39 protein-coding genes and 5 pseudogenes are annotated in these 45,118 nt (G+C 35.1%); 31 read left to right on the top strand and 13 right to left on the bottom strand.

The annotated features are described in order from the left end of the window. A partial coding sequence (locus ABH960_RS28110; protein WP_404449696.1) for a WD40/YVTN/BNR-like repeat-containing protein occupies positions 1-417 on the top strand: 417 nt, incomplete at its 5' end. Between the two features lie 572 nt (positions 418-989). Here the strand turns inward: ABH960_RS28110 and plsY are convergent. Continuing rightward, the gene (plsY, locus tag ABH960_RS28105) at positions 990-1,622 is read right to left on the bottom strand and encodes a glycerol-3-phosphate 1-O-acyltransferase PlsY (RefSeq protein ID WP_404449694.1); all 633 of its coding nucleotides are present in this window, start codon (positions 1,620-1,622) and stop codon (positions 990-992) included. Between the two features lie 119 nt (positions 1,623-1,741). Beyond that, positions 1,742-1,922, bottom strand: a pseudogene (locus ABH960_RS28100) (hotdog family protein); the annotation flags it as partial. A gap of 146 nt (positions 1,923-2,068) precedes the next feature. Between ABH960_RS28100 and ABH960_RS28095 the strand changes: the two are divergent. Then, a pseudogene (locus ABH960_RS28095) lies at positions 2,069-3,036 on the top strand (beta-ketoacyl-ACP synthase 3). A 302-nt stretch (positions 3,037-3,338) separates the two neighbouring features. Here the strand turns inward: ABH960_RS28095 and ABH960_RS28090 are convergent. Beyond that, positions 3,339-3,509 (bottom strand): hypothetical protein, encoded by a 171-nt coding sequence (locus ABH960_RS28090; protein WP_404449692.1) that lies wholly within the window; start codon positions 3,507-3,509, stop codon positions 3,339-3,341. 616 nt (positions 3,510-4,125) lie between these two features. Between ABH960_RS28090 and ABH960_RS28080 the strand changes: the two genes are divergently transcribed. From ABH960_RS28080 to ABH960_RS28070, 3 genes are all read left to right on the top strand, one after another. Continuing rightward, positions 4,126-4,644 carry an SMI1/KNR4 family protein gene (locus tag ABH960_RS28080; RefSeq protein WP_404449688.1) on the top strand — a complete coding sequence of 173 codons (519 nt, stop codon included), beginning with the start codon at positions 4,126-4,128 and terminating at the stop codon, positions 4,642-4,644. Positions 4,645-5,366: 722 nt separating this feature from the next. Next, positions 5,367-5,897, top strand: a complete 531-nt coding sequence (locus ABH960_RS28075; RefSeq protein WP_404449686.1) for a hypothetical protein — start codon at positions 5,367-5,369, stop codon at positions 5,895-5,897. Positions 5,898-6,044: 147 nt separating this feature from the next. Next, positions 6,045-6,320, top strand: coding sequence for a hypothetical protein (locus ABH960_RS28070; RefSeq protein ID WP_404449684.1), 276 nt, complete (start codon positions 6,045-6,047; stop codon positions 6,318-6,320). A 522-nt stretch (positions 6,321-6,842) separates the two neighbouring features. Here ABH960_RS28070 and ABH960_RS28065 read toward each other — a convergent pair. The 4 genes from ABH960_RS28065 to ABH960_RS28050 form a co-directional block, all read right to left on the bottom strand. Continuing rightward, complete coding sequence (locus ABH960_RS28065; protein ID WP_404449682.1) at positions 6,843-7,214, bottom strand: cupredoxin domain-containing protein; 372 nt, start codon at positions 7,212-7,214, stop codon at positions 6,843-6,845. Positions 7,215-7,373: 159 nt separating this feature from the next. Next, a complete protein-coding gene (locus ABH960_RS28060) occupies positions 7,374-8,633 on the bottom strand; it encodes a serine hydrolase domain-containing protein (RefSeq protein ID WP_242311006.1) in 1,260 nt (419 codons plus the stop codon). A gap of 99 nt (positions 8,634-8,732) precedes the next feature. After that, positions 8,733-9,932 (bottom strand): MFS transporter, encoded by a 1,200-nt coding sequence (locus ABH960_RS28055; protein ID WP_404449680.1) that lies wholly within the window; start codon positions 9,930-9,932, stop codon positions 8,733-8,735. A gap of 15 nt (positions 9,933-9,947) precedes the next feature. After that, a complete protein-coding gene (locus ABH960_RS28050; RefSeq protein WP_002013810.1) occupies positions 9,948-10,367 on the bottom strand; it encodes a MarR family winged helix-turn-helix transcriptional regulator in 420 nt (139 codons plus the stop codon). A gap of 189 nt (positions 10,368-10,556) precedes the next feature. On the opposite strand from ABH960_RS28050, the gene phaZ reads away from it, so the two are divergent. The 9 genes and pseudogenes from phaZ (at position 10,557) to ABH960_RS28005 (ending at position 19,143) form a co-directional block, all read left to right on the top strand. Next, complete coding sequence (phaZ, locus tag ABH960_RS28045; RefSeq protein ID WP_404449678.1) at positions 10,557-11,459, top strand: intracellular short-chain-length polyhydroxyalkanoate depolymerase; 903 nt, start codon at positions 10,557-10,559, stop codon at positions 11,457-11,459. Between the two features lie 140 nt (positions 11,460-11,599). Then, a complete protein-coding gene (locus tag ABH960_RS28040; protein WP_404449676.1) occupies positions 11,600-12,796 on the top strand; it encodes an MFS transporter in 1,197 nt (398 codons plus the stop codon). Continuing rightward, the gene (locus ABH960_RS28035) at positions 12,780-12,980 is read left to right on the top strand and encodes an NETI motif-containing protein (protein ID WP_404449674.1); all 201 of its coding nucleotides are present in this window, start codon (positions 12,780-12,782) and stop codon (positions 12,978-12,980) included. Before ABH960_RS28040 ends, ABH960_RS28035 begins: the two co-directional genes overlap by 17 nt. Positions 12,981-13,434: 454 nt before the next feature. After that, positions 13,435-14,424 (top strand): hypothetical protein, encoded by a 990-nt coding sequence (locus ABH960_RS28030; RefSeq protein ID WP_404449672.1) that lies wholly within the window; start codon positions 13,435-13,437, stop codon positions 14,422-14,424. 698 nt (positions 14,425-15,122) lie between these two features. Next, positions 15,123-16,358, top strand: coding sequence for a CapA family protein (locus tag ABH960_RS28025; RefSeq protein WP_404449670.1), 1,236 nt, complete (start codon positions 15,123-15,125; stop codon positions 16,356-16,358). Positions 16,359-16,406: 48 nt separating this feature from the next. Next, the gene (locus ABH960_RS28020) at positions 16,407-17,138 is read left to right on the top strand and encodes a M15 family metallopeptidase (RefSeq protein WP_404449668.1); all 732 of its coding nucleotides are present in this window, start codon (positions 16,407-16,409) and stop codon (positions 17,136-17,138) included. A gap of 441 nt (positions 17,139-17,579) precedes the next feature. Continuing rightward, positions 17,580-17,741, top strand: a pseudogene (locus tag ABH960_RS28015) (alpha/beta fold hydrolase); the annotation flags it as partial. A 249-nt stretch (positions 17,742-17,990) separates the two neighbouring features. After that, entirely contained in the window at positions 17,991-18,302 is a 312-nt protein-coding gene (locus ABH960_RS28010; RefSeq protein WP_404449666.1) for a DUF3895 domain-containing protein, read from the top strand. A 382-nt stretch (positions 18,303-18,684) separates the two neighbouring features. Further along, positions 18,685-19,143 carry a hypothetical protein gene (locus ABH960_RS28005; RefSeq protein ID WP_002146698.1) on the top strand — a complete coding sequence of 153 codons (459 nt, stop codon included), beginning with the start codon at positions 18,685-18,687 and terminating at the stop codon, positions 19,141-19,143. 171 nt (positions 19,144-19,314) lie between these two features. Here ABH960_RS28005 and ABH960_RS28000 read toward each other — a convergent pair whose 3' ends face one another. Next, positions 19,315-20,562, bottom strand: coding sequence for an MFS transporter (locus ABH960_RS28000; RefSeq protein ID WP_404449664.1), 1,248 nt, complete (start codon positions 20,560-20,562; stop codon positions 19,315-19,317). 221 nt (positions 20,563-20,783) lie between these two features. On the opposite strand from ABH960_RS28000, the gene ABH960_RS27995 reads away from it, so the two are divergent. The 3 genes from ABH960_RS27995 (at position 20,784) to ABH960_RS27985 (ending at position 25,022) form a co-directional block, all read left to right on the top strand. Next, positions 20,784-21,365 (top strand): TetR/AcrR family transcriptional regulator, encoded by a 582-nt coding sequence (locus ABH960_RS27995; RefSeq protein ID WP_404449662.1) that lies wholly within the window; start codon positions 20,784-20,786, stop codon positions 21,363-21,365. Between the two features lie 424 nt (positions 21,366-21,789). After that, positions 21,790-22,551, top strand: a complete 762-nt coding sequence (locus ABH960_RS27990) for a DnaD domain-containing protein (RefSeq protein WP_404449660.1) — start codon at positions 21,790-21,792, stop codon at positions 22,549-22,551. A gap of 80 nt (positions 22,552-22,631) precedes the next feature. Beyond that, positions 22,632-25,022, top strand: a complete 2,391-nt coding sequence (locus tag ABH960_RS27985) for a penicillin acylase family protein (protein WP_404449658.1) — start codon at positions 22,632-22,634, stop codon at positions 25,020-25,022. Positions 25,023-25,281: 259 nt separating this feature from the next. Here the strand turns inward: ABH960_RS27985 and ABH960_RS27980 are convergent, their stop codons facing one another. The 3 genes from ABH960_RS27980 to ABH960_RS27970 all read right to left on the bottom strand — a co-directional run bounded on the left by ABH960_RS27980 (position 25,282) and on the right by ABH960_RS27970 (position 29,290). Next, positions 25,282-27,069 carry a response regulator gene (locus ABH960_RS27980; RefSeq protein WP_404449656.1) on the bottom strand — a complete coding sequence of 596 codons (1,788 nt, stop codon included), beginning with the start codon at positions 27,067-27,069 and terminating at the stop codon, positions 25,282-25,284. 114 nt (positions 27,070-27,183) lie between these two features. Then, positions 27,184-27,762 carry a sensor domain-containing protein gene (locus ABH960_RS27975; RefSeq protein WP_098780070.1) on the bottom strand — a complete coding sequence of 193 codons (579 nt, stop codon included), beginning with the start codon at positions 27,760-27,762 and terminating at the stop codon, positions 27,184-27,186. 202 nt (positions 27,763-27,964) lie between these two features. Next, positions 27,965-29,290: an erythromycin esterase family protein gene (locus ABH960_RS27970; RefSeq protein WP_404449654.1), complete on the bottom strand. Its 1,326-nt coding sequence runs from the start codon at positions 29,288-29,290 to the stop codon at positions 27,965-27,967. A 360-nt stretch (positions 29,291-29,650) separates the two neighbouring features. Here ABH960_RS27970 and ABH960_RS27965 point away from each other — a divergent pair, with 360 nt between their 5' ends. The 7 genes from ABH960_RS27965 to ABH960_RS27935 all read left to right on the top strand — a co-directional run bounded on the left by ABH960_RS27965 (position 29,651) and on the right by ABH960_RS27935 (position 36,490). Continuing rightward, positions 29,651-30,538: a CPBP family glutamic-type intramembrane protease gene (locus ABH960_RS27965; RefSeq protein ID WP_404449652.1), complete on the top strand. Its 888-nt coding sequence runs from the start codon at positions 29,651-29,653 to the stop codon at positions 30,536-30,538. Positions 30,539-30,940: 402 nt separating this feature from the next. Further along, on the top strand, positions 30,941-32,008 hold the full coding sequence (locus tag ABH960_RS27960; protein WP_404449650.1) for a glycoside hydrolase family 113: 1,068 nt from the start codon (positions 30,941-30,943) through the stop codon (positions 32,006-32,008). Between the two features lie 88 nt (positions 32,009-32,096). Beyond that, positions 32,097-32,288: a DUF378 domain-containing protein gene (locus ABH960_RS27955; protein ID WP_002084566.1), complete on the top strand. Its 192-nt coding sequence runs from the start codon at positions 32,097-32,099 to the stop codon at positions 32,286-32,288. 209 nt (positions 32,289-32,497) lie between these two features. Further along, positions 32,498-33,580: a 3-phosphoserine/phosphohydroxythreonine transaminase gene (serC, locus tag ABH960_RS27950; protein ID WP_404449648.1), complete on the top strand. Its 1,083-nt coding sequence runs from the start codon at positions 32,498-32,500 to the stop codon at positions 33,578-33,580. A 12-nt stretch (positions 33,581-33,592) separates the two neighbouring features. After that, positions 33,593-34,765, top strand: coding sequence for a 3-phosphoglycerate dehydrogenase family protein (locus ABH960_RS27945; protein ID WP_404449646.1), 1,173 nt, complete (start codon positions 33,593-33,595; stop codon positions 34,763-34,765). Positions 34,766-34,778: 13 nt separating this feature from the next. After that, the gene (locus tag ABH960_RS27940; protein WP_404449644.1) at positions 34,779-36,026 is read left to right on the top strand and encodes a DUF1015 domain-containing protein; all 1,248 of its coding nucleotides are present in this window, start codon (positions 34,779-34,781) and stop codon (positions 36,024-36,026) included. 86 nt (positions 36,027-36,112) lie between these two features. Next, entirely contained in the window at positions 36,113-36,490 is a 378-nt protein-coding gene (locus tag ABH960_RS27935; RefSeq protein WP_404449642.1) for a hotdog family protein, read from the top strand. 118 nt (positions 36,491-36,608) lie between these two features. On the opposite strand, the gene ABH960_RS27930 is transcribed toward ABH960_RS27935, so the two are convergent. Together ABH960_RS27930 and ABH960_RS27925 are read right to left on the bottom strand one after the other, a co-directional pair. Next, complete coding sequence (locus tag ABH960_RS27930) at positions 36,609-37,445, bottom strand: CPBP family glutamic-type intramembrane protease (RefSeq protein ID WP_404449640.1); 837 nt, start codon at positions 37,443-37,445, stop codon at positions 36,609-36,611. Between the two features lie 359 nt (positions 37,446-37,804). Beyond that, positions 37,805-38,836: a S66 family peptidase gene (locus ABH960_RS27925; RefSeq protein WP_404449638.1), complete on the bottom strand. Its 1,032-nt coding sequence runs from the start codon at positions 38,834-38,836 to the stop codon at positions 37,805-37,807. 312 nt (positions 38,837-39,148) lie between these two features. Between ABH960_RS27925 and ABH960_RS27920 the strand changes: the two genes are divergently transcribed. The 7 genes and pseudogenes from ABH960_RS27920 to ABH960_RS27890 form a co-directional block, all read left to right on the top strand. Then, positions 39,149-39,790, top strand: coding sequence for a hypothetical protein (locus tag ABH960_RS27920; protein ID WP_404449636.1), 642 nt, complete (start codon positions 39,149-39,151; stop codon positions 39,788-39,790). A gap of 215 nt (positions 39,791-40,005) precedes the next feature. After that, positions 40,006-40,275 (top strand): 2TM domain-containing protein, encoded by a 270-nt coding sequence (locus ABH960_RS27915; protein WP_002128109.1) that lies wholly within the window; start codon positions 40,006-40,008, stop codon positions 40,273-40,275. 350 nt (positions 40,276-40,625) lie between these two features. Then, a complete protein-coding gene (locus ABH960_RS27910; RefSeq protein WP_003190353.1) occupies positions 40,626-41,465 on the top strand; it encodes a YitT family protein in 840 nt (279 codons plus the stop codon). Positions 41,466-41,624: 159 nt separating this feature from the next. Beyond that, positions 41,625-42,302, top strand: a complete 678-nt coding sequence (locus tag ABH960_RS27905) for a response regulator transcription factor (RefSeq protein ID WP_000781971.1) — start codon at positions 41,625-41,627, stop codon at positions 42,300-42,302. A gap of 1 nt (position 42,303) precedes the next feature. Then, on the top strand, positions 42,304-43,680 hold the full coding sequence (locus tag ABH960_RS27900) for a sensor histidine kinase (protein ID WP_098169107.1): 1,377 nt from the start codon (positions 42,304-42,306) through the stop codon (positions 43,678-43,680). 531 nt (positions 43,681-44,211) lie between these two features. Further along, positions 44,212-44,711, top strand: a pseudogene (locus tag ABH960_RS27895) (GNAT family N-acetyltransferase). Positions 44,712-44,860: 149 nt separating this feature from the next. Beyond that, positions 44,861-44,989 (top strand): annotated as a pseudogene (locus ABH960_RS27890) (DinB family protein); the annotation flags it as partial. Between the last annotated feature and the right edge of the window lie 129 nt (positions 44,990-45,118).

Here is a 45,118-nt window from a genome sequence, read left to right as displayed (position 1 = left end):
GCCTTTTATTCATTAAGCAAGACTAGTGATGAAGGGGAAACATGGGAGGTTATCAATCCAGACCCATTTAATAGGGGGATTGGTAGTGTATCAGGAATCACTTTTATAAATGATAAACTTGGGTTTTTAGGAGCAGTTAGACCTTCTGGTAATGAGGGAGAGTTATATCGCACAGATGATGGGGGGGGATCTTTCAAAAAGGTAGAATATCCGCCGCATGAAGTCAAATTAGATCATACACAGTCCACAATAAGTCCTTTTGATTCTCCTAGTATGCCATATGAGAAAGATGGGGTTTTTAATATGTTAGTTGGACAAGGGGCAGATGGAGACTACAATGGCGATAGTAGTGTACTTTATCAATCAAAAGATAACGGAGAGACATGGGAATTTGTAGAAGAAGTGAAAAAGAAATAGTCAGAATGTTTTTTTGAAAAATAAGGTAACTACTCAGCTATACATTTCATTTAGAAGTTTGGTAAGGAGTATAATTCCAGCCATGAAGATAAAAATGGACCTACACCTCGCTGCCTTTCTTTGTTTTAAAGCTTTACGCGTGGCAGGAAAAGGCCCTGACCGCTTCTATGCATGGCCAGTCCCTCTCGCCCATTTAAAAAGATGCTTTTCTGGCTTTTTTTCATAGAGGGGCTGAGTAGTTACTAAAAGTAAATAATTTAAATCGAACCATAAGCTTGCCGGCAAATTTATGGTTCGATTTTTTTTAGGGCAAAGATATCGTTCTAAACGGGTATTACCACATCGCTATCAAGCTAAGATTTTAAAGTACCCCCTAAACGAAAATTTTGTGTTGTTTTAGCACCGAAGTTCATTTTTATCGTTTTTGGGGCAACCTGTTCTGTTAGGTTGATAGGCATGTGGCGGTACGCCATAAAGTACATTTTTCCTGAGTGGCTCCAAAAGTAAAGAATCGTTGCCGTACCCCTTAAATGGTTAACTAACCCCAATTTTTTTCTATTTTGACGACATGCTCAACGCCGCAGAAAAATAAGTTTATTTTCTGTTCCTGAAAGCAGCCTTTTTATATTTTCCATATGCCTGAAAATAACCATAAACGCCATTAGGAATGCAAATATATAAAAATATACGGTATTCCCAAAAACAGGAATAAATGAAATAACCGCAATAAGCAATGTAGCACATATTGTACCTAAAGAGACATAACGGGTTAAAGCTACTATTATCACAAAAAAGCCAAGGCATAAAAGGGCCATAACCCAGTCAACCATAAACAGCACAGCCACTGCTGTAAGTGCTCCCTTGCCCCCTTTAAACCCAAAATATACCGGCCAGTTATGCCCTATAACCGCCCCTGCGCCTGCCGCTAAAAGGCTTACGCAATCTTTAGCCTCTCCCGAATAAAAGTAAACGCTAAGGAACAAGCCTATATAACAGGCAATTATCCCTTTTAATATATCTCCCGCAAGAACAAACACCGCAGCAGATTTCCCAAGTACTCTCAGAGTATTGGTAAGCCCGGCGCTTTTGCTTCCATGGCTTCTTATGTCCTTTCCGTATATTCTCCCTACAATCACCGCTGTATTAAGGCTGCCTAAAAGGTAGCCCAAAACTAAGGCCGCAAAAATCTTTAAAATATCAATCATCACTCTTCTCCCTTTAAATTATTCTAAATTTCTTTTATTTCTCCATTAATACAGGGTTTTAGCATTGTTCTTCTCCAAAAAATTTTTTAATAAACTTCTACTTTTTTTATTCATGTTAAAAGGGCATCTACAATAAGGATGTTGGTAATAACTGAATAGCCAGAAAAACAACCGGTAAAAAACCCTTGATTAGTCACAACATTTTTGAGCCAAACTGCACGCTTTCCTTCTTCTACTTCAATGATCCGATAGGGGGTAACGATGGGGAATAATTTCTTTAATTTGTTGAATATTGAACATGAATTTCTCTCCTTTATACCATAGCTAGATATTTTAGTTAGTTTAATTCCCTAAAATAGCATGTTCGAATATTGACAATAATTAGCACCTGGTACTATTATTTGATTATATAATTAAGTGTAAAAATAGTAAAGGAGGATAAATGTATGCAATCAAAAGCAAGAATTACAGCTATTGGTACCTATGTACCTGAAAAAAAGCTGACCAATGATGATTTAGAAAAACTAGTAGATACAAATGATGCATGGATTGTACAAAGAACTGGGATGAAGGAAAGAAGAATTGCTGGTGATAACGAATATGCCTCTACATTAGCTTTTAAAGCTATTGAAAACTTAGTGGAACGTTATCATAAAAGTCTTGTCGACGTGGATTGTATTCTCGTTTCAACAACTACGCCTGACTACACTTTTCCAAGTGTAGCCTGCCAAATACAAGAGCATTTTAATATTCAGCATACAGGCGCTGTTGATTTCAATGCTACTTGTGCTGGTTTTACATATGGATTACATCTGGTCTTCATCGCAAGATTTTAATTGTAACGACAGAAACCTTATCTAAGATTACAGACTATACAGATCGAACTACATGTATCTTATTTGGAGATGGAGCCGTAGCTGTTTTAGTAGAGAAAGATGAAGAAGTGTCTAGCTTTATAGCTACCCATATTGGGACAAATGGGGAAGGGGGTATGCATGTATATCGTAAAAATTTATCTACTACCATGTTTGGAAATCCTTTAAAAACACATGGGAAGATAGTTCAAAATGGAAGAGAAGTATATAAGTGGGCAGCACGGACACTACCAATTGGTATTAAAGAATTGTTATGTCAAGCAGAGTTACAACTGGATGAGGTGAACTGGTTTGTTCCACATAGTGCTAATTTGCGAATGATTGAATCTATATGTGAAAAATCAGGTGTCCCACTGGATAAAACATTAACGAGTGTAACATACATGGGGAATACTTCTTCCGTCTCCATTCCATTGGCATTAGACATAGGTATGAACGAAGGAAAGGTGAAAAACGGGGACACTCTCTTACTCTATGGGTTTGGAGGAGGTCTTACACACGCTGGACATATCATTAAATGGCATTTAGCAAAGGAATAGGAGATGAAATATTCAATAGTAACATAAACGTATTTTATTACATTAAAAATCTTTATAGGGATTCCGTCCCATCGCTATAAAGCTAAGTTTTTGCACTACCCATAAAGCAAAAAACGCCATCCTTTCCTATGATTCTACAGAAAGAATAACGTATTTTTTTCACTTTGAGGGGATTTCTTTTTGTTAGCTTGCTAGCAATGTGGCGAGACCCCAGGACTAACTTAAAAAGCAGTAGCCTGAAATTAATTTCGGGTTACTGCTTTTTAACTATATTCAAAAAAAATTAACTCAACCTTTTATCTTCATGGCTTTAATATTTTTTCCAATCTTACTCGTTTAATAAAATCATCTAATGCCTCTTCTTCATTACCATAATGAGCAATTGAGGTTTCTACAATACTCGCTCTCTCATCAGTTGCACAAATAACCCACTTATTATCCTCTTTATAAATTAGAACCTCATCCGGATCCACATCTTTTTCATGAAATCAGTTATAATATTTTAATCCTTCTTCTGATAGGATTCGTTTTGCCTCATCTCTTGTCATATTAAAATTATCCTCCTTATTTTATTTGTTTCAATCCTTCTAATTGTTCGACTGTTAAAGGAAGTTGTATTTGTGTTCCCCCTTTTATTGTCCCAAAACCTGGAGCTATCTCTCCAATTTGTGCTTTTAATTTGCTATAATCACCACAATAGTACTAGCATTTACCTGTGCTTTTAGTGTAGGGTCACTACAATTATCAATATAGGTTTTTATATTCGAGAAATCAGCTACAACCTCATATTGATGGTATTTACTCACATCTTCCAAATACTACTCAAATATAAATATAGGATGTTAGGTAAGAATCCTCCATTCTTCTCTATTTACCTATGCGTATACTTTAAATCAAAGAATCAAGGAAAGACCTGGTTAAAAGAAAAAAGGTTAACACCTCACCATAAAAGTTCTACTGAAATTGAGTTAATTCCAACAGATTTACATGCTAATATACCACATATAGGTTCAGCATCAGATTTAAGAGGAGGAAAATAAAATAAAAAAAATAATAAAGCAAGTATTAAATGAAATAATTGATTCGGAAATGGTAGTATCAAAAAAAGAAGATGCATATAAGTCAATCGAAACAATTAAACGAATATATGGTGTAGATTTACCATTAGACTACAAAGAGTTTTTGCTTGAATATGGAGGGTGTTTTTTTAAGGATAATAGAATGTACCAGCCAATTGAAGTTACCCCTGTAACTCCCAAGGATGGTTTTGACTCGATAGGTGGCTTTTATGGTATTACTAGTGATGCCTATGAAATTGAATCAATCATTCAAACTTATAAGGATATTTTAGGAAGTAGTGTAATGCCTATTGCAGATGCAGACGGGGGAGATTTAATATGTATAGGCTTAAAAAATAAATACAGGGGTAAAATTTATTATTGGTATCATGAAGGTGAAACAATAAACGAAGATGGAAAAGAATATTATTATCTTATAGCAAACTCATTTGAAGAATTTATTTTAAAATTTTCAATTCATGAAAGAAAAGAAAGTGTAAATTTAGATGACATCGAACTCTTTTTAGACGAAGATTTATTAAAAGATTAAATAGTATCCCATAGATAAACGATAGCGACAAACCTTATTCAAAGTTCTTTAGGGATGTAACGCTAAAAGAATTAAAAAAGTAAAAGTGTATAAGAAAAAGCCCCCACCACCGCCAAGTAGAGAAGAGCTTTTCCAGGTAAACTACGATAAAAGAAGTCGCGAAGTATTATATTAACGCATAGTGTCCTTACATAACCCTCTGTAAACCTATTAGATAAAATCAGATATTGATTATTTGGGAAACTAACAGTTATTTTAAGTTGAATGATCTGAATTCCCGTAAATAACTGTAAAATAATAAAATTTTCGTTTTGGGGGTATTTGCTTTTCTTAGCTTGATGGACATGGGGTAGTACCACATGCCCATCAAGCTAAAATTTTATAGTATCCCCAGAACGAAAATTTGTACTAACTTGTAACAAAATGTTCATTTTTTCGTTTTGAGGTATTTGCATTTCTTAGCTTGATGGTGATGGGGTGGTACTCCAACTAGAAAAATTGTCTCTGCGTGAACGTGAAGAACTTGAAAAATTTAAAAAAGAAGCAATGGAAGAACCACCGGATTTCTTTGAATATATTCAGTCTACCGAAAAAGATAATAAATGATACATAATGCCTCCAACAGAATATTTATCAAATTGATAACATATGTATCCCTTTCGATTTTTACAGAAATTGTAATGATATAAGTATATGCATATAGAAGGGGAGGCATAGGTTCTATGAAAAATGTTAAGTTTTATGGGTTAATTCTAGCATTCATCTTGCTACTGGCAGCTTGTAGTAGTAATTCCTTTGAAGATTATACATCAAAAGCTGATAAGAACATTAAGGATAAAAAATATAGCGAAGCTATAAAGAATTGTCAAGAGGCTTTGAAGTTGAAGGATGATAAGAAGATTAAAAGTAAGTTAGAACAAACCAAAAATTTAAAGAAAGCGCAAGATGCTTTTGATAAACATGAAATCGGGAAAGCTATGAATAATGTTCAAAAGGAAAAAAGTGATGAAAATAAAGAATTAACAAAGCAAGCCAATGCATTGCAAGGTGAGATTCAACAAGAAATTTTAGTTAAATTTAATAAGTTGAACATGAATGGTATTACTGGCGATGTAAAAGAAGCCCGTAAATCTTTAGATGATCTTATGGCTTGGATACAACAATCTGACTTATTAAAATCTCAAAAGGATTTTGTTGATACGTTACCTGAAAAAGAAGCAAGTATCTCTAAACTACAGGAAAGTAAAAAATAAAGAAAAGAGGTTACCTAAAAGTAACTATTCAGCGACTTTTGGGACAACCTCTTCTTTTCGTTGTGGATTTTTAAGAAAATTTAGAATAGAATAAAAATATAGCCATCTACCTATTATTCACTAATGAAAAGAAAAGGGGGTAGCGAAATGCAACTGAAGTATGGGAAGCACATTAATATATTATCTATTGTTCTAACTTTGTTCTCTTTTTCCGTAATTGTAAGTTTCTCTACCTGGTTGAGTGGATATTCAATTCCCAACCTTTCTACAATGCTTAAGGTAACAATGTGGAGTACATTTATTCTTGGAATTATAGGGTTTAGACAAGAGAAAAGCGCACTAGCGATTATAATTATGGGAATATGTGCCTTTGCTCTAGTCGTTCTATATACTTATGCGGTTATAAGTTTTCTTGAGCATTAAACACAAAAAAAAGAAACGAACATTTTTGTTCGTTTCTTTTTTTGGGGGATGATTATTATAAAATAGCCTCTTCTAATGATTGAGTGCTGAATCCAAGAATTGATTTTTGAGTGCTATTCTCATGATCTTTTACACGGGAGAAAATCTCACCGGTACAAGAAGAAAACAGTCTTTGATATCTTAGGCGTCGTATATGACTTTACTATGTCTCACAATCATGTAGCATAATCAAAAAAATTGAAACCCAATAGGGTTTATTTAGTATGCAAATCTTTAAAGAACTTACACTGGACCTTTAGAAAAAAGAAAAAATTCTACGTAAAGTTAAACTTATATAAGCTTAACTTGATGGCGATGGGATAGCACCATCAAAACACAAATTTCATACGCTATGAAAATGTAACGATTTTATGCTACCAGTAAAAAACTGATTAGTGAGAGCTCATAATCTGTGGGGGATGGATACCCCCACGAATTTAAGTTTCACTTTATCAAAAAGTAAGGATCGACCGGTACCGCTCGTTATTGGACTATTACTTTTCCATCCATTCCTTTCAAGTAGTGGAACCGACATATTAGTTCATATGTACCGGGAGTTTCAGGTTTTACGGTAATTGTTATTTCTTTTCCTGACGGGACTTCGGCGTCAATTCCGAGTTTTTTCACCGTAAAGGTATGTTCTCTATTTCCTTTGTTTTTCAATAGCAACGTCGTCGTTTTCCCAACCGGAACAGTGATGATACTCGGATTAAAGTAATCATCATTCAATTCAACCTCAATAGGCTGTCTCACAACGTCGGATTCGGCCAATACGCGGAGTGATCCTAAAGTAGTCATAACTACAATCATCGCAAGTGAAATGATTAATCCAGTTAATAGCTTTTTCACAGACATTCGTAATCCCTCCTTTCCTAAGCACTAGTGTTTTCAAATTACTAAAATATTATCAATATAAATGGGGTTTACGCGTGGCTTAAATAGTAATTCTTTCGGCAACTCCTACTAACCAAGTACTAACTGGAATAGGATTTGGGTAAATAAAAAAAGCCTCCACTACTGTGGAAGCTTCTCCAAATGATGTGCAATATCAATATACATATCGGAATAAACCGAATGGATTTCATTACTAGGCGCAGCGTTAGAAGAGAAGTGGACGATTACCATACTTGCTTTCGGATCGATGTAAAGAGTTTGTCCGTAACTGCCTAACACTTCGAAAGCACCTTGTTCATTGTGCGGAATCCACCATTGATTATGATAAGAAATGGAAGCACCACGACCAATTGCGAGCTCACCTTCTTGTACATTTTTCACACTTTCTGTAATAGAAGAAGGGACGATTTGTTTTCCATTATATTGACCATTATTTAAAAGTAATTGCCCGAACCTCGCCATATCTCTAGCAGTTGCATTTAAACCAGCGCTTGCTTGTTCTACTTTTGTTTCATCTGTAACGTAATAAGCGTCTTCTTCCATACCAATTTGAGACCAAATTCGCTCGCTTACATTTTCAGCTAATGATTTTCCTGTGATTGTTCGGATAATCCAAGCGAGTGTTTCTGTTGATCCGTTATTGTAAGAAAAAGAGGAACCGGGTGGTGCAGTTTCTTCTGCTTCTAGTAACATATCATAAATTTTCATAGGCCCCTCGTAATTTTTACCTCGGGGTAAAATATTACTAGCTAAATATAGTTGTGCATCTTGATTTTCTAGTCCTAGCTGCATATATCCGTGAGTAGGGTATTCAGCGGAAACTTGCATGTCCATTAATTGTTGAAGTGTTGCTTTACCAAACGGTGTATTTTTTAATTCTTTTATGTAAGTGTCAGCTGTTTTTTCTACATCAATTCGATTTTCTTCAGCGAGAGATTGTATAATTGCACCAGTAAACACCTTTGCTAACGATGCCATTCCATGAGGTTCACTCTCGTTATATCCATTGAAATATCGTTCATAAACAAGTTGACCATTCTGTACAACGACAAAAGCATCTGTTTTGTTTTCGTCTAAAAGTTTTTTTAGAGGAGTCGTATTTCCAAATCTACGCTCCACAGCAAAATCGTCTAAGTTTTGTAACGCGGTAGGGAAGGGAGCAACTTGGTCAGGGATGTTTTTTACTTCATTTATTAAAGTGAATTCTTTCATATGTGTATACGACCAGCGTAAGTAAGGATCGTCTAACCAGTTTTCTTTTGTGACATTTGCTTTAGTGGGGGTCGTTTTATTATTTTTAAAAAAAGTAAACCCAAGCCCTGTAACTACGAATAGTAATACTAGTAACAGTAATAGCAGGGGAGATTTCTTTACATTCATGCATGTACCTCCTTTAGTTTCTATTATAAGTATACGCTCGTCTTAAAATAAATACAAAATAAGGAAAGTAAACGGGTAAGTTTACTTTCCTTATGAACGTTAAGCAGATATTTGTCCGTCTGTACTTTGTTTCTTGAATTTTTGTTTTCGTCCGTGTAATCCATAATATAGAAGTAAAGTGAACGCAACGATAATAGCTGCGATAAAATACATATTATGATAACTTGATTTGGCAGCGACTATACCTAAAATGAAAGAACCAAAGCCAATGCCGCTATCAAAGAACGAGAAGTAAGTAGCTGTCGCAGAACCACGTCGATGGTTTGGAGCGGCAGAAATTGCAATCGTTTGGAAACTTGGAATTAATGTTCCGTATCCTAAACCGATTAACATACCTGCGCCAAGGAACCAAAATGAAGTTTGCGCTTGGCTTAAAATGAACATCCCAATTGTGAAAATAATGATAGCTGGATAAATAAGTACATTTTCACCGAAACGATCAAATATTTTTCCTGTAAATGGACGAGAGATTACAACAACAAGTGCGTATAGAATAAAGAAGTAACTTGCAATTTCGCTTAAACCGAGTTCTTTCGCATAAATAGGAATAAAGGATAAAATGCCACTATAAGAAAAGGCTAAAACAAATCCTGTCAGAGCGATCGGAATAGAAGATGGTTCAATTAAGTCTTTCCATTTCATTTTTTCACGTGTTTGTTTACTTACTGGTTTTTCATGCGGAATATTGACTAGTAATCCTAATAAAAATGCGAGTAATGAAAATACTGAACACACGATAAATAGTACAGTAAATGAAAAATGAGAAATAATTGTTAAACCTAAAAAAGGACCAATTACCATCGGTAGACTCATAAATACGCCGTAATAAGCAAGTGCTTCACCGCGTCTATGAGCTGGTGCTACATCAGTTACAATTGTTCCAGTTGCTGTTGTTGCCATTCCGAATCCAATACCATGTAAGAAGCGAAGGGCAAGTAATAAAAATAAACTTTGCGTACCGAAATACATAACAGTAGCGGCTAAAAATAGTGAAAGTGAAATAAATAATATTTTCTTTCTTCCTAAATCATCGAGCCATTTTCCTGTGAATGGTCTACATAAAACAGATGAAATAAGAAAAACAGTTGCAACTAAACCAATTTCCTCAGGTTTTCCTTTTAGGCTGTCTATAACATAGACAGGCAGAGTAGTCATAAGCATGTAAAATGTTAAAAAGAGAAACAGACTACTAAAACAAGTTCCGAGGAAATCCTTCGTCCAAAGTTTTTCACTTTGCATCGTCATCCCTCCAAATTAATGATCTAAATTTTTGATAATTTGTTGTAACAATTGAAAAGCTTCATGTAAGTCTTCTTCTTTAATACCTTCTAGCGTCTTTTCTTCAAAGGAATCAACTTCTTCTTGCCATACTGGAATCATTTCTATTGCTGTTTCCGATAAGGAAATCAACTTTTCACGGCGATCTTTTCCTTCCGTCCGAATAATCCAGCCCATCGTTTCCATACGTGTTAACGTGCGGGTCATCGTTGGGGATTCAACATTTAAATACTGACATAATTCTGTTTGGGTACAAGATCCAGTTTGATTAATGCGGAAAATAACAGCCCATTGCGCACTAAATAATCCTGTTGGAGATACACGTTCATTAAATTTCTTCGTAAACTTACGAGAAGTTTGACTGACAATGTGAAAAAAATGTTGTTTTTCGTCCATGTATTTTGATCCTTTCAAATTAGTTACCTAGCTAACTATATACCTTTTTATTTTACTTGTCTAGTAATAGACATGTTGTTTTATGTGGAAATTTCGTATAGATTTTGTATTGAGAACGTACATTCTACATGGTATTCTTTAATTAAGTAAAGAATTTTCTTTCTATTAAAAGAATGGGGGGAACTTGTGATGATTAAGCCTGCAACAATGGAGTTTGTTTCACTATCGAACGGAGAAACGATTGCGTATCAGGAAGTTGGAAGGCAAAATACAGAAATTCTTGTACTCATTCACGGGAACATGACATCGTCACAACACTGGGATTTAGTTATTGAAAAGTTGCAAGATCAATACCATATTTACGCTCTTGATTTAAGAGGATTTGGCCAATCAACATATAATCAATCGATAGATTCATTACAAGACTTTGCAAGAGATGTAAAGCTATTTATCGATCAATTAAAACTAGAAAAATTTTCATTAATGGGCTGGTCAATGGGCGGTGGTGTTGCGATGCAATTTACAGCGAATCATCCAACATTTGTCGAAAAGTTGATTTTAGTAGAATCAGTGGGAATGAAGGGATATCCAATTTTTAAAAAAGATATTAACGGGCAACCGATCGTATCAAGTTTAGTAAAGACGAAAGAAGAAATCGCGCAAGATCCCGTACAAATTGCTCCAGTGCTAGATGCGATAAAAAATATGAATAAATTATATTACCGTACAGTATGGAATCTATTAATATATACACATAATCAACCTGAACCGAATCGTTATGAAAAGTATTTAGATGATATGTTAACGCAACGTAATTTCGTAGATGTGAATTATGCGCTCATTACATTTAATATTTCGGATGAACATAACGGGGTTGTAGAGGGAAATAAGCAAATTCATCATATTAAAGCTCCAACACTCGTCATACAAGGTGACCGCGATTATGTCGTACCACAAGTAGTTGGTGAGGAATTAGCTAAACATTTGCCAAATGCGGAGTTGAAGGTGTTAGAAGATTGCGGGCATTCACCGTTTATTGATTGTTTAGATGTGTTTATAAAACATGTTGAGGATTGGTTAGAAGATAAGTAGGTTGAGGAAGAAGTTAGATGAAATGTATCTAGCTTCTTTTTTGTGGGAAAACCAAAATTATTTCAGCCACTAGTTCTTTCTTATTCCACAGTAAACAATATATAATGAGTGTGGTGAATTACAAAAGGGAGAGATAAGGGATGTCAATGCGTTTTACATTTTGGATTATGGTTGGGATTGTAGCAATCTCGGGTTTGTCACAAGGGATGCTCTTACCTGCCATCGCAATGATTTTTGAACAAGAAGGGGTTAGTTCAAGTATTAACGGTATTCATGCGACGGCATTATACATTGGGATATTATTTATTTCACCGTTTCTTGAAAAACCGATGCAAAAGTTTGGAATGAAACCAATTATCGTAATTGGTGGGTTTCTCGTTATTATTTCATTATTCTTTTTTACACAAACATTTTCATTTTGGGTATGGTTTATTCTTAGGTTCCTAGTTGGTGTTGGAGATCATATGCTCCATGTCGGAACGCAAACGTGGATTACGACAACGTCAGATCCTAGTAAAATAGGTAGACAAGTATCGATATACGGTGTATTCTTCGGAATTGGTTTCGCAGTTGGCCCGTATTTAGCAAGCACTGTTCAGTACGGTCTTGCGACACCATTTATCGTATCTACTATACTTTGTTTAATAGGTTGGCTCTTACTACTCCCAACGAAAAATGCATTTCCAGCACAAGATGAGGCAAAAACTGAAAGTGAATCATCCTTTTCTCGTTATAAACAAGTCGTTGGATTAGCTTGGATTGCACTAATTGGTCCGCTCGCATACGGTGTGCTTGAAGCGATGCTAAATAGTAACTTACCAGTATACGCACTTCGAAAAGGGTGGTCTGTATCGGAAGTTTCCTTCTTATTACCAGCATTCGCAGTTGGGGGCATTATTACACAAATCCCGCTCGGTATATTAAGTGATAAATACGGAAGAGACCGTATTTTAACGTGGACGTTTAGCATAAGTACAGGCATTTTCTTACTTGCGGCAGTATTTGATCAATATTACTGGATTGTCTTTGCATGTATGCTTATAGCAGGTATGGTCATTGGCTCATGCTTCTCACTAGGGCTTGGATTTATGACAGATTTATTACCGAGACACTTACTACCAGCAGGTAATATATTATCCGGAATCGCCTTTAGTATAGGAAGTATTATGGGACCTGTATTAGGAGGCGTATTTATAGAAAAAATACAGTATACAAGCTTTTTTATTGCGGTTATGATTATAATGGGAATTCTCGCAATGGTATATATGGTCTACATGAAGAATCAATTCGCATCAAGAAAAATAGAAAGTAGGTTAGGGCATGACAAAACAACCTAATAAGAAAAAATTTGAAGTACTAGAAAACGAAACGATTACAGACTGCTTAGCGCGTATGGAACAAGAAGGATATGCACCGTCTCGTCGCATGGAAGAGCCAATCTTTCATGAAATAAAGAAAGACGGAAAAACAGAAGTTGAACCGTGTGGTAGAAAAATTGTTTTTGAGGGTAAATTGAAGTAATACAAATAATAAATTCTCTTTATCGTATAGGGCCATCCAATTCAGTCTTTGTGAGTTGGATGGCTTGTTTTTTTATTGACCAATGAAGGAATAGGAAGATGAAGATGAGGAATTGAATAGAATGAATGGATATTTTCTAGGAAGAACGAAAAGAAACTAGTTGGCCGGACATGGATTGGAGAGCGAATATAATAAATTAAAACTAAAAATTTGCAGGGGAAAATAGGTGAATTAGCCGAGTGCTCGTTAATCTGTATTCCATCAATTTTGTCGTCTAGAAGAAAAGTGTAATATCAAAAAGCATACTATAAATACGTATCATTTTTTGTGTTCGGTGCGGAATGGCAAGTAAATACAACCGCAACTTTAAATCTTTCTGGAAGAGCAGAATTATACTAGCTTTGTATTTTAGTTAGTTCGAAATTGATCGCTTAAGCGAGGTGGAGTTCAAAATATGGAAGTAAATCAAAATCAGCGAATCCTCTATGCGGTTTTTGAGGATGAAATTCAATTGCCGGTGCTGGATATCACTCATCCCCTTTTTAATGAAAGTATTGATGAACAGGCGTATCATTTGAATTGCCTCAAATCAGCCCGGAGCATTGAATCGTTAAAAAAGATGCCTAGCTTTATTCAAAATATCTTTGTGAAAATGCCGAATGTTGATGATTCCTATCTTAGCGGTATGCGTACTTTACTGTACAAACTAGGCCCTGGTTTAAGTAAGGGGATAAAATTAGGCTTTCGGGACAAGTGGGCGGTGAAGCAAACTTCTTTTATGGGACTTCGGATTAGGCTGAGGGATCTTTGCAGACACCAGTCGGAAATTTTGTTTCCTCAGCTTAAGCAATTCCCTGAACGGGGTCTTTGTTTTTTTAATATAGCTGGTGGTGCTGCTACGGACAGTATCAATACTTTGATTTTAATACAGGAATCAGACCCGGAATTACTTAAGGGACGAAAGATTGAGATTAATATTTTAGATATTGATACTTACGGCCCTAATTTCGCGAAAAGGTGTATGGGTGTCTTGAAGCAGCAGGAGGAACGATTCCATGGTCTTGATATAACTCTTAATACAACTCATTATAACTGGAGCCAACCGGATTCATTATTAAAAATGAGCTTGGAACATTCAGGTTGGATTCAGCTCTGTTCATCGGAAGGGGGGCTTTTCGAGTATGGTTCGGATTCAGATATCATTGAGAATTTAAACCGTTTCTTTGAAAATTCCCCAGCGGATGCCCGTGTCACGGGTTCATTAATTTTCGACCGAGCGCATGTAAATCCGGGATACCTTGGATTTACGGAGTTTATTGGTGTGCAAATTAGGTATCTTGGATTGGAAGGGTTACAGAAGATTTTAAATCAAACTTCGTGGGTATTAGAAGAATCGCATGAAATTGAAAAAATCTATATTCTATTTTCACTGAAGAAAGCGTGAAATTATATTGAAATGATTGGATGAGGGGTTGGTACCAATGTCGGTACTACCTCTATTTTTTTTGCGGAAATTCATAGAAAACAAACGGGGAATTATGTATTTATTGTTTTTGCTAAAAATTATGTGCAATTCAGAGTACGATACATATAAAATGCCATTTCCTTTTGTATTTCTCCTAATTGGCTTCTTTATATAGGGCGTAGAAAAGATTGCTACTTTTTTTGTATATTGGTAAAATAAGTTCTTGGGTCTTACTTGTTTTTATCGGTATAATATTTGTCGCTTAACGTAAAGAAATTAGTTACAAAGCTTCCATAATATTTAAAGGGGGTTACAGCAACGATCCCCTCTTTTTGGAGCCACTCACGAACGTAAAGCAAGAGAAGAGGCTATATGAACTATTCTCCTATCTTGTTTAGATTAAATCAGTTACTGCAATTGGAACAGGTATATGAAACTCAATATCTGGAGGATTGATTAGAATCTAGTCGACATCCTGATGGATCATGTTTTTCTAGCAATCTATCAATTCTGATGGAATTGATAGATTGCTAGAGAATGGAAAATGATTATCCGTATATTCCAAAGCAAATGTAACAAAGTGTCCTTCCATAATTAAGGATAAAACCAAAATACGTTGTTTTAAAGAATGATTTGTTAGAACTGGTTATAAGTAATAAAACAGAAAAGAGGATCACATGTTAGATACTTTACAGAGAAGTAAAAAGTTTTTTTTATTATGTCTTATTTTTTTAGTGCTTTTAACCGCTTGTGGTAATACAGATGTTAAGACATCTAAAGCTTCATTACCACCGGCTCAATCCAATATAGATACATCATTAAAAGCACCAAATTGGGTAGATAAAAGTCCTATCCAACAGTCTCCTAATTTTACGGAAGATAAAAAAGTAAAATCGGTTGTGAATTTATTAGCAACGGGTGATAATTTATACCATGACGCAGTAATTAAAGATGGCAAACAAAAAGACGGTTCATATGATTATAACTATATTTATGAAAATATCAAAAAAGCTGTTAAATCAAGTGATCTTGCTATAGTGAACCAGGAGACCCCGATTGCAGGAAATAATTTAAAAGTACAGGGATATCCTACTTTCAATACACCTGAAGAAGTGGGTCAATCTTTAGTGGATACTGGATTCAATATAGTGACTCAAGCGACAAATCACGCTATGGATATGGGTATTAAAGGTGTTGCGAATACAAGAGAATACTGGAAGAAATATCCGGATGTTATCCCGGTAGGCATTAATGAGAGTCAAAACGAGCGCAATGAAATAAAAACGATTACAAAAAATGGGATTCGTTTTGCTTTACTTAATTATACATATGGTACGAATGGAATTAAAATTCCAGCTGATAAGTCTTGGGCATTAAATTTAATTGATAAAAAAGCGATACAAAATGATGTGGAAAAGGCAAAGAGTAGTTCTGATATGGTGATTGTTATGGTGCATTGGGGAGTTGAATATACCACTACACCTTCAAAACAACAAAAAGAAGTTGCTCAATATTTAACAGATTTAGGTGTAGATGTAGTAATTGGAAATCATCCACATGTAATTCAACCAATTGAGTGGAAACAAAATAAAGATGGACATCAAACGCTAATCTATTATTCTCTTGGAAATCTTATTTCTGCTCAAGAAAAATTAGAAACATTGGTTGGAGGATTATCCTATATACAATTTGTTAAGTATGAAGATAAAACTTTTGGTATACGACAAGCGGCACTCGTACCGACAGTAACCGACTATGCTGATGGTAAGAAACAATTTAAAATTCAATTTTTAAAAGATTATTCGGATGAAAATTCTAAAAATCATGGGATTAAAAAATTTGTAGGTCCCGTTTCTTTGAAGGATTTCAAGGATATTCCTAGAGATGTGTTGGGAATTTGGTATAAAGACTAATAAACAAAAAGGGAATGAGATACAATTAAAAAATTTATAATTTTAGCATTGGTATTGACATTGGGATGGAGCCTTGCTGCTTGTAGTGGAAAGCAAACATCTCAGGAAACTACTAATAATAACGATAAAAATAAAAATGAGATAAATGCGAATAAAAAAGATGTTTTACCTATCTCTGATCTTAATGATTGGAGAATTATCCTTGTAAATAGAGAGCATATGTTACCAAAGGAACTAGGAATTGAATTAACAAGTATTACCCAAAATGCTAAGCCAAATATGAAAATCGATAGCAGAATTGCAACTTCCTATCAGGATATGGTAACAGCTGCAAAAAAAGAGGGGATCAATCTTTATTTAAGATCAAGTTATCGAGCTATAAAATTACAACAAACGTATTATGATGCTTCAGTTAAAAGCTATAAATCTCAAGGTTTGTCGGATAAAGAGGCTAGTGCTAAGGCATTGGAATATCTTCAGTATCCTGGCGCAAGTGAACATCATACTGGATTAGCATTAGACATTATTTCAGTTGAATGGCAGAATACTGTAGAAGATTTAAATGCAAAATTTGAAACTACCGATGCATTCAAATGGTTAGATAAGAATGCTGCAGAGTATGGGTTTATTCTCCGCTATCCAAAAGATAAAGAGAATATTACTGGCATTAAGTATGAGCCATGGCACTATCGTTACGTAGGAAAAGAAGTTGCTGTTTATCTAAAAGAAAAAGGGTTAACTTTAGAAGAGTATTGCGAAAAAATTAAGTCTAGCAAATAAAAATACACTTGGATTCTATTAAAAAGCCATATCTGGTGGAAGTATTAACCTTCCTCCTAGTATTGCGAAAACGGTGTATGATAATTTGAGCACGTATGAACCAGTTATCGTGTGAAAAGATATATGTATCAAGAAATTAAATTTATAAAAGAAGCAGTGAAAAAGGATCTGATATTCATATCAGATTCTTTTTCATTCGTAACATAGAATACTTGCTTACTGTATCTGCTTAACTAGGCTTTAGAGACTGCCTACTTTCCAGATGCTACAATATTAACCTCGCCATCTTTTTTGTTTTGGATGTTAGCTTTTCTTAGCTTGATAGACATGTGGAGGTAGCCCAAACACTGCGATTGGTAGTGTTTTTATTTGTTAGCATCTTACAAATTTTGTTAAGATGAAATAGTTGGTGTAGGGAAAATATTTTAGGAGCTGAATAGGGTGAAGAGATATTTTGTTAATAATCGACATAAGAAAGTACACATCACAGAATGGGGTAATAAGAAAAATCCGGTTATCTTTTGTTTACATGGGTTAGGTGGCTCTAGTCTTACTTTTATAGAAGTGGCTGACAAACTAAAAGATGAGTATAGATTTGTTACATGTTTTGTGCAACTAACAAATCAGATGATGTTCACCATTGCTTTCATTTCTGCAATAACGAATTCTACAATAGATGATAGAACGTATATTTGGTATAATTGAAACATACTACTTAAAATGATGCATATGAGTTATAAAATTTATGTAAAGAGGTAAGGACTACATAACAATAACTAAATTTAAAAGTTCTAGTACATATAAGATTCAGTTCATGTTAAGCAAATTCATTATCAGAAAGGAAAAGATGTAATGAATCAAATTTCATTTGAAGATTTATTTGAAGAGGAAAAAGAAACGGTGGAGGTAGCTGAGATACCAGTACTTTTATCGCCATTGCAACAAGATATATTGGGATTATTTAATTCTGAAGAAATAAGTGCACTTGAGCTATGTGAACAATTAATACGAGCTGGTAAAATACCCGATGAAAGATTCACTACGAATAAGCCGAAAGCATATGGACAAGTATGCTTACTATTAGAAGGTTTTGTTAAAGAAGGAAAGCTGGTTTTTGTCAAAAGTGATGAGAAAAGAGATAGGGTATATAAAGTGAAACTTTAATCAGTGGGGGGCATCCCCCACTGATTATTAGCCTACACCAATCGGGCGTTTACGGGCAGTTATTCTCCCACCTAACTTCTTTGCTCCAGCCGAATTTTGAGGTGGGAGTCTTACTGCCCACAAATAGCGGGATAAAATGAAAGAAGAAGTTTCTAACACATAAGTTGTACAGGGTATAGTAAAGAAATGAGGATGAAGCATCATTAAGCATGTAAAGAAAAGTTAAAGTTAATGTAGGGACTAGGTTTAAACGGCCTAGTCCCTTATATAAGTGGGAAATGTAAATAATATTTTTTGTTTGGCTTTTTCTTCGCGTTGCCATGTTATCCTTTGATAAAGCGATAAATGAAACTGAAACTTAATCATGTGAGGTTAGTTATAAATGATAAAGAAATTTACTAGAGTAGTATTAACTGCAGTTATGCCAATCGGTCTTATTACCGGTTGTGGGACTACTGAAAAAACTGAAGTACAAGAGCCGAAAGCGGTACAAACGGAGAAAAAGGACTATATGGATTACTCATATGGTAGCGCGGGTATATTAGTAAGCGGAAAAGCGAAAGAACGTCTACAATACGAGGTTGGGTATATGGATGATAACAAGTTAATTGGGATTGATGAAAATATTGAGGACTGTATTATTTTAGATAATAAAGATGAAGCAGGTTACATTTGGAAACAAATAGAGCGCGGATCTATTATTGAAGTGCAATATGGTAAGGACCGCAAAGACATCGTAGGGGTACAATTAGTAGGAGATCGTAAGCCATACGAAATTAGTGATAAGTTTGATCAAAATACGATAAATGAGATTGTTGGACAAGTTAAAGGTAATTTGTAATAGATGTATTTCGCTAGTATATGATCTATTATCATGAAATGGCGAATCGCATACATAAAAGTTTGGAATCAACGGCATTTTTAATATGAAAATGCCGTTGATTTATTTTAAAAAGTAAACGGTATTCTATAGTCTTGTAGAAAAATACATATTAGAAAATACACAAATGAATTATTCTTCTTTTAGTTTTGAGGATTGTCGTAAGGTCATTGCCCAAAATAAAAGAGCACAAGCACTAACGGATGCACCTAATATACAAACTCCGTTCCATCCGTAGCTTGCATAAATGTTTGTGGAAAGAATTGCACCTGTAGCACTGCCGATAGAATAAAAAATCATATAACTAGCAGTGAGCCGACTTCTAGCTTCAGGACGCACTGTGAAAAGTATACTTTGGTTCGTGACATGTACAGCTTGCACAGCTAAATCTAAAAGGATAACACCGGCAACTAGTAGGAATAGAGAATGGTTCATTAATTTAATGAGGAGCCATGAAAGTAATAATAAGGATAAGGCTATGCCAGTAGTTCTTTCTCCCAATCCGCGATCAGCGAGTTGTCCGGCCTTAGTGGCAGCTAATGCACCAGCAACTCCAGCAAGACCAAATGCTCCGATAGCTGTATGTGATAGATTATATGGTGCAGCACTTAAAGGTAAAACTAATGAAGTCCATAAAATACTGAAGGAAGTAAAAATAAGCAATGCTAATATTCCGCGAATGCGTAAGTGGCGCTCTTCTACAAATAATAAGAGAACGGAATGTAATAATTTACGATAGGTCATAGCTGTTTTTTTATGCTCAAGATTAGGTAAATTACGATATAACAAACCAATTACGAAGAGCATAAGTGCAGCAGAGGTAAGATAAACGGAACGCCATCCCGCTAAATCTGTTAATGTTCCGGCAAATGTACGTGCAAGTAGAATTCCTATTACGACACCACTCGTGACGAAACCTACTATTCGCCCACGGTCTTTTTGATTAGCTAAAATGGATGCGTATGCGACGAGTGTCTGCGTAACAGTCGCAAGAATTCCGACTAAGGCCATACCTATAAAAAGTACGGTACTGGAAGGAGCGACTCCGACCACAATTAAAGCGAAAACGGATAAAAGCATTTGAACAATAATAAGTCTTTTTTGGTTTAACAAATCACCAAGTGGAACTAATAAAAGTAATCCGAGTGCATAACAAACTTGAGTAATCGTAATAACGATACCAATAGTTGAATGGTTGATCTTAAACGCATTTGATAAAGAATCAAGTAGAGGATGAGCGAAGTATATATTCGCCACAGCCATCCCGCAAGCTATTGAAAATAATAGAGTTATATATCCGGGCATGATTGTATTGATAGGTGATTGGAACTGATCATTATTCTGTGTAAGAGCAGTTGTCATTTTTTCTTTAGTATCCATAATATCATCTCCTTTTGTTTTTAAAATAATGTACCGAACGATATATTATTTCGTAAGTCAAATATAATCAAGGATAAGTTGCTATGTCAAGTGAATTGTAAATTAAATTCAGTTTCTTTTGACATATCATTTATAATTTAATACGATATATAATATACTGATTAGTACATAAAAAAGTGATTTATAATTTAGAAAACAGGTGAAAAAAGAGGAGGGATTAAATGGCTCGACTACGTGAATTTGATAAAGAAAAAGCTTTGGATGCTGCTATGCAACTTTTTTGGGAAAAAGGATACGCCGCTACTTCATTAAGCGATCTAACTGCTAAAATGGAAATACAAAGACCGAGTTTATATGCAGCATTTGGTGATAAAGAAGGGCTGTTTGAAGCTGCATTACGGAGATACACGAATTTACACGCAGCTAGCATTCGAACGAAACTTCAAAAAGAACAATCTGTAAAAGAGGCCATTCGTATATTTTTTGAAAATATGGTGGAAGAGGAATATAAAAAAGAATCAAATAAAGGCTGTTTTTGTATTAATACAATGGTGGAAATTGCTCCCCATAATGAAAAATTTGAAGTGCTGACTAGAGAACATCAGATGTATCTTTCAGTTATATTTCAAGAGTTAATCGCCAAAGGTATTCAGTCTGGAGAACTGCAAAGTGATGTAAATGCTAAAGCATTGGCACAAACGCTAGTCACTTCATTAATTGGATTAACGGTGTTAATGAAATCTCGCCCAGAACGTTCAGTTATAGATAATTCGGTATGTATCATATTATCGTTACTAAAATAAATGTAACAGAATTGTATATCAATCAACTATGTCGATTATAGACACTTTTATTTATAAACTTTAAGCACTGAATTGTCTACGAAGGCAACAAGTGCTTTTTATTTTCGTGTAAATATGAGCAGGTGAATCATAATGGTTGTCTGCAATATATGAAGATTGTTGGAGACATTTGTAATTAGGCATCGGATAAGAGAGGAATGAAAACACTATATAAGCCCCTTATAAGCACCTACCAAGTAATAAATCACTAAGAAAAAACAAAACAAAAACAACTACAAGAACAAAAAAGCGCGAAAAAATAAAACCGTCGTTGTAGTAGTTAAAAAAATTTGGAATTCAAATGCAAAAACAAAGCCCTCATTCCTATATGTATATTGAAGGATTGAAATTTACCTTTTTATGAATAAAAGGAGGTGGGAAACATATGGCGGTGTACCGTAATGTGCAGGTGAACTTTTGGCAAGATGAATTCATATTAGATTTAACGCCAGAAGAGCGTTATTTTTATATATATTTGTTAACTGGTACGAAAACGAAGCAATGTGGTATTTACATATTGCCAAAACGTTTGGCAGAGCTTGAAACTGGTTACAGTATGGAGACTGTTGAGAAGTTATTGAACCGGTTTGTGGAATACGGGAAGATTTTATATGATGCGGAAACGAAAGAGTTATTCATTATAAATTGGCTACACTATAATTCTATTTTTAATACGAACATAGAGAAATGTGTATTACGTGAGCTGAAAATGGTGAAAAGTAAAGAGTTCCTACATAAGTTTTTGCGTAAATGTCTTGAAGAAGAATGCAAGATTCCGTTATTACTTCAGTATTTTGGTATGCCAGAGGAAGAGGTTAGTAGTAATTCACAACAAGCAATTATTCAAGAGAAGGAAGAGGTAGAAATAGTAGAGGAGGTCACTCCGCATAGTGAAGTTTACAAGTTTTACGAACAAAATATAAGTAGTTTATCTCCATATATAGTGAAGGAATTAAAGGGATGGATGCAAAGAGTTTCAGGAGATAAAGTACTAGAGGCACTTAAAATTGCGTTTGAAAATAATAAGGGGACACTTGCTTATGTGAAGGGGATTTTGAGGAATTGGTGTAAGAAAGGACGAGTAAGCTTTAATAAAGGAAAGGAAATAGTGCGTAAGAGAGAAGTATTCAGTTTGTATGATCCATAGCATGAGCAAGTTAATGATTTCTTCTTTTCTAAAAGGTTCTTTCACAATAGAAGCGAATAGATTGAGAGAGGAGGGATTGTATGGAAGTCGTCATAAAAAAGAAACGAAAAAGGGGAAAAAGAATTTTTATTTGGTCTAGTAGTATCGTTCTTTTTTTGTTTATTTGCGCTATGATTTTTTTGAACATATATACGCTGAGATCTATGCCAAAGATAGATGGAACGATAAAGCTAGAGGATATACAACATGCTGTTGCGGTAAAGCGAGATAGTAAAGGTGTACCACATATTAAAGCGGAAAATGCGCATGATTTATATTTCTCGCAAGGGTATGTACAAGCGCAAGATCGTTTGTTTCAAATGGATTTAAGTAGAAGACAAGCTTCTGGTATGTTAAGTGAAGTTGTAGGGGAAGCAGCTGTTGATCGAGATAAATTGTTTCGAACGCTGGGTTTACGGCGAGCGGCAGAAGCATCTGTTAGTCAATATGATGGAGAAGCGAAATATGCCCTGCAATCATTCGCGGATGGGGTGAATACTTTTATACGTGAAGCGAAGGCCGAAAAGAAATTGCCAGTGGAGTTTACTCTATTAGGTTATGAACCTGCTGAATGGTCAATTGTGGACTCTTTAACGATTGGAAAGTATATGGCGTTTGATTTAGGAGGACATTGGCACGGACAAGCATTTCGATATTGGGCGTTGAAAAATCTTCCGGAAGAGCAAGCAAATGAGCTATTTCCTACATATCCGAAAGATGCGCCTAGATTGCTAGCTGAATTGAAAAATACAAATGTGGATGTAGCACAAAGTTTTTCAAAGACAGTTATTCCACCAGAGTTTAACGGTAGTAATAACTGGGTTGTGAGTGGTGAAAAGAGTGTATCTGGTAAGCCGATTTTAGCGGATGATCCTCATTTATCTCTTGCGACACCTTCTATTTGGTATCAATCGCAACTTGAAATGAAAGATTTACATGTGAGTGGCGTTATTTTCGCAGGAGTACCAGGCGTTATATTAGGACACAATGACAAAATAGCATGGGGCGTTACGAATACAGGTCCTGATGTGCAAGATTTATATATTGAGAAGCGAAATCCTAATAATGAAAATGAATTTTTGTATAACGATAAGTGGGAAAAAGCTACGGTTGTTGATGAATCTATTAAAGTAAAAGGCGGGAAAACAATTCCGTATAACGTTACGGTTACGAGGCATGGTCCAGTTATTTCAGAGTTTGCGGATAAAGGAAAAGAGAAAACAAAAACAGTATTCGCTTTGAAATGGACTGCTTTGGAGCCTTCCGCTGAATTAAAGGCTGTATTAAATATGAATAAGGCGAAAGATTGGAATGAGTTTGAAACGGCTCTTCAAGATTTTCATACACCAACTCAAAACTTTGTGTTTGCATCAAATGATGGAACCATTGCTTACAAAGCGAATGGAAATATACCAGTGCGTAAAAAAGGTGATGGTAGTTTGCCAGTGCCAGGATGGACAGATGAATATGAATGGGAAGGGTATATTCCGTTTGATCAGCTACCGAAAGTAATAAATCCAAAACAAGGGTTTATTTCAACTGCAAATAATAAAATTGTTGATGATAATTATCCGTACCATATTAGTAATACGTGGGCGCAACCCTACAGGCAAATGCGTATTCAAGAGTTTTTGCAAGAGAAGGATAAGTATACGGTAAAAGATTTAGAAGAGTTACAGATGGATCAAAAAAATTTATACGGGAAAGAATTTGCTCCTATATTTTTAAAAGAGTTAAATAAAGCATCTTTAAATGAAGTAGAGAAAGAAGGCGTAAAACAATTAACAAAGTGGAATTTTTACGATAGTAAAGATGAAGCTGCACCATTAATATTCCATTTGTTAATGAAAGAGATTTCGAATACGCTATTTTCAAAAGAAATACCGAAAGATGTGATGGAGTTATTTGAAGGGAAGTCACAAGTAGTTGATGAATTGATTCGAAAAGAAGTAGCAGGAGAAAATAGCGCTTGGTTTACGAAGTACGGAGGGTTCACGAAAGTTGTGCATACATCGTACGAAAATGTAATGAAAAAATTACAGAAGGAATATGGACCGAATGTTGCAGAGTGGAAGTGGGGCGATTACCATCAACTTGCTTTTACACATCCAATTTCGAGATCATCTAGTATATTGGCACTACTCGCATTTAATCGTGAGAAACCAGTTCCAATTGGAGGAAGTCAAGTTACCGTTCAAGCAGCGAATTACGGAGATAACGGTATTGTAAATCATGGAGCTTCTTGGCGATTTGTCATTGATACGAAAGATATGTCAAACGGTTATCATATAGTGGGGCCGGGACAGTCAGGACATTTTAGAAGCGATTGGTATCATGATCAAATAGATGATTGGGTGAATGGTGAGTATCATACGACTACTTTAAATACAGATGGAATTGAAGGGGAAGTATTAACTTTACAGCCGAAGTGATAATATTTCCACTGATGAAAACTGTTAAATTAGAACATAACCCAGTTCTTAAATCATTTTAAAAGCCTACTATCAGTTAAATTGATAGTAGGATTTTGTATTTTAGAGAATAAGATTCAATGATTTTATTATGACAAAACAGTAAGTGTTTTAACATTTACTTATACGATAACGGGCCTTATTTACTCTGTTACAAAAGAAACCACACAAAGTGTTCTTTTTCTTTGTTGCTCATTTTTATACACCGCATAACATTTTGTTATTCAATAATTCCAATTTCTAGAGCCTTTTGAACAGCTTCTTCTTTGTTACGGATTCCTAACTTTGTATAAGCTGTGGAAGCATAGTTTCTGACCGTACCATTCGATAAATATAACCTTGATGCTATGGTAGTGTATCGAAGTCCTTTTGCTACTAGCTGCAATATTTCTATCTCCCTAGCTGTTAGCTCATAGGCGGTTGCTTTTGATTGAGGTGTCTCTTTTTGCTCATCAAACTTCTCAAATATTTTGTGAGACATTCCCTGATCAATCAGTGTCCCACCTTTGTGAATAAGTTGGATCGTATTAGCTAGCTCCAACGTTTCAATAGATTTGAGTAAAAAACCATCCGCACCGTTGCGAAGCGATTCCAACGCCTGTTCGGTATCTTGAAAAGTTGTAAAAATCAATACGCGGATATGTGGCCATTGTTGCTTAATCTTTTTGGTTGCTTCGACTCCATCCATGTGCTGCATATCTAAATCCATAAGTATAACATGGGGTTGAAGGCGCCCACACAAATCGATGGCTTGATTGCCATCCTCAGCCAAACCGACTACATTTAAATCTTCATATCTATCGAGTAGTGTCCTCAAACTTTCCCGAACAAATGGCTGATCATCTACAATTAACAAACGAATAAGTCCATCTTTTATTTCAGTTTGTCGCGGTATGGTACATGTAACAAGCATTCCTTCCTCTGGCTTTGTATATACAGACAATTGACCTTGCAAATTCATTGCCCGTTCTTTCATCGCATTCATACCGAAGCCTTCCTGCCATTCTACATTTCCTTTTCCATTATCTTGAACTTCTAACCTCGTATATTGTTGTTCAAACTGCAATGAAACTATAATTTCAGTCCCCTGGCCATGACGTACTGCATTCGTAAGGGACTCTTGTAAGCAACGAATGAATGCGATCTTCGCTTGCTGAGATAGTTGATATTCCTCTCCGAATGTCCTAAAACTTACATTTACCTGAGCGTGCTCCTGAAATTCGGCTCCAAGATTTTGTAGAGATTGAATCAAGGAAGGGGATTGACACGGAGAATCCATTTGATGTAGGTAACCTCTCACGTCCTCAATACTTTTACGTCCCATTTCAAGCAGAGAATCTAGCCTCTGTATACCCATCTCAGTAGCAAGTTCGGTACGCAACGTTTCCATCCCCATAATAATAGAAGTATAAGCGTGACCAACTGTATCATGAAGCTCGCTCGACAGCCTGTTCCGTTCTTCTGCCAGTGTAATGCGTTCAATCTGAGACATATATTGCTCAAGTACCGCGTTTTGTTTACGAATTACTTCATTTTGCTTATGATTGGCGATTAATAAATGAAAAGCGAATCCCATTACATAAGCGAATCCATAGTAGGTGACCATAGTCCAATAGCTATTACTTGGCGCAACAGCATAGAAAATTCCAGTTGTTATAAAAACTGTTGTTGGAGCTGTCCAATAATAGGACAAATGCTTACTATTTACAGCAATTAGAAACACTGATATAAGAAATATGTTGTAAGCTTCCGGAAATAATGAGGTTAAATATATACATTGTCCACCATATAGCAGTATTTCTGTGAACAAGTAATATTTGTAATTGAACAGTAAGGCTACCCATGGAATTGAGAAGGCAACAACCTCCCAAAGAATAATAATCCAAAGTGGCAATGTTAACCCATCCTGAAAACTTAATGTAGCTAGGATGATAGACACACTAGTAAGTAGACGTATCCCTAACATAATCCAATCGTACCAAAACCAATACTTAACCATATCTAACAAGTCATTTACCCCCTAAGTAGCCTACCTTTTTACTTCATATATTATAATTTAATCCTTCATGCCTATTATACTTTTAAATTTAAAACTGCGATACTACGCACAGATTGCAAACTTCTATCGATTTAGTTGCCGAATCATGCTACGTGTATAGCCCCCAAGTTTCTTTGTCAAACCATCTACTATTCTAATACTTATGGCGGTAAATACTATACCCATAAACATTACAAAGAGGGACTTGGCAAAAGTATCTATCTGTATGAATATAATATTCATTTCGATGTATTGATACAGTAGTGGTGCCAACAGCAACATAAGTGGCATTACATAAAAAATGATTGCACTAATGAGACTGAAAATGCCAATCACTAATTTCTGCATTAACCAAAAGACAGCAGACCAAGTACGACGATCTGTAAGCACTAATTTCACCTGAGTCCAGTTCGATGTATCTATTGTTATACTTCTATCATAAGAGTCTGTTGAAATATCTGTATAAATTTTCGTCTGTATGCGCTCGAATTGGATAAAAGGTGTAGTAGTCTGTAGTACGCGTATAACTAGTGGAATCCCAATTACCGTAAATGAAAGGGTGAAGCTGAATAGCAGAGCTATTAGATAAAAACAAAAATAAAACAATCCTGTAACGAAAGTTAGCAATAAAAAATAACCATTCTGGATGAATCTTGATTTCATAAAGTTCATCGCTCCTATCTATGTAATAACCGAATTGTACTGCTTTTTTTGTCATTCTCACTAGTGTAAAAGTGTCATATGACATTTCTAAATGATGCTAAAAAGGGGAGAGTAACCTACTTCTGGTTAAAAAAGATGCTTATATTAATCTCCATAAAACAATCCCGTTCTTGCAGATGCGAGAAGGGATTGTTTTGTACTTTTATTTAATATGAGATGGACTTGTTTTTCGAATATGAAAAATAATATCAAATTGCTCAAGCAATGACTTATCAAAGTATGCCGATTCGTTCGGTAAGAGTCGTGCCCCTATACTTAGTAATGGTCTTTTTGCTTTAACCCATTTCTCTGCTGGTCCTTTAAGGTGACGATTATCCAATAAAAACATTTTATATGGTACTTTTCCGAGAGTATAATTGAAACTATTTACATCTTGTGGAATCGGATCCGTTATAATCTTATCTCCTGTGTCGTTGTATAAGGTGAAATTCCCCTCCGTAGTTGTACTGCCAATTGTGACATAATTATTGTCTAAACGTTCCTTCAAATACTGCCCCGCAACATAAGGGTATAATTTCTCATCGATAATTCCTTTAGCTATATGAATATTGTGTCCCCATACCATTGTTTTACCACCCAATGTCTCTTGTGCCCACATTGCATGATCGGCCAAGTATTGCTCATGTAGCCTTAACATACTTGGATAGTCGTTAGGAATTAGCATTGTGGTAAATTTCTCTATTGCACTTGCCGTTGCTTTCGCCCAGATGTACTCGGGTGAAGCTATTTCTGTGTTGGATTGCTTATTCTCATCTTTTAGTAATCGAGCTACTCTCTCAGCGTTTGCTTTGAACTTTTCTTTTATTTCAGGAGCAAGGTCCATATATTCCTGTGTACTTCCATTAAAAGCCGACAATTCTTTATAATTTTCTTCTACTTCTGCCAGCAAATCTGGTCGATGCAGCCTTACATAATCAATTACTTTATTAAAGCAACCTTGGTCCAACTCCTTTAAGTCGAGCCCAATAAATTGGATCTTTTTTTTATTGGATGGATCAGCATTATAATCTTTCATCCACTCAATCATGGCTAAAATTTCATCAGTAGGATATAAATAATTTAAAAATTCCCTAGGGTTTCCTTTTCCTGTTTGGATATATTCATTTAGCTTTAAGCCGTTTCCCCAATCTTCTTCCATTGTGAAATTTGTAAAACCCATCTCAGTAACCAAATATTTCACAAGGCGAAACTTCATAGTGAAAATTTCAGAGCTTCCATGAGTATTCTCTCCTAATCCTACATATTGTGCGCTCCCAATCATTTTCTTAAGTGGTTTTAAATCTTCAAATGATTTTGACGGCTCTATCGTTTTTAATGGATAAGCCTGTGATTGTATTGATTTAACTATATTTTTTTGGATTGATTGGCCTGAATTTTCGACTGCTACTGTTTGAGCCTTTCCTACTTCTACACATCCTGTGACTAATAAAGCTGTACTAACCATTGCAATTATTCTTTTCTTATTCATTTTTTTCCACCTCAATTGAATTATTTTTAAAAGCGAGATTGATTCATGTACTTGCACGAATCAATTGCCTTAATTCAATTGTTATCTATCCCATATCATATTTTCTAGTTACATATTGTCATAAGGTTAATTGACACAGGTCATAGACTAATCATTACACTTTTGTACTATCGGCTATGACAACTTATAAATAATAATTACATTGATGAGTCGCAAGTAAAACTAGATTATGAATTTGGGAGGGATTTTAAAGATGAATGAATCTGTATACAAAAATATTTTTATTCTAAGTTGTGTCTGTAGAAATGCCAAGAAGTAAATTCGATAAACAAGTGAATGAAAAGGGAAGGGTGGATTACAATGAGATTACACGCAAAATCGTTCCACAATAAAGATAAAATCCAACGTGCTAAAATAGGACTTCAACTATTTCTGAGTATCTTAATCATTACTTCTGTTATCCTAAATGTAGTAGTAATAATTACGAAAAGTATGCCGCTTATTGTGGTATATATGTTTACCCCAGCATTATCTTCTATTTTGACTCGCATAATACTGAAAGAAGGGTTTAAAGATGTATCTTTTAGTCTCGGTAACTTAAAGATATGGAAGGGGATTGGTTTTGCTCTGCTAATCCCTATGATTATTTGCGGAATTACTTATTCTATCGCCTGGTTGAGCGGAATTGCGGGGTTTCAGCATCCCGAAGGTGGTATGTTAGAACCAATCTACAATATGCTTGGACTTCAGTATGTAACGGCACCATTCAGTTTCATTTATCTAGTAGTATTGAGCGGCATTTTCGGAAGCTTGCTTGGCTTAATCCCAGCTTTGGGAGAAGAAATGGGGTGGCGAGGTTATATGCTCACAAGGCTAGTTGATGCAGAGTGTTCACGGCCCATCCTTATTAGTGGATTGATTTGGGCAACGTGGCATGTTCCAATTGTTATTGCTGGCCTATATGTAGCGGGACCATCTGTCGTTCTTTCAGTACTTGGTATCTATCTTTGTATTGTGCCATTCGGTTATATTACAGCTTATTTACGACTTATCACAGGTAGCATTTGGCCTTCGGTTATCATCCATGCTACTTGGAATGCCATTATTCAAGGACCTTTCACACGTGCAAGTACAGGATATCAAACTGAGATTTGGATTGGAGAATCTGGCTTGATAACCGCTATTATTATCTTAATTACTGCAATAATTACGTCTCGAATGGTTAATTTTACCAAATATCATAATTAGGCGGATGTTATATACAAATATAATGGAGGTGTAATCATGAATATTCAAAGATATGAAAGTAATACGAATGAAGTAAATGTAAAAGTAATACAAACAAAAAGCGAATATAGATAAAAATTTTTTGATACATTTATGAGTATGAAAATTTATTTATACGAAAAGATAGATGTGGTTAGATTATCAGAAAAAATTCAATAACTTCAATCGTGAAAAGATAAAAAAGGAGCGGAAATACGCTCCTTTTTTATTTACCTTACTATTTTTAGGAGGTTAGTATGAATAAGGTATGGATAAAGGGTGAATAGCATTTTTATTGATGAAATTTCATTAATATTCTTGTGGAATATATGTGAAACATTGTATAGAATAAGCAAGTATGTCAAAAATTATAGGAGGAAACTTGTGAAGAAAAGTAAGAGTTTAGTAAGTATTTTAGGAGCGTGTATCATGTTGTTTTCTTTTTGTTTCCAGGGAAATATACAGGCGGATGTAAATACTGTTCAATCTGGAAAAATAAAATCAGGAAACGTAACGGTATGGGAAGTAGGCAATGTAGCGAAAGTGTTAGCAGATGTAGAGCGCTTGAATTTAAATACGGTGAATGTACCTATTCAAGTAGATATTTCGGATGTAAATTCGGCTAATATGGTAATTAATCAGGCGCAAAAGAAACAAGCTATTATTTTAATTCAAGAATTATTAAAGCATAATATACAAGTTATATTGGAGCCGTTTCCGTTTATTCAGCAAGGAAATATTGGAGAAACAGAGTGGAACCCTAGTAATATTAACGATTTCTTCTGGAATTGGAAAACTGTTGTTTTACAAGATATTTTTAATTCCATTACAAGTAAGTACAATATTTATGGGCTGAAAATCGCTTCTAATTTCGTGAATATGGAATATGCAGAAGGATATTGGAATGATACGATTAATTTTGTTCGCCAGCAGTATAAAGGAAATGTTTTGTATCAAATGAACTGGTGGTTAACTGCAAGTTGGGATCCTTCTTTTGAGGCGAAATTTAAAGAGAAAATAAATCGCCCGTATTTAAAAAAGGTGGACATTGTAAGTATTGATAGTTGGTTTGAAGTTTCAGGAAAAAGAAATCCATCATACGAAGAAGTAAAACAAAGCTTATTTGCGACGACAGTATACAATCGTGGCCAAAATGTCGTTCAGCAACTTGAGACATTACATAAAACAACTGGAAAGCCAGTTTATTTTGGTGGATTTAATGTGCCAGCACGTGAACTTGGACTACAAAGCCCGTGGAACCCAGATGTTACGAATGTGTTTTCGAAAGATGTACAACTTAACGGGTGGCGTGCTTACCGAGATGTATTAGAAGCGAAGCCATATTTTAAAGGTTTTTCAATTTGGTTTATCGGATCTAATGATAGTAATCATTCATATCAAATACATAGTAAAGAAGCAGAGACAGTTATTAATGGCTGGTATCGAAAATAAATTTTATAAAATAGGTAAGTTTTAGAATCTATTACATATATTTTAGTGAAAGGCCTTTCACCATCTTATCACCTAGGGGGCAATCATAATGAAATTTTTGTCATACCTTACAGTAATTTTGGTGATTCTTGGCGGTTTGAATTGGTTGTTTGTGGCGTTAGATTATAATGTAGTTGAGAAATGGTTTGGTTCTATGCCGGCGCTTGTGGATACTATTTATTGGCTCTTTGGTCTTTCAGCTATTTATCAAATTTTCGATCGGTTCTTTACGAGTAAGTAGCTATTATACTTAATTACTAGAGTGTTAAGTACGATTATGTACTTAACACTTTTTTGTATGTTTATAAAAAGCAGGGTGCACATGCAAGCGATTCCATTGCGTCTTGCGCCGTAATAACGGAAAACAAATTGACCGTGTATTGTATATAGGTTATAATTCAGAAAGTTTAAAAAATAATAAAAATGAGAAATAGGGAGGTTATCTGGGTGATGGAGAGAGTGTATAATTTTTCAGCAGGACCATCTATACTCCCTTTGCCAGTTTTAGAGAAAGTGCAAAAGGAGCTTGTAAATTATAACGGGACAGGCATGTCTGTTATGGAAATGAGCCATAGATCTTCTTATTTCCAAAGTATTATTGATGAAGCAAGTAGCTTACTTCGTGAATTAATGAACATTCCTGATGAGTATGAAGTTTTATTTTTACAGGGCGGTGCGTCATTACAATTTTCTATGATACCGTTAAATTTAATGAGTACGTATAAAAAAGCTGGGTACGTACTGACAGGTTCATGGTCTAAAAAGGCGCTGCAAGAAGCCGGAAAAGTAGGAGAAGTACAAGTGATTGCTTCTTCTGAAAAAGAGAAGTTTACTACGATTCCTAAAATGGATGATTTACCAAATGGTGAAGAACTAGATTATGTACATATTACAACGAACAATACAATTGAGGGGACAAAATATGTGGATATTCCACATTTAGAAAGAGTACCGCTCGTTGCGGATATGTCCTCAAATATTTTATCAGAACAATATGATGTTACGAAGTTTGGTCTCATATATGCGGGTGCGCAAAAGAATTTAGGGCCAGCGGGTTTAACGATTGTAATTATAAAAAGAGATTTAATTGGCAGTGCAAATAGTACTTGTCCTACGATGTTAAACTATGAAACTTACAGTGAAAATAACTCCCTATATAATACACCGCCAACCTTTAGTATTTATGTAGCAAAACTTGTACTAGAGTGGTTGAAAGAACAAGGCGGGGTATCTGCGATTGAAGAAAAAAATAGAATGAAATCTTCACTTCTTTACAATTTTTTAGATGAATCTAAATTGTTTACTTCACCAGTTGATCCCACGTATCGGTCACTTATGAATATTCCGTTTACAACACCGTCAGAGGAGCTTAACAATCAGTTTTTACAAAAATCGAAAGAGCGCGGTTTCGTTACGCTAAAGGGACATCGTTCAGTCGGCGGTATGCGCGCTAGTGTTTACAATGCGATGCCAACCCAAGGTGTACAAAAATTAGTAGACTATATGAAGGAATTTGAGCTTGAAAATAGATAGGGAGATGGGGATATGTTTCGTGTTCAGACGTTAAATCAAATTGCGGAAAAGGGTTTGCAAATTTTTGATGGGAATCGCTATGAAATTGGAGACAAAGTAGGTCATCCAGATGGTATTTTACTTCGCAGCTATTCTTTACATCAAGAAGAGTTTTCCGAAGATTTAAAGGCAATTGCAAGAGCTGGTGCCGGTGTAAATAATATTCCTGTTGAGCGTTGTACGGAAAAAGGGATTGTAGTATTTAATACGCCAGGGGCTAATGCGAATGCAGTGAAGGAACTTATTATCGCAAGCCTTATTATGTCTTCCCGTAATATTATAAACGGAGTGAGCTGGACGAAAGAGTTGGATGGAGAAGAAGTACCACAGCTTGTTGAAGCTGGGAAGAAGCAATTCGTTGGGTCAGAAATTGCAGGGAAACGTTTAGGTGTTATCGGTCTTGGCGCAATTGGTGCTTTAGTTGCGAACGATGCGTTATCTTTAGGGATGGACGTTGTCGGATACGATCCGTATATATCTGTTGAAACAGCATGGCGTCTTTCTACGCAAGTACAAAGAGCGTTTAGCTTAGATGAAATTTTTGCAACATGTGATTATATTACACTTCATATTCCTCTTACGAACCAAACGAAGGGGATTATTGGTGAACACGCGATCGAAACGATGAAAAAAGGAATGCGTCTATTCAATTTCTCAAGAGGGGAACTTGTTGATGAAACAGCTCTTCGAAAAGCGCTAGATGAAGAGATTATTCAGCATTACGTAACGGATTTTCCGAATGAAAATGTTATAAAGATGAAAAATGTAACAGCAACTCCTCATCTCGGTGCATCTACGTCTGAATCTGAAGAAAATTGTGCAGTAATGGCTGCACGTCAATTACGTGAATATTTAGAGACAGGTAATATTCGTAATTCAGTAAACTATCCAAACGTAGAACTTCCGTACATTGGAAAAAAACGAATTACAATTATGCATCAAAACGTTCCGAACATGGTAGGACAAATTACAGGATGTTTAGCAGAACATCATATTAATATTGCGGATATGATTAATCGTAGTAAACATTCTTGGGCGTACACAATGATTGATATTGATAACGGAATTGATGATATAATGAAAGAGAATATTGTGGAAAATATAAGCAAAATCACAGGTGTTGTAGCTGTTCGAATGATTGTGTAAAGGAGAGAGAAACTTGGCAAAAATCCGACCGTTTCGTGCTATTCGTCCAGTAGAAGGAAAAGCAGCACAAGTAGCAGCTTTTCCTTATGACGTATTAAATAGTGAAGAGGCAAGAGAAGTTGTAAAAGGGAATCCATATTCTTTCTTACACGTTGATAAAGCAGAAATTGATTTAGACCCGGCACTTTCACCGTACGATGATCGCGTATATGAAAAAGCGGGTGAAAATTTAAAGCAATTTATACAAGAAGAAGTGTTCGTTCAAGATGAGGAGCCAGCGCTTTACATTTATGAACTGACGATGCAAGGAAGAACGCAGTCAGGCCTTGTCGTTTGTACATCGATTGACGAGTATGAAGATGATACAATTAAAAAACATGAAAGAACGCGTCATGAAAAAGAACTTGATCGTATTCGCCACGTAGATGTGTGTGACGCAAATACGGGGCCAATCTTTTTAACGTATCGTACAAAAGAAGAAGTGAAACGTTTCATTGCAAGCTGGAAAGAAGAACATGCGCCAATCTATAAATTTACAGCAGAAGATGGTGTGGAGCATGTTGCGTGGAAGATTGCAGATGAAGAAGTAATTGCCACTTTAGTAAAGGCATTTGAAGATATTCCTAACTTGTACATTGCAGATGGACATCACCGCTCTGCATCAGCTGCAAAAGTAGGGCTAATGCGAAGAGAGCAATATCCGAATTACACAGGAGAAGAGGAATTCAATTTCTTCCTATCTGTTTTATTCCCTCATGATGAATTATCAATTTGGGACTATAACCGGGTTGTGAAAGATTTAAATGGCTTATCAGTAGAGCAATTTTTAAAGCAAGTTGCGCAATATTTTTATGTGGAAGAAGCAGGGGGTTCACCGTATAAACCAAATGAGCCAAAATCATTTGGAATGTATGTAAACGAGAAGTGGTATAAGCTCACTGTGAAAGAGGAAACGTTTGATGCGAATGATCTTGTTAGGCGTTTAGATGTATCTATTTTACAAGATCATTTAGTAAGTCAGGTGCTTGAAATACATGATCCACGCTCAGATTCACGCATTGATTTCGTCGGCGGAATCCGCGGATTAGAAGAACTAGAACGTCTTGTGAATAGCGGTGAATACAAAGCAGCATTCGCATTATATCCGACATCAATGGAAGATTTATTAACAATCGCAGACGCTGGAGAAGTAATGCCGCCGAAATCAACGTGGTTTGAACCGAAACTTCGTAGTGGGTTGTTTGTTCATTCGCTAAAGTAAATATAGACTTCTACAGTTTTGAAAACCGAAATGATTTTTAATTTCGGTTTTTCTTATTTTAAAAGTGTTTTTGAGGAGGGGTATGGATGAAATTGCAAGTAGGCGAAAAAATCACCTTTGAGCGAACTTTTACAAAAGAAGATGTTGTTTTATTTACAGAAGTATCTAAAGATGAAGGTGTTCATCATGTTACACCGGATGAACAAGGACGATTTGTTGTACAAGGACTTTTAACATCAACGTTGCCTACAAAAATTGGCGGTGATTATAACGTGCTAGCTCGCAAGATGGACTTTGAATTTTTACGTCCTGTCTTTAGCGGTGATACCATTCGTTGTGACGTAACCATTGAACAATTTGAACCCGATGAAAAAAATCGCACAAAAATTATTGCGCTATTTACATGTAGGAATCAACTTGAAAAAGAAGTAATGAAGGGGAGTTTTTCTGGGATAATTCTGTAATGGTTAGGCAGAGGGGGTGAATGAAAAGGATATAAAGTGGTTGATGGTCCCTTGTCCATCAACCTAAGAAAACAGATTAACCCAAAATGAAAAATCCTTCACATAGTAACAATTTTAATTAAGTTGTGGTGTGCTTCAATGGTGGTAAACTATTATATCTTAATAGTTCTGAATGTCTTTTAATAAAAGGGATAATCCACATTAATCCAATTGTTATTAGCACAGTAGATATTAAAAGAATGATAGTTAAATCAGGTTGTGCTGAAGGTGTGCTTGTAGACTGTAAAGCAGAAAAGATATCTCTCGAAGCTACAATTATATTATTAACCATGTGAGCTATTATAGAAGGGAATAAACTTTTAGTTTTCAAGTACATTAAACAAGAAATAATCCCAAATAGTGTGGTTCCAAATACATTATTTAAATGTAAAATACCGAAGCAGACGGAAGAGAATATAACTGCCTTTTTTATTCCAAATTTATACGTAAAACGACTAAGAATAAAGCCTCTGAACAAAATTTCTTCACAGATAGGAGCGATGAAAGAAAGAGTTATGGCTTTCATTAAAACAAACCACATGCTTTTTGTTTTAACTATTTCGTTTGTATCCTCTAACGAAGTGTCCGTTGGTAGTAATGAAAATACCATCACGATTAGCAATAACATACCTAATCCAAAAAGCATAGTCATAATTGCTGATGCAAAAATTGTTCTAAAAGAAAAGGAAGATGGTTTTGACAAGTAAGTTTTAAACGAGATATTATATCTTTTAAACTTAAAACCAATCCAAAACATAGGGATAGCATAAATTGAAATAATAAGAGCGATATTTAACTTTACATCTTTAGGAATTTCTTTGAATAATAAAGGTAAAATAAACATCATTATTACAAACGAGATAATAGCCCACATTAAAATGAACCTTGTTTTCATATGATCAAAAAGTTTATCCAATAATAGCCTCCTGTAGTTTTATATAGTATTCTATATTTCATTATATCAGTTTAAAGGGATATTTTGGTATTTTGTTTAGTGTAGGTTATCGGCTATTTTGGGTCACGCTACATCGATATCAAGCTAAGGTTTTATACAACCTATAAAGCAAAAAAATAAGCTATCCTTTCTGTAGAATTATTAGGAAAGGATAATTTATTTTTTTTTGGTGATTCGTAACGAACTGCAACTGATTATTCAATAATTACAAAGACATAGGTGTCCTCATGTTCTAGAACACCTAACATTTATAATTTCTTAACACTCTAAGCTTGATTGAGATGGGGGAGGGAACCCCCACGCTTATTTAAATTTCCACTTTATTCCACACCACTTTCTAAAATAGAGAAAGACTCATTTTCACAATCAATTTCTGCCATCGCACCGTAAGGTAAAATAAACTTTGGTTCGGTATGGCCAAAATTTAAATTATAAAGAATCGGCAAATCTTCTAAGTTATGTTCTTTCATAACTTTCAGTATTTCGTGTTTATATTCTTCATAATACTTTTCGTCTTTTGGTTTACCAAAAATGATGCCTTTTGCTTTTTGTAGAATGCCTTGCGCTGCATAATTTCGTAACCAATACTTTATATAACTTGGTTCTGGATGGTCTTCAGAAGTTTCAAAGAAAAGGATACTATTCTCCCAATGTTTTTTCTTAGGCCAAAGTTCCGTTCCTTTTGCAAATTCCAGTACTTCCATACAACCACCAATTAAACGCCCTTGTACAGTAGTAGAGCCTTGAAGTAGCTCATATCCATTGTTTTGCTGCATCGTACGCCGTTGATCCTTATTCGCCTCTATCCATTCTAAACGCTCACTCGTCCATTCATGAGCTGGTTGAATCTCGCCAATATTCTCATTTGAAAAGAGAGTTCGATTCACCATTTCAATTGTATATGGATCCATCTCCACATTTTCGGCAAAATCAGTTAAGATTGCTGGACCGTAAAAAGAGGGAATTCCTGCTTTATGACAAAACAAATGTGAAACGGTATCGTCAGAGTAGCCCATAAAGATTTTCGGATTTTCGCGTATAACATTAAAATCTATATAAGGAAGTAAACGGATGCTATCTTCACCGCCAATATTCGTAATAATTCCTTTAATACGAGTATCTTTAAATGCTGTCATTAAATCTTCTGCACGAGCCTCAGGGTTGTTGTAAAGGTATTCGCTACCTTTTAAACTATTTGGCATTGGGACAACCTTAAGACCGAAGACGTCTTCTAATCTTTTTACTCCTTGCTCATATCGCCATCTTAGCTTAGAATCACCAGCACCTCCCCATGAAGAACTTACTGTCGCCACAATATCTCCTGGCTGTAATCTTTTTGGTTTCATTAACATATTAATTCCGCTCCTACATAATGTAATTAACTACGACTATACAAACCGTAGAGTTGAAGAACATAGTACATGACATTTAATTTCGCCACCATTAACAAATACACCTGCTGTTATTTATGAACCTAACACTATTGTTGAATATATGAATAAAATACAATAAATCTTTTTATCAAACTTTATATTTAAAAATTACAGTATGCAACATTGCATGCGAAAGGTGGTTGCTATTTTTTATAACCTGTAACTATAATAGTTACAGGTTGGTCGTATCCAATCAAAAAAATATAATCATCATGAATGGAGAGGTTACATATGGGTATGAAAAAAATAATTTTAGCAGGTGCTTTAGGGATCGCAGCATTATCAGGAACGAATTTACCAGGATTAGAACTATCAAAAGCGAGTGCCGCTTCTATTGAATCAAATTTCTCGACGTTAGAAGGGCGAGTAGTAGAAGTGGATAACGGTGTAATTGTCGTAAAATCTAAGCAATATGAGGAACCTGTTAGTGTGTATATTGATTCATTTTCAAATGTGAAAGTAGGGGATGAAGTAAAAGCTACTGGATCTATGATGCGTAATTTTACGGAATATATGATTGCAAATACAGTTGAAAATACGTCAAATAAATTAGGTATGCACATGAAAGAAGACGGTTCTCCTGATTATGTGATTGGGGAAGTATCAAAAGTAGGAACGATGAACGATGAGGGAGACGATTCCACTAAATATGTCATTGTTCAGTATCCATCAGTAAATGGAAAGAAAGCTATTATTGATGTTTTCTTAACGAAGGGACAAGTATTTAATATGGGTGAGAAAGTGAAAATTGATATGAAGTATGTAGGCTGGGGCGGAATTTCTATTAACTACAACACAACGGATCATATCGAAAAAGTTCATGAAGTAAAGAGCAACGTTGAAAATAATGAGGATGTATGGATCTGGTCTTAATAAGGCGAGTATAAGTCGTTATTTGCAATTTACTCCAAACAATAAATGTAAAAACTAAATGTATCATGCAGTACCCATCAAATTATCATGTGTATGACAATTTGATGGGTATTTTTTATTTTGTATTTTTTTGAGAATAAGGGATTTTCGATTAGAATATGATGTTTAAATCGGAGCGAGTTTAAAAAATACAATAATGAAAGAGGTGTTTAAGGATGGAGCGAGATGAGGTTTATTTACGAGCTAAAAAAAGGATGGAGAATTTAAAAGCGTTTTACATTCATTTAACGGTCTATATACTAGTTAACTTAATGCTTTTTTTTATAAATATAAGCTCTGATTCAAGCAAATTATGGTTTTTATATCCACTTGGAGGTTGGGGGATCGGTATCGTTATACACGGTTTGACAACTTTTCCATTTGGGATATTCGGAAAAGAGTGGGAAGAACGAAAGATTAAAGAATATATGGAGAAAGATAAGTAAATTTATTTCTGTAATGTATGAATATAAAAATTTATATAAATCTCTGTGCTCACACGCTTGATGCGAAGTCTATTCTATAGCTTCGCCTATTTGTTTTTTATTCGAAGTTTGTGCGAGTAAGTGTTCATATTCATTTTTTAGCGTGAATTGCATGTGAAATCAAAACTTTACTTGTAGTACATAATAAATACAGTTGTTTTACTTTTTAAATTACATGTGGATATAGGATAAAGTTGTTTTATCATCCTATATTAAAATAAAAATAAACCACTGTTCGATTTGAATATTCCACGATATAATGGTGAGAGTTTATGACAGAATAAATATTTACATAAGAAGTGAGGTACTGTATGAAAAAAAGAACGACAGACATTATTTTTATTATTATTGGTGCATTTCTTTTTGCGTTAGGTGTCAATTTGTTTGTTATCCCGAACGAGTTTGGTGAGGGCGGGGTAACAGGTATCACGATTATTACGTACTATTTATTTGAGTGGTCGCCAGGCTTAGTCAACTTAATTTTAAATGCAATATTGTTAATAGCTGGTTATAAATTTTTAAACAAGATCACAACAATTTATACGATTATTGCTGTAGTTACGAATTCGCTATTCCTTCATTTGACAGAAGGTTGGACGATTACTTCGGATGAAATGCTTGTAAATGCCATTTTCGGAGGAATATTTATCGGGTGCGGGATTGGTCTTATTATTCGTGTTGGCGGAACAACAGCAGGTACTACCATCTTAGCAAGGATGACGCATAAATATTTAGGATGGAGCATTAGCTATGGTTTACTGTTCTTCGATTTAATTGTTGCGTTTTCATCTTATTTCATCATTGGTGCAGAAAAACTGATGATAACAATTATTATGCTATATGTAGCAACGAAGGTGATGGAGTTTGTAATTGAAGGTTTAAATCCGAAGAAAGCCATTACGATTATTTCTGATAACCCGAATGAAATTGCCGGGAAGGTAACTACCTTAATGGGCAGAGGGGTTACCGTGTATTCAGGTCATGGCTATTACACGAAAACGCCGAAGGAAATTCTTTATATTGTTATTAATAAGCAAGAAGTAGTGAAGCTAAAACGGATTGTTCAAACTACGGATCCGGCTGCGTTCATCGCTATACACGATGTTCGTGATGTGTTCGGAGAAGGATTTGTTGATATTTCTAAAGCTTAGTAAGAGTAGAAATTGTTTTTATTAAAATAATCTTAATACTAAAACGAAAGAATCTATTTTGAATAATTTTTTTCAAAATAGATTCTTTTTCTTTTTCTTGCAAAAAGTACAATTGTTTCTTAATGTAAGAATGTAGAAGGATGAACAAGAGAGGGTTTAATGAAGATGATACATATTTTATTAGCTGATGATGATAAACATATTAGAGAGTTATTGCATTACCATTTACAAAAAGAGGGCTTTAAAGTTTTTGAAGCGGAAGACGGAAAGGTAGCGCAAGGCGTTTTAGAGAAAGAAAATATTCATCTTGCGATAGTAGACATTATGATGCCGTTTGTTGATGGCTATACGTTATGCGAAGAAATCCGGAAGTATCATGATATACCTGTTATTTTATTAACTGCAAAAGATCAGCTAGTAGATAAAGAAAAAGGATTCATTTCTGGTACGGACGATTATATTGTAAAACCATTTGAACCAGCTGAAGTAATTTTCCGTATGAAAGCTTTATTGCGCCGTTATCAAATGCTTAGTGCTGATATTATTACATTACACGGAACGACTATTGATCGAAAAGGGTTTGAAGTGAAGTGTAACGGTCAGACGATTTTGCTTCCATTAAAGGAATTTGAATTATTATCACAACTTGCTAGTTATCCTGGAAGAACCTTTTCAAGAGAAGAATTAATTGAATTAGTATGGGGAATGGATTTTGAAGGAGATGAACGAACAGTTGACGTTCATGTGAAGCGACTGAGAGATCGTTTTTCAAAACGAACAGATGATTTTCAAATTACGACAGTACGCGGACTCGGTTATAAGTTGGAGTTGAAATAAAATGAAATCACTATATTCTAGATTTGTTTTTATGACAGTCGGTATTATGCTTCTTAGTAGTATTATCGGTTTTTTATTAACGAACGTATATTATCAAGTGAAGTTAAAACCGTACAATAGTGAAAAGATTTTAATGTATGCTAAAGAAGTAAAATCATTATATGAAAAGCAAAGTGAAGAGAATAAAGAGGCATACTTACAGTCTATTGCGAAGTTAGGGTATGAAATTTATATTGTAGATGACGAAAATCATGGAAAGCGTATTGGGAATGCGTTTCGTAAGATAACAATTAGTGATGATACCGTTCATAAAGTATTGCAAGGTGAAACGTTTAATGGCGTTTCCACATATCCAACCCGCTTGTTTATTACAGGATTTTTCGATAATGAATTAATTAATAGTGTCGGTGTACCGCTAAAACACGATGATAAACAGTACGCTTTATTCATTCGCCCTGATATTCAGCAACAATTCGGCGAGATGAGAATTTTTCTAGCGGTATTACTCGGTTTCATCGTTGTATTAAGTATCATTTTTATAGCGATTGCAGCAGGGTATATTGTTCGTCCTATTCGAACATTTACGAAAGCGACTCAAAAGATTGCAAGTGGTGAATATGATATCGAATTAGATGAAAATCGAAAAGATGAAATTGGTACACTAGCGACTAATTTTCAAAAAATGACAAAGAGCATTAAAGAATTAGACCAAATGAGACAAGAGTTCGTTTCTAACGTTTCTCATGAATTCCAATCTCCACTTTCTTCGATACAAGGTTTTTCGAAAACATTACAATCGGAGAATATGAGTGAAGAGGAAAGAAAACGTTACTTGAAAATTATTGAGGGTGAAAGTAAGCGGATGTCTAGTTTATGTAAACAGTTACTTACGCTTGCTTCATTAGATAAAGAAGAGAAAGTTCTACAAATGAAAGAGTTTCACTTACAAAAGCAAATTAAAGACGTCATTTTTATGCTCGAATGGAAATGGCGGGAAAAAGATATCGCTGTTGAGTTTGATGTGCCAAACATCGTCATAAAAGGTGATGAAAACTTACTTCATCAAGTATGGAGTAATATTTTTACGAATAGCATTAAGTTTTCAAACGATGGCGGAACCGTTGAATTTGTTGTAGAAGAATTAGAATCTAGCGTTATAATCTCTATATCAGATAACGGAATTGGTATGGAAAAAGAAGAAATGGATCGTATATTTGATCGTTTTTACAAAGTAGATACAGCAAGAGCGAGAAACGTAGAAGGTAGCGGTTTAGGGTTATCAATTGTGCAGAAAATTGTTGAACTGCATCAAGGAACCGTTTCGGTATATAGTACGAAAGGGGAAGGGACGACTGTTCGGGTTGAGCTTCCGAAATAAATGAAAAAGAAGAAATGTGAATGTACATCATGATTATCATTGTAGTAACGTGTATTCAATGTCACACATAATATCAAAAAAGTACATCACTTATATATTTAAAGATACATAAATATCAATAGTAAAGATAGTAAGGGGTGAATGCCCCTACTATCTTTTTTTATCTAAACAGATAAATTTAAAATACATAGTCATAATAGATAATCTATGAAATTAGGTATATTATTTTATGGTGGAGGACGTAGCCTTGGTGCGAGGACCTTGACTTTAAGTATTTAAAGGAGTTAGTAGCTAAATGACAATATCCCTTAAGCAAAAAAATAAAGGATAAATAGCATGAGGTTGTATCCATTAGAGAAGCACAAACAGATAATGGGACAATGTACTATCTTAGGGATGAAAACTTGGACTTTATACCATTGGCCAATAAATAAACTTTTTAATTCAACTAACTGGCATAGTTGAAGAAGGAATTTCTCTAAACTTTGAAGAATTTATATTCAAAAATATGTTAAGGAGCTTGTCAATTATATGGAATCCATTAGCAAAAGCGAAGTGAAGCTACGAGATATCATAGAGGAAGATCTTCCTATCTTTTTCGAACAACAACTAGATTCAACGGCGAACTATATGGCTGCTTTTACAGCTAAAGACCCCACTGATAAGGACGCATTTTTTGACCATTGGAAAAAAATATTGCTGACGAGACTATTACAATTAAGACTATATTATTCAATGGCATTGTCACTGGACACGTCTCGAACTTTGAACAGTTCGGCGAACCCGAAGTAAGCTACTGGATTGGGAAGGAATATTGGGGTCATGGTATTGCAACTTTAGCGTTGTCAGAGTTTCTGGAGTATATTAAGATACGCCCACTTTATGCTCGTTCCGCTAAAGATAACCTCGCCTCCATCAGGGTATTGGAAAAATGCGGGTTTAAAATCATCTCTGAAGATAAGGGTTTTTCCAACGCAAGAGGCAAGGATGTTGAAGAATTTATTTTGAAGCTTGAACCTTATGATATGTAATTTAATACCTTAATTCGTATTTGATGAAGATGAATATAGGACAGAGATTAATAAAATCTTATTGAACTAACGCATGTGTTAGTTGAACAAAAATTAAAAAAGCCTGTATCAACGATTACTTGGTAATCAACGATACAGGCTTTACCTTTTCCGAAAAAGAGCTTGAACAAAATTCATTTGAGGGTAAATTACTGGACACCATGCTTCATGATGCTTATCATACAGGCCGAATTATTCAATTAAGGAAGATACAGAGGGCATGGCCATCAAATCGTTAACTGAACGTTTTAGTTATTCCATTAAAGGGCGCTCTTGTTGAATAAAACTTAGATTTTTAAATGTAGTGTAGTGCTTTGGAAATAAACTATAATCAACAAACATAGACAAAATCCCTGATTTCGATCAAA

The organism is Bacillus sp. RC252 (assembly GCF_044909215.1).
GTDB lineage: Bacteria > Bacillota > Bacilli > Bacillales > Bacillaceae_G > Bacillus_A > Bacillus_A mycoides.
This window is presented reverse-complemented; position numbering and strand designations above follow the sequence as displayed.

Bases quoted from the DNA above. Each gene is read 5' to 3' on its own strand.
- plsY (WP_404449694.1), bottom strand. From the start codon at position 1,622: ATGATTGATATTTTAAAGATTTTTGCGGCCTTAGTTTTGGGCTACCTT.
- ABH960_RS28080 (WP_404449688.1), top strand. From the start codon at position 4,126: ATGGTAGTATCAAAAAAAGAAGATGCATATAAGTCAATCGAAACAATT.
- ABH960_RS28075 (WP_404449686.1), top strand. From the start codon at position 5,367: ATGAAAAATGTTAAGTTTTATGGGTTAATTCTAGCATTCATCTTGCTA.
- ABH960_RS28070 (WP_404449684.1), top strand. From the start codon at position 6,045: ATGCAACTGAAGTATGGGAAGCACATTAATATATTATCTATTGTTCTA.
- ABH960_RS28065 (WP_404449682.1), bottom strand. From the start codon at position 7,214: ATGTCTGTGAAAAAGCTATTAACTGGATTAATCATTTCACTTGCGATG.
- ABH960_RS28060 (WP_242311006.1), bottom strand. From the start codon at position 8,633: ATGAATGTAAAGAAATCTCCCCTGCTATTACTGTTACTAGTATTACTA.
- ABH960_RS28055 (WP_404449680.1), bottom strand. From the start codon at position 9,932: ATGCAAAGTGAAAAACTTTGGACGAAGGATTTCCTCGGAACTTGTTTT.
- ABH960_RS28050 (WP_002013810.1), bottom strand. From the start codon at position 10,367: ATGGACGAAAAACAACATTTTTTTCACATTGTCAGTCAAACTTCTCGT.
- phaZ (WP_404449678.1), top strand. From the start codon at position 10,557: ATGATTAAGCCTGCAACAATGGAGTTTGTTTCACTATCGAACGGAGAA.
- ABH960_RS28040 (WP_404449676.1), top strand. From the start codon at position 11,600: ATGTCAATGCGTTTTACATTTTGGATTATGGTTGGGATTGTAGCAATC.
- ABH960_RS28035 (WP_404449674.1), top strand. From the start codon at position 12,780: ATGACAAAACAACCTAATAAGAAAAAATTTGAAGTACTAGAAAACGAA.
- ABH960_RS28030 (WP_404449672.1), top strand. From the start codon at position 13,435: ATGGAAGTAAATCAAAATCAGCGAATCCTCTATGCGGTTTTTGAGGAT.
- ABH960_RS28025 (WP_404449670.1), top strand. From the start codon at position 15,123: ATGTTAGATACTTTACAGAGAAGTAAAAAGTTTTTTTTATTATGTCTT.
- ABH960_RS28010 (WP_404449666.1), top strand. From the start codon at position 17,991: ATGAATCAAATTTCATTTGAAGATTTATTTGAAGAGGAAAAAGAAACG.
- ABH960_RS28005 (WP_002146698.1), top strand. From the start codon at position 18,685: ATGATAAAGAAATTTACTAGAGTAGTATTAACTGCAGTTATGCCAATC.
- ABH960_RS28000 (WP_404449664.1), bottom strand. From the start codon at position 20,562: ATGGATACTAAAGAAAAAATGACAACTGCTCTTACACAGAATAATGAT.
- ABH960_RS27995 (WP_404449662.1), top strand. From the start codon at position 20,784: ATGGCTCGACTACGTGAATTTGATAAAGAAAAAGCTTTGGATGCTGCT.
- ABH960_RS27990 (WP_404449660.1), top strand. From the start codon at position 21,790: ATGGCGGTGTACCGTAATGTGCAGGTGAACTTTTGGCAAGATGAATTC.
- ABH960_RS27985 (WP_404449658.1), top strand. From the start codon at position 22,632: ATGGAAGTCGTCATAAAAAAGAAACGAAAAAGGGGAAAAAGAATTTTT.
- ABH960_RS27975 (WP_098780070.1), bottom strand. From the start codon at position 27,762: ATGAAATCAAGATTCATCCAGAATGGTTATTTTTTATTGCTAACTTTC.
- ABH960_RS27970 (WP_404449654.1), bottom strand. From the start codon at position 29,290: ATGAATAAGAAAAGAATAATTGCAATGGTTAGTACAGCTTTATTAGTC.
- ABH960_RS27965 (WP_404449652.1), top strand. From the start codon at position 29,651: ATGAGATTACACGCAAAATCGTTCCACAATAAAGATAAAATCCAACGT.
- ABH960_RS27955 (WP_002084566.1), top strand. From the start codon at position 32,097: ATGAAATTTTTGTCATACCTTACAGTAATTTTGGTGATTCTTGGCGGT.
- serC (WP_404449648.1), top strand. From the start codon at position 32,498: ATGGAGAGAGTGTATAATTTTTCAGCAGGACCATCTATACTCCCTTTG.
- ABH960_RS27945 (WP_404449646.1), top strand. From the start codon at position 33,593: ATGTTTCGTGTTCAGACGTTAAATCAAATTGCGGAAAAGGGTTTGCAA.
- ABH960_RS27935 (WP_404449642.1), top strand. From the start codon at position 36,113: ATGAAATTGCAAGTAGGCGAAAAAATCACCTTTGAGCGAACTTTTACA.
- ABH960_RS27925 (WP_404449638.1), bottom strand. From the start codon at position 38,836: ATGTTAATGAAACCAAAAAGATTACAGCCAGGAGATATTGTGGCGACA.
- ABH960_RS27920 (WP_404449636.1), top strand. From the start codon at position 39,149: ATGGGTATGAAAAAAATAATTTTAGCAGGTGCTTTAGGGATCGCAGCA.
- ABH960_RS27915 (WP_002128109.1), top strand. From the start codon at position 40,006: ATGGAGCGAGATGAGGTTTATTTACGAGCTAAAAAAAGGATGGAGAAT.
- ABH960_RS27910 (WP_003190353.1), top strand. From the start codon at position 40,626: ATGAAAAAAAGAACGACAGACATTATTTTTATTATTATTGGTGCATTT.
- ABH960_RS27905 (WP_000781971.1), top strand. From the start codon at position 41,625: ATGAAGATGATACATATTTTATTAGCTGATGATGATAAACATATTAGA.
- ABH960_RS27900 (WP_098169107.1), top strand. From the start codon at position 42,304: ATGAAATCACTATATTCTAGATTTGTTTTTATGACAGTCGGTATTATG.